Annotated in this window: 50 protein-coding genes and 2 pseudogenes (1 of these 52 running past the window's edge); 19 read left to right on the plus strand and 33 right to left on the minus strand. The window is 70.9% G+C overall.

The window, feature by feature from the left end:
* The 3 genes from RB628_RS13585 to RB628_RS13595 form a co-directional block, all read left to right on the plus strand.
* Window positions 1-293, plus strand: a 293-nt coding sequence (locus RB628_RS13585; RefSeq protein WP_318320643.1) for an MMPL family transporter, incomplete at its 5' end; no start/stop codon positions are given.
* 115 nt (window positions 294-408) lie between these two features.
* Complete coding sequence (locus RB628_RS13590) at window positions 409-1,626, plus strand: sensor histidine kinase (RefSeq protein ID WP_318320644.1); 1,218 nt, start codon at window positions 409-411, stop codon at window positions 1,624-1,626.
* The gene (locus RB628_RS13595; protein ID WP_318320645.1) at window positions 1,623-2,306 is read left to right on the plus strand and encodes a response regulator transcription factor; all 684 of its coding nucleotides are present in this window, start codon (window positions 1,623-1,625) and stop codon (window positions 2,304-2,306) included. The genes RB628_RS13590 and RB628_RS13595 overlap by 4 nt, the downstream gene beginning before the upstream one ends.
* Before the next feature lie 15 nt (window positions 2,307-2,321).
* Here RB628_RS13595 and RB628_RS13600 read toward each other — a convergent pair whose 3' ends face one another.
* From RB628_RS13600 to RB628_RS13635, 8 genes are all read right to left on the minus strand, one after another.
* Window positions 2,322-4,514: a hypothetical protein gene (locus RB628_RS13600; RefSeq protein ID WP_318320646.1), complete on the minus strand. Its 2,193-nt coding sequence runs from the start codon at window positions 4,512-4,514 to the stop codon at window positions 2,322-2,324.
* A gap of 78 nt (window positions 4,515-4,592) precedes the next feature.
* The gene (locus tag RB628_RS13605) at window positions 4,593-5,132 is read right to left on the minus strand and encodes a hypothetical protein (protein WP_318320647.1); all 540 of its coding nucleotides are present in this window, start codon (window positions 5,130-5,132) and stop codon (window positions 4,593-4,595) included.
* A gap of 90 nt (window positions 5,133-5,222) precedes the next feature.
* The gene (locus RB628_RS13610) at window positions 5,223-5,594 is read right to left on the minus strand and encodes a hypothetical protein (protein ID WP_412180649.1); all 372 of its coding nucleotides are present in this window, start codon (window positions 5,592-5,594) and stop codon (window positions 5,223-5,225) included.
* A 112-nt stretch (window positions 5,595-5,706) separates the two neighbouring features.
* Window positions 5,707-6,498, minus strand: a complete 792-nt coding sequence (locus tag RB628_RS13615) for a lysophospholipid acyltransferase family protein (protein ID WP_318320648.1) — start codon at window positions 6,496-6,498, stop codon at window positions 5,707-5,709.
* Window positions 6,498-7,271 carry a GNAT family N-acetyltransferase gene (locus RB628_RS13620; protein WP_318320649.1) on the minus strand — a complete coding sequence of 258 codons (774 nt, stop codon included), beginning with the start codon at window positions 7,269-7,271 and terminating at the stop codon, window positions 6,498-6,500. Before RB628_RS13620 ends, RB628_RS13615 begins: the two co-directional genes overlap by 1 nt.
* A gap of 270 nt (window positions 7,272-7,541) precedes the next feature.
* Window positions 7,542-8,291, minus strand: a complete 750-nt coding sequence (locus tag RB628_RS13625; protein ID WP_318320650.1) for a succinate dehydrogenase/fumarate reductase iron-sulfur subunit — start codon at window positions 8,289-8,291, stop codon at window positions 7,542-7,544.
* Window positions 8,288-10,240, minus strand: a complete 1,953-nt coding sequence (locus RB628_RS13630) for a fumarate reductase/succinate dehydrogenase flavoprotein subunit (protein ID WP_318320651.1) — start codon at window positions 10,238-10,240, stop codon at window positions 8,288-8,290. The genes RB628_RS13625 and RB628_RS13630 overlap by 4 nt, the downstream gene beginning before the upstream one ends.
* A gap of 1 nt (window position 10,241) precedes the next feature.
* Entirely contained in the window at window positions 10,242-10,913 is a 672-nt protein-coding gene (locus tag RB628_RS13635) for a succinate dehydrogenase (protein WP_318320706.1), read from the minus strand.
* A 131-nt stretch (window positions 10,914-11,044) separates the two neighbouring features.
* Between RB628_RS13635 and RB628_RS13640 the strand changes: the two genes are divergently transcribed.
* Window positions 11,045-11,929: a LysR family transcriptional regulator gene (locus RB628_RS13640; RefSeq protein ID WP_318320652.1), complete on the plus strand. Its 885-nt coding sequence runs from the start codon at window positions 11,045-11,047 to the stop codon at window positions 11,927-11,929.
* Window positions 11,930-12,051: 122 nt separating this feature from the next.
* Here the strand turns inward: RB628_RS13640 and RB628_RS13645 are convergent, their stop codons facing one another.
* The 4 genes from RB628_RS13645 to RB628_RS13660 form a co-directional block, all read right to left on the minus strand.
* Complete coding sequence (locus RB628_RS13645; protein WP_318320653.1) at window positions 12,052-14,196, minus strand: putative bifunctional diguanylate cyclase/phosphodiesterase; 2,145 nt, start codon at window positions 14,194-14,196, stop codon at window positions 12,052-12,054.
* The gene (locus RB628_RS13650; protein WP_318320654.1) at window positions 14,193-15,005 is read right to left on the minus strand and encodes an SAM-dependent methyltransferase; all 813 of its coding nucleotides are present in this window, start codon (window positions 15,003-15,005) and stop codon (window positions 14,193-14,195) included. Before RB628_RS13650 ends, RB628_RS13645 begins: the two co-directional genes overlap by 4 nt.
* Window positions 15,006-15,375: 370 nt before the next feature.
* Window positions 15,376-16,368 (minus strand): SCO0930 family lipoprotein, encoded by a 993-nt coding sequence (locus RB628_RS13655; RefSeq protein ID WP_318320655.1) that lies wholly within the window; start codon window positions 16,366-16,368, stop codon window positions 15,376-15,378.
* Window positions 16,369-16,590: 222 nt separating this feature from the next.
* Entirely contained in the window at window positions 16,591-16,983 is a 393-nt protein-coding gene (locus RB628_RS13660) for a hypothetical protein (RefSeq protein ID WP_318320656.1), read from the minus strand.
* 433 nt (window positions 16,984-17,416) lie between these two features.
* On the opposite strand from RB628_RS13660, the gene RB628_RS13665 reads away from it, so the two are divergent.
* Together RB628_RS13665 and RB628_RS13670 are read left to right on the plus strand one after the other, a co-directional pair.
* Entirely contained in the window at window positions 17,417-18,181 is a 765-nt protein-coding gene (locus RB628_RS13665; protein WP_318320657.1) for a hypothetical protein, read from the plus strand.
* A gap of 262 nt (window positions 18,182-18,443) precedes the next feature.
* Window positions 18,444-18,968, plus strand: coding sequence for a hypothetical protein (locus tag RB628_RS13670; protein WP_318320658.1), 525 nt, complete (start codon window positions 18,444-18,446; stop codon window positions 18,966-18,968).
* A gap of 91 nt (window positions 18,969-19,059) precedes the next feature.
* Here the strand turns inward: RB628_RS13670 and RB628_RS13675 are convergent, their stop codons facing one another.
* Entirely contained in the window at window positions 19,060-19,548 is a 489-nt protein-coding gene (locus RB628_RS13675; RefSeq protein ID WP_318320659.1) for a hypothetical protein, read from the minus strand.
* Between the two features lie 331 nt (window positions 19,549-19,879).
* Here RB628_RS13675 and RB628_RS13680 point away from each other — a divergent pair, with 331 nt between their 5' ends.
* Window positions 19,880-20,542, plus strand: coding sequence for a class F sortase (locus RB628_RS13680; RefSeq protein WP_318320660.1), 663 nt, complete (start codon window positions 19,880-19,882; stop codon window positions 20,540-20,542).
* A 45-nt stretch (window positions 20,543-20,587) separates the two neighbouring features.
* Here the strand turns inward: RB628_RS13680 and RB628_RS13685 are convergent, their stop codons facing one another.
* Entirely contained in the window at window positions 20,588-21,424 is an 837-nt protein-coding gene (locus RB628_RS13685; protein WP_318320661.1) for a polysaccharide deacetylase family protein, read from the minus strand.
* 142 nt (window positions 21,425-21,566) lie between these two features.
* Here RB628_RS13685 and RB628_RS13690 point away from each other — a divergent pair, with 142 nt between their 5' ends.
* Window positions 21,567-22,043 (plus strand): universal stress protein, encoded by a 477-nt coding sequence (locus RB628_RS13690; RefSeq protein WP_318320662.1) that lies wholly within the window; start codon window positions 21,567-21,569, stop codon window positions 22,041-22,043.
* Between the two features lie 15 nt (window positions 22,044-22,058).
* Here the strand turns inward: RB628_RS13690 and RB628_RS13695 are convergent, their stop codons facing one another.
* Window positions 22,059-23,216, minus strand: coding sequence for a CapA family protein (locus RB628_RS13695; RefSeq protein ID WP_318320663.1), 1,158 nt, complete (start codon window positions 23,214-23,216; stop codon window positions 22,059-22,061).
* 199 nt (window positions 23,217-23,415) lie between these two features.
* On the opposite strand from RB628_RS13695, the gene RB628_RS13700 reads away from it, so the two are divergent.
* The 3 genes from RB628_RS13700 (at window position 23,416) to RB628_RS13710 (ending at window position 25,424) form a co-directional block, all read left to right on the plus strand.
* A complete protein-coding gene (locus RB628_RS13700) occupies window positions 23,416-23,964 on the plus strand; it encodes a sigma-70 family RNA polymerase sigma factor (protein ID WP_318320664.1) in 549 nt (182 codons plus the stop codon).
* A 148-nt stretch (window positions 23,965-24,112) separates the two neighbouring features.
* A complete protein-coding gene (locus RB628_RS13705; protein WP_318320665.1) occupies window positions 24,113-24,628 on the plus strand; it encodes a hypothetical protein in 516 nt (171 codons plus the stop codon).
* A 139-nt stretch (window positions 24,629-24,767) separates the two neighbouring features.
* Window positions 24,768-25,424, plus strand: coding sequence for a zf-HC2 domain-containing protein (locus RB628_RS13710; protein ID WP_318320666.1), 657 nt, complete (start codon window positions 24,768-24,770; stop codon window positions 25,422-25,424).
* 32 nt (window positions 25,425-25,456) lie between these two features.
* Here RB628_RS13710 and RB628_RS13715 read toward each other — a convergent pair.
* From RB628_RS13715 to RB628_RS13725, 3 genes and pseudogenes are all read right to left on the minus strand, one after another.
* Window positions 25,457-26,357 (minus strand): annotated as a pseudogene (locus RB628_RS13715) (Fpg/Nei family DNA glycosylase).
* A 31-nt stretch (window positions 26,358-26,388) separates the two neighbouring features.
* A complete protein-coding gene (locus RB628_RS13720) occupies window positions 26,389-28,476 on the minus strand; it encodes a SpoIIE family protein phosphatase (RefSeq protein ID WP_318320667.1) in 2,088 nt (695 codons plus the stop codon).
* Between the two features lie 64 nt (window positions 28,477-28,540).
* A complete protein-coding gene (locus RB628_RS13725; protein WP_318320668.1) occupies window positions 28,541-28,804 on the minus strand; it encodes a hypothetical protein in 264 nt (87 codons plus the stop codon).
* 87 nt (window positions 28,805-28,891) lie between these two features.
* Between RB628_RS13725 and RB628_RS13730 the strand changes: the two genes are divergently transcribed.
* Window positions 28,892-30,319: a lipase maturation factor family protein gene (locus RB628_RS13730; RefSeq protein WP_318320669.1), complete on the plus strand. Its 1,428-nt coding sequence runs from the start codon at window positions 28,892-28,894 to the stop codon at window positions 30,317-30,319.
* On the opposite strand, the pseudogene RB628_RS13735 reads toward RB628_RS13730, so the two are convergent.
* Window positions 30,307-30,858 (minus strand): annotated as a pseudogene (locus RB628_RS13735) (amidohydrolase family protein); the annotation flags it as partial. The gene RB628_RS13730 and the pseudogene RB628_RS13735 sit on opposite strands and share 13 nt — an antisense overlap.
* Window positions 30,859-31,101: 243 nt before the next feature.
* Here RB628_RS13735 and RB628_RS13740 point away from each other — a divergent pair.
* Complete coding sequence (locus tag RB628_RS13740; protein WP_318320670.1) at window positions 31,102-32,445, plus strand: amidase; 1,344 nt, start codon at window positions 31,102-31,104, stop codon at window positions 32,443-32,445.
* A gap of 21 nt (window positions 32,446-32,466) precedes the next feature.
* Here RB628_RS13740 and RB628_RS13745 read toward each other — a convergent pair whose 3' ends face one another.
* Together RB628_RS13745 and RB628_RS13750 are read right to left on the minus strand one after the other, a co-directional pair.
* Window positions 32,467-32,955 carry an N-acetyltransferase gene (locus RB628_RS13745; protein ID WP_318320671.1) on the minus strand — a complete coding sequence of 163 codons (489 nt, stop codon included), beginning with the start codon at window positions 32,953-32,955 and terminating at the stop codon, window positions 32,467-32,469.
* A 57-nt stretch (window positions 32,956-33,012) separates the two neighbouring features.
* Window positions 33,013-33,186, minus strand: a complete 174-nt coding sequence (locus RB628_RS13750) for a hypothetical protein (protein ID WP_318320672.1) — start codon at window positions 33,184-33,186, stop codon at window positions 33,013-33,015.
* Window positions 33,187-33,626: 440 nt separating this feature from the next.
* Here RB628_RS13750 and RB628_RS13755 point away from each other — a divergent pair, with 440 nt between their 5' ends.
* Window positions 33,627-34,085, plus strand: coding sequence for a hypothetical protein (locus RB628_RS13755; RefSeq protein ID WP_318320673.1), 459 nt, complete (start codon window positions 33,627-33,629; stop codon window positions 34,083-34,085).
* A 54-nt stretch (window positions 34,086-34,139) separates the two neighbouring features.
* The gene (locus RB628_RS13760) at window positions 34,140-34,940 is read left to right on the plus strand and encodes an SDR family oxidoreductase (RefSeq protein WP_318320674.1); all 801 of its coding nucleotides are present in this window, start codon (window positions 34,140-34,142) and stop codon (window positions 34,938-34,940) included.
* A 95-nt stretch (window positions 34,941-35,035) separates the two neighbouring features.
* Here RB628_RS13760 and RB628_RS13765 read toward each other — a convergent pair whose 3' ends face one another.
* From RB628_RS13765 to RB628_RS13790, 6 genes are all read right to left on the minus strand, one after another.
* On the minus strand, window positions 35,036-36,547 hold the full coding sequence (locus tag RB628_RS13765) for an SDR family NAD(P)-dependent oxidoreductase (protein WP_318320675.1): 1,512 nt from the start codon (window positions 36,545-36,547) through the stop codon (window positions 35,036-35,038).
* Between the two features lie 115 nt (window positions 36,548-36,662).
* Complete coding sequence (locus tag RB628_RS13770; RefSeq protein WP_318320676.1) at window positions 36,663-38,009, minus strand: wax ester/triacylglycerol synthase family O-acyltransferase; 1,347 nt, start codon at window positions 38,007-38,009, stop codon at window positions 36,663-36,665.
* Window positions 38,010-38,146: 137 nt separating this feature from the next.
* Window positions 38,147-40,489, minus strand: coding sequence for a GH92 family glycosyl hydrolase (locus RB628_RS13775; RefSeq protein ID WP_318320677.1), 2,343 nt, complete (start codon window positions 40,487-40,489; stop codon window positions 38,147-38,149).
* Window positions 40,490-40,750: 261 nt separating this feature from the next.
* On the minus strand, window positions 40,751-41,971 hold the full coding sequence (gene glgC, locus RB628_RS13780; RefSeq protein WP_318320678.1) for a glucose-1-phosphate adenylyltransferase: 1,221 nt from the start codon (window positions 41,969-41,971) through the stop codon (window positions 40,751-40,753).
* A 53-nt stretch (window positions 41,972-42,024) separates the two neighbouring features.
* Window positions 42,025-43,194 carry a glycogen synthase gene (glgA, locus tag RB628_RS13785; RefSeq protein ID WP_318320679.1) on the minus strand — a complete coding sequence of 390 codons (1,170 nt, stop codon included), beginning with the start codon at window positions 43,192-43,194 and terminating at the stop codon, window positions 42,025-42,027.
* 36 nt (window positions 43,195-43,230) lie between these two features.
* Complete coding sequence (locus RB628_RS13790; protein ID WP_318320707.1) at window positions 43,231-43,965, minus strand: ferric iron reductase; 735 nt, start codon at window positions 43,963-43,965, stop codon at window positions 43,231-43,233.
* Between the two features lie 226 nt (window positions 43,966-44,191).
* Here RB628_RS13790 and RB628_RS13795 point away from each other — a divergent pair, with 226 nt between their 5' ends.
* A complete protein-coding gene (locus RB628_RS13795; protein WP_318320680.1) occupies window positions 44,192-45,382 on the plus strand; it encodes a DMT family transporter in 1,191 nt (396 codons plus the stop codon).
* On the opposite strand, the gene RB628_RS13800 is transcribed toward RB628_RS13795, so the two are convergent.
* Window positions 45,372-46,529: a transglycosylase family protein gene (locus tag RB628_RS13800; protein WP_318320681.1), complete on the minus strand. Its 1,158-nt coding sequence runs from the start codon at window positions 46,527-46,529 to the stop codon at window positions 45,372-45,374. The genes RB628_RS13795 and RB628_RS13800 overlap by 11 nt on opposite strands.
* Window positions 46,530-46,858: 329 nt before the next feature.
* On the opposite strand from RB628_RS13800, the gene gndA reads away from it, so the two are divergent.
* Window positions 46,859-48,298: an NADP-dependent phosphogluconate dehydrogenase gene (gndA, locus tag RB628_RS13805; protein ID WP_318320682.1), complete on the plus strand. Its 1,440-nt coding sequence runs from the start codon at window positions 46,859-46,861 to the stop codon at window positions 48,296-48,298.
* A 540-nt stretch (window positions 48,299-48,838) separates the two neighbouring features.
* On the opposite strand, the gene RB628_RS13810 is transcribed toward gndA, so the two are convergent.
* The 5 genes from RB628_RS13810 to RB628_RS13830 form a co-directional block, all read right to left on the minus strand.
* Window positions 48,839-49,492: an aspartate/glutamate racemase family protein gene (locus tag RB628_RS13810; protein WP_318320683.1), complete on the minus strand. Its 654-nt coding sequence runs from the start codon at window positions 49,490-49,492 to the stop codon at window positions 48,839-48,841.
* A 35-nt stretch (window positions 49,493-49,527) separates the two neighbouring features.
* Window positions 49,528-49,872, minus strand: a complete 345-nt coding sequence (locus RB628_RS13815; protein ID WP_318320684.1) for a GNAT family N-acetyltransferase — start codon at window positions 49,870-49,872, stop codon at window positions 49,528-49,530.
* 53 nt (window positions 49,873-49,925) lie between these two features.
* The gene (gene panD, locus RB628_RS13820) at window positions 49,926-50,345 is read right to left on the minus strand and encodes an aspartate 1-decarboxylase (RefSeq protein ID WP_318320685.1); all 420 of its coding nucleotides are present in this window, start codon (window positions 50,343-50,345) and stop codon (window positions 49,926-49,928) included.
* Between the two features lie 194 nt (window positions 50,346-50,539).
* The gene (locus tag RB628_RS13825) at window positions 50,540-53,635 is read right to left on the minus strand and encodes a glycosyl hydrolase (RefSeq protein WP_318320686.1); all 3,096 of its coding nucleotides are present in this window, start codon (window positions 53,633-53,635) and stop codon (window positions 50,540-50,542) included.
* 539 nt (window positions 53,636-54,174) lie between these two features.
* Window positions 54,175-54,537: a hypothetical protein gene (locus RB628_RS13830; protein ID WP_318320687.1), complete on the minus strand. Its 363-nt coding sequence runs from the start codon at window positions 54,535-54,537 to the stop codon at window positions 54,175-54,177.
* A gap of 233 nt (window positions 54,538-54,770) precedes the next feature.
* Between RB628_RS13830 and RB628_RS13835 the strand changes: the two genes are divergently transcribed.
* Together RB628_RS13835 and RB628_RS13840 are read left to right on the plus strand one after the other, a co-directional pair.
* A complete protein-coding gene (locus RB628_RS13835; RefSeq protein ID WP_318320688.1) occupies window positions 54,771-54,899 on the plus strand; it encodes a hypothetical protein in 129 nt (42 codons plus the stop codon).
* Window positions 54,900-55,047: 148 nt separating this feature from the next.
* On the plus strand, window positions 55,048-56,225 hold the 5' portion of the coding sequence (locus RB628_RS13840) for an endonuclease domain-containing protein (RefSeq protein ID WP_318320689.1). Its footprint extends 166 nt past the window's final position; only the first 1,178 of its 1,344 coding nucleotides appear in the window; its start codon is at window positions 55,048-55,050; its stop codon lies off the right edge, out of view.

Here is a 56,225-nt window from a genome sequence, read left to right on the forward strand (position 1 = left end):
CCGCGCTGATCATGATGGCCGTCTTCTCCGGGTTCATCGGAGCCGGCGAGTCCATCATCAAGATGATCGGCTTCGGACTGGCCGTGGCCGTCCTGTTCGACGCCTTCGTCGTCCGGATGGCCCTGGTCCCCGCCGTACTCGCTCTCCTCGGCAAGGCCGCCTGGTGGATGCCGGGCTGGCTGGACAGGGTGCTGCCGAAGGTCGACGTGGAGGGCGAGGCGCTCACGCACCGGGCGGCAACACCCGAGAACGGGGCGGACGGTACGGCAGACCGGGAGGCGGTCCAGGTCTGACATTCGACCGTACGCCCCGGGGGCCGCCCGTGCTGGACACACGGGCGGCCCTCGCCGGACGTCGTGACGGGCTGTCGTGGACCATGGGTCCACGCCCTTTGACCGGAGAGAACCGATGAGCACCAACATCGAGCGTTTCATCGCGCGCCATCCCCGTGTCGTCGACACGGTGACCGTCGTGACGCTGTTCGTCCTCTTCCTGGTCGGCGCCGAGATCACCCTGCCGGGTGCCGGCCGGCGCGAGGGCCTGTGGCCCGCCGCGGTCATCGCCGTCAACGCGTGCGCGGGCGTGCTGCTGAGCCGCAGTCATCCGCGTACGGCCGTCATGGTGACCACGCTCTGCGCCATGACGGCGAGCGCGCTCGGCTATCTGCTCACCGTGCTGATGCTGGCCCCCGCCATGGTGGCGGTCTACTGGCTGGCGGTCCTCACCGACCGCCGGACGACGCGCTTCTACTGCGTGGGCATGATCGTCACACTGGTGGCCACGGCCACGATCCTCGACCCGGTCGACCACCCGCTCGTCCTCAAGACGGTCGCCCCCATCGCCTATGTGCTGGTCCCGGTCGCCACCGGCAGCGCCCGCCGCATGCGCCACGCCTACCTGGACGCCGTGCACACCCGCGCCGAGCACGCCGAGCGGACCCGCGACGAGGAGGCCCGCCACCGGGTGACGGAGGAGCGGATACGCATCGCCCGGGAGCTGCACGACGTCGTCGCCCACCATCTGGCCCTGGCCAACGCCCAGGCGACCACCGCCGCGCATCTCGCGCGCAGCAACCCCGAGCAGACCCGGAGGATGCTGAACGACCTCACCGGCACCACCTCGTCGGCGCTGCGCGAGCTCAAGGCCACCGTCGGGCTGCTGCGCCACGCCGACGACGTCGATGCCCCCCTGGAACCGGCCCCCGGGCTCTCCCGGCTCCCCGAGCTGGTCGACACCGTCCGGTCCGCCGGGGTCGGGGTCGCCCTCACCACCGTGGGCAAGGAGCGCCCGCTGTCCCCGGGGGTGGAACTGACGGCGTTCCGGATCGTGCAGGAGGCGCTCACCAACATCACCAAGCATGCCGTCGGAGCGACGGCGTGCGTGCGACTCGCGTACTCGGCCGACCGGCTGACCATCACGGTCACCAACAACGCCACCGCCACCGTCCCCGCCGGTCCCGCCGTACCCGTGCCGGCGCGTGGTTTCGGTCTCATCGGGATGCGTGAGCGCGCCCGGTCCGTCGGCGGCAGGCTGGAGGCAGGACACCGCCCGGAGGGCGGTTACGAGGTCTCCACCGCGCTGCCCCTCTACCCCCAGCCCTCGGAAGAAGAAGAGCGCACCTCATGACCATTCGCGTCCTGCTCGCCGACGACCAGGCCCTGCTCCGGGCGACGTTCCGGATCCTGATCGACTCCGAGGCCGACATGACGGTGCTCGACGAGGCCACCGACGGCCGGGAGGCGGTCGAGCTGACCCGCACGCACCTCCCCGACGTGGTCCTCATGGACATCCGAATGCCCGGTACCGACGGTCTGGCCGCCACCGCCGCGATCTGCGCCGACCCGGAGCTGTCCGCGACGCGCGTACTGATCCTGACGACGTTCGAGACGGACGAGTACGTGGCCCAGGCGCTGCGGGCCGGCGCCAGCGGTTTCCTCGGCAAGGACGTCACCGCCGAGGCCCTGCTCGACGGCATCCGCACGGTGGCCGCCGGCGACTCCCTCCTCTCCCCCAACGCCACGCGCACCCTCATCACCCGCTTCCTCAACTCCCCCGCACCGGGCACCCAGTTGGCGACCCCGGAGGCGCTCGCGGCACTCACCACCCGCGAACGGGAGGTGATGTGCCTGGCGGCCGAGGGCGGGTCGAACGACGAGATCGCGGAGAAGCTGTACGTCAGCCCGCTGACCGTCCGTACGCATGTGCACCGCGCGATGACGAAGCTGGGTGCCCGCGATCGGGCCCAACTGGTCGTCATCGCCTACCAGTCGGGCCTGGTGCGGGCCCTTCCGCCGCAGCCGTCCTGAGGCGCGAGGCGGCGGTCAGTCCGTTTCGCCGGCCCGGCCGGGCCCGCCGGCTCCCTTCCCCCGGCCACGGCGGTACACGATCACGCCGGCCGCGGTGAGTGCTGCCGCGGCGATGGCCGTCCCCAGAGCGCCGACGCCGGTGGAGGCGAGGCTGCCGCCGGTGGCCGTGGTGCCGCCGGTGGTGGAGCCCGTGGCGGAGGTGGCCGAGCCCGAGACACCGGTGGTGCCGGTGCCCCCCGTGGTGCTGCCGCCCGTCGTACCGCCGCCCGTCGTACCGCCGCCCGTCGTGCTGCCGCCGGTCGTGCTGCCGCCGGTGGCGCCTGTCGTCCCGCCGTCGCCGCCCGTGTCTCCACCACTGTCCCCGCCCGAGTCGCCTCCGGTGCCCGCCCCGGCGGTCACGGTGAGGGTGACGGGCGCGGTGCGGGTGGTGCCGGCCGTGTTGGTGAACTCGGCGCGGTAGCGGTGGCCGTCGTGACCGGCCTCGGCGGTGAAGGCGTACGTGGTCCCGGTCGCACCCGGCACGTCCTGCCAGGTCTGGGCCCCGTCCGTGCTGACCTGCCAGCGCACGGTCGGTTCCGGGGTGCCCTCCGCCTGCGCGATGAGGGTGACCGTGTCGCCGGCCGTGACCGTCTGGTCCGTCGGTGCCTGGACGGCCTTCGGCGACACGAACCGGTCCAGTCTGACGACCTTGCCCTCGGCGGGGCTGGTCACGTAGAGCGTCGTACCGCCGGCGGCGACGGTGATCGCGGCCGAACCGAGCTGGGAGTGGTTGCCCAGCAGCGGGACCGCCTCGACGGCGGCCTCGTAGGTCGTCATGTCGTACACGGCGAGCGACCCGTTGTTGTCGCCGCCGCTGCCCGTGTCCCCGTTGTCCTGCCGGACCACGAACGCACGGCCCGTCGACGGGTCGAGGGCGGCGGCAGCGGCCTCGTCGGTGCCCTCGACGGCGGCGAGGAGTTTCGCGTCCGGACCGAAGACGAGGACCGAACCGCCCGCGCCCACCCAGACGTTGCCGGTGGCGGGGTCGGTCTCCACGAACCCGATGGACACGTCCGGGAGTTGGGCGGTGGCCGTGACGGCGAAGGTACCGGTGTCGACGCGGCGCAGTTGTCCGCCGGAGGCCCCCGTGGACCAGACGGCGGCCCGGGCGGAGTCGACGGCGAGCCGGCGTCCACCGTCCAGGGTGAGGGTGCGGCGGACGGTACCGGTGGCCGTCTCCAGCTCGGAGAGGGTGGCGCCCTGGGTGACCAGCACGGTGTCGGCCGCGGTGCCGGGAGCGAGGTCGGTGATCGTCGCGCCGGTCAGCCAGACGCCCTTCGCGCTCTGGTCGCCGTCCTTCGCCGTACCGATGCCGCGCAGGGGGTAGCGGTAGAGGACGCCGTCCCCGGGGAGTGCGGCGGCGAGCTGTGCGGCGGCCGCGGTGCGCGGGACGCCGCCCGTTCCGGGGGCCTGGCTGATGTGGCTGCGGACGGTGCCGTCGGCCGGGTCGAGGACGTACAGGCCGCGCTCGTCCACGTCGGCGGTGTCGGCGAGGTTGTCCGAACCGACGTACAGCTTCCCGGAGTCGGGGTGCAGGAGCACGTCCAGTGGTTTTCCGGTGGTGGTGAACCCGGCCGCCTGCCGGTAGCTGACGGTCCCTGCGGGTACGCCGACGCCCTCGCCGCCGCTGCCGGGGTCCTGGCCGGTGAAGGTGACGGGGACGCGCACGTCCTGGGAACGGTCGCCGCTGCCCCGGTGGTCGACGCGGGTGACGATCGCGCAGGACACCTCGGCGCAGTCGAGGCCGTCGCCCGCGGCCTTGATGCCGAGGGTCACGTCGAAGGTGCCGCCGTCGCCGTACGCGACGGCGAGGTCGCCCTCGTAGGTGTCGCCCTCGGGGACGATCCAGCGCGAGGACGCGCCGTCGCCGGAGGTGTCGGCGCCGCCCAGGCAGGGGCTGGGGACGCGGTTGTCGCCGTTGTCCTTGCAGAGGGCGACATAGATGCCCTTGGTCCCGTCGTATCCCGCGCCGGTGACCTGGATGGTCTCGCCGCCGGGCGCGAGGCCGGCGGAGGCGGAGACGGTGAGCCGCTGGCCCTCTTTGCCGAGGGCGGTTTTCGGCGTGTCGGCGGCCTGGGCGCCGGAGCCGGGGCCGAGAGCGGCGAGCGAGAGGGCGGAGGCGGCGGACAGCGAGGCCGCCGCCCGGAGTCTGCGGCGTGAGCGTGTCATGGGGTCCTCGGGGACGAGTCACGTACGGGGCCCGGCCGGGTAGCGACCGGCCGGGCCCGTACGAGGACTGCGGGACGGCTACTGGAAGGCGACCGGGGCGTGGACGTCGTACTTGCGGTCGTTGGTGTCGAAATGGTCCGCGCGGGTGACGACGGCGCAGGTGACGTCCTCGCCGCAGACCTGGCCGTCGTCGAGGGTGGCCTTGACGTAGATCTGCACGCTGAAGGTGCCGCCGGTACCGAACGTGGAGCTGTTGGCGAACAGGCCGCCGAAGGTGTTGTTGATCCAGTGCGAGGCGCCGGTCGAACCGCTCTCGTCCTGGCCGCCGAGGCAGGGGGTCGGCTTGTTCACGCCCGGGTCGCCGTCCACCGCGCACAGACCTACGTAGATGCCCTGGCTCGTGTTGTAGCCACTGCCCGTGACGGTGATGACCTGGCCGGCCGCGGCGGCCGTGTCCGGCGCGGTCAGCGACAGGCTGTAGGTGGTGCTGCCGTCGACGACGGTGCGGGTCGCGGTGGCGGCGGACGCCGAGGTGGCGAGCCCCAGGGTGAGCGCGGCGGACGCGACGACGGCGAGGCCGGTACGGGCGGCGGGGCGTGCGGACAGCAGAGCTCTCATGATCGAATGAACACCTTTCCTGACCGGTAATTAGGTAAGGCATACCTAACTTCACGGTGCGGGGAATGTCAACGGGAAGCAAAGGGCACATCAACCTCCCAAGGGGACAAGGCAGTTGCGGAATCGGCGAAGCCACCCACCGCAGGGGGGGGTGGCTTCCCAGGTGGTCAGTCGCCGACGCCCGTGGGCACCGCCGTCCGGCGATGCCGTGGCCTGCGGGCTCGGGCGGGCCCGCCACGCGCCCACGCGGGCGGCCAGGGGCTCGGTCCAGCGCGCTGTGAGCGGGCCGGCGACGACCAGGATCAGGACGTACGCCGTGGCCAGCGGGCCGAGGTCGGACTCGATGCCGGCGGTGACCGCGAGGCCCGCGATGACGATGGAGAACTCACTGAACAGATCACCGCAGCCGATGCCGGCCCGGGAGCAACAGGCCGGCCAGGCACAACCAGTGCGACATCGCACCCTGCGACAACACCAGCACCACAACAGCCCCGGCCCGCTACCAGCCCCACCAACCCACCCACCCGGCGCAACCACACATCACAACAGCATCACCGCGCCGCCCGCTGAACAGTCACCGCGGCTGATGCGGCCCCAGTTGCGGCGGCTGGGCCGCTCTGGCCAGGGCACGCCGGTCCGGTTGGCTCCCCGGCGCTATGGCGTCCCGCACGTCGACCTCCGCCACCAGCCCGCGCGCCGACACCACCCGCCACACCGACGTGAGCAGCGAGTCCTCGCCCACGAAGGCGGCCGCCGTGCCGGCCCCTCCGCCGGCGAGCCGGTAGTGCAGACGCACCGGCTGGACGGGTACCCCGGCATCCAGCGCGGCCTGGAACACGGCCCGGCGGAAGCGGCCCTGGGCCTTGCCGCACCAGGTGCTGCCCTCGGGGAAGGCGACGACCGCCGTGCCGTCGCGCAGCGCGTCGGCGATCTTCGCGACCGTCTGCGGCAGGGCCCGCAGACGGTCGCGCTCGATGAACAGCGCACCGCTGCTCGCGGTCAGGGCGCCCGCCACCGGCCACCGCCGGATCTCGGCCTTGGCCAGCATCCTGGCCGGTCGTACGGCGGCCAGCAGCGGGATGTCCAGCCACGAGATGTGGTTGGCGACCAGCAGCACACCCCCGGTGGGCGCGGTGGCGCCGCTCACCCGGAGCCGGACCCCCGCTGCCCGCACGACGGTCCGGGCCCAGCGCCGCACCCACTCGGAAGGGATCTTCCTGCCGAGCGGACACAGCATGATCCCCGCGAGCAGGACGACCAGGACAGTCACCAGTCGCAGCACGGCCAGGGGTGGGGCCGTCGTGGAACCCGTCGTCTCCACGCACGCCCTCGGGGTGCAGGGCGCGCTGGGCAGCCAGACGCTCATCAGGCCGGGACGAGGGAGAGGAAGTGCCGCAGATAGCGCTGGTTGATCCGGCGCATCGACAGCAGCACGTACAGGTCGGCGACGCCGAAGTCCGGATCGTGGGCAGGCTCACCGCAGACCCAGGCGCCGAGGCGGACGTAGCCGCGCAGCAGCGGGGGCAGTTCGGTGCGGCCGGTGGGCCGGGTGACACCCTCGGCGGACCAGGGCAGCAGCGGGCGTACCCGGAACTCCTCCGGGGCCAGGTTCTTGGCCTGGACGCGGTCCCAGGTGCCGGCGGCGAGCGTGCCGCCGTCGGAGAGCGGGAGGGAGCAGCAGCCGGCCAGCCATTCGTGGCCGCGGTCGACCATGTAGCGGGCGATCCCGGCCCAGATGAGGCCGATGACCGTGCCGTCGCGGTGGTCGGGGTGGACGCAGGAGCGGCCGACCTCGACGAGGCCGGGGCGGATCGCGTCGAGCGGGGAGAGGTCGAACTCGCCCTCGGAGTACAGGCGTCCGGCGATCACGGCCCGCTCCGGGGGCAGCAGCCGGTAGGTGCCGACGACCTGGCCGGTGAGCGTGTCGCGGACCAGCAGGTGATCGCAGTACGCGTCGAAGGGATCGATGTCGAGGCCGTGCTGGGGGGAGGACAGCAGGGCGCCGAGCTCACCGGCGAAGACGTCGTGGCGCAGCCGCTGGGCGGCTCGTACGTCGTCCTCGTCGCGGGCGAGGGTGACGGTGTAGCGGGTGGGTGCGGCGGGGAGCGGGGGACGTTCGATGGTGGAAACGCCGGTCATGGCTCTCTCCTGGTCACGGGCCGGGGACGGCGAGGCGGCGAGCTGGCCGGTCCCGTTACGTCCGGCCGCATCAGTTCTTCCGACCGCGGCTGTCCGGCGCGTGACTCTCGCAGAGAGAGCGGGTGTGAGCTTGCTGAATGCCAGGGGTGCCTGACGGGACCGGCAATGAGCACCACTCCCGGTCCCGCCCGTCCGCACCTTGTCGGCGAACGTCCTGGTAAGGAGGCCGCAACCTCCCGGTGGGGAGGCGGTCACCTCCCGGGGTGGCGGCTATCTGCTGCCCGCCTTGCGGGTCGCGCGCAGCCACTCCCTGTTCATCGCGGTGATGGAGACGAGGGGGATGCCCTTCGGGCAGGCGGTGGCGCACTCCCCGGCGAGGGTGCAGCCGCCGAAGCCCTCCTCGTCCATCTGCGCGACCATGTCCAGCACCCGTGTCTCCCGCTCGGGCGCGCCCTGCGGCAGCACGTTCAGGTGGTTGACCTTGGCGGAGGTGAAGAGCATCGCCGCCCCGTTCGGGCAGGCGGCCACACAGGCCCCGCAGCCGATGCACTCGGCGTGCTCGAAAGCGAAGTCGGCGTCCGGCTTCGGTACGGGGGTGGCGTGGGCCTCGGGGGCGGCGCCGGTCGGGGCGGTGACGTAGCCGCCGGCCTGGATGATCCGGTCGAAGGCGGACCGGTCCACGACCAGGTCCTTCACCACGGGGAAGGCGGCGGCGCGCCACGGCTCGACGTCGATCGTGTCGCCGTCCTCGAAGGACCGCATGTGGAGCTGGCAGGTGGTGGTGCGCTCGGGTCCGTGCGCGTCGCCGTTGATGACGAGCGAGCACGCGCCGCAGATGCCCTCACGGCAGTCGTGGTCGAAGGCGACCGGGTCCTCGCCCCTGAGGATGAGTTCCTCGTTGAGGGTGTCGAGCATCTCCAGGAAGGACATGTCGGCCGAGACGCCGTCCACCTCGTACGTGGACATGGCGCCGTCGGCGTCGGCGTTGCGCTGCCGCCAGACGCGCAGGGTGAGCTTCATGCGTAGCTCCGCTGGGTGGGGTGGACGTACTCGAAGACGAGGTCTTCCTTGTGGAGGACGGGGGCAGAGCCCGTACCTGTGAACTCCCAGGCTGCCGCGTAGGCGAACCTGTCGTCGTCGCGGGCGGCTTCGCCGTCGGAGGTCTGGGACTCCTCGCGGAAGTGGCCGCCGCAGGACTCGGCGCGGTGCAGGGCGTCGAGGCACATCAGCTCGGCGAGCTCCAGGTGGTCGACGATGCGGTTCGCCTTCTCCAGCGACTGGTTGAACTCCTCGCCCGTGCCCGGGACCTTGATCCGCCGCCAGAACTCCTCGCGGATCAGCGGGATACGTTCGAGGGCCTTGCGCAGCCCGCTGTCGCTCCGGGCCATACCGCAGAACTCCCACATCAGTTCGCCGAGTTCGCGGTGGAAGGAGTCGGGGGTGCGGTCGCCGTCGACGGAGAGGAGGAGGTTCAGCCGGTCCTCGGTGTCCGCCAGCACCTCCTGTACGACAGGGTGTTGACTGTCGACGGGATCATATCCGGGGTTGCGGGCGAGGTAGTCGTTGATGGTGGCCGGGAGGACGAAGTAGCCGTCGGCCAGGCCCTGCATCAGCGCGGAGGCGCCGAGCCGGTTCGCGCCGTGGTCGGAGAAGTTGGCCTCGCCGATCGCGAACAGGCCGGGGACGGTGGTCTGAAGGTCGTAGTCGACCCAGAGGCCGCCCATCGTGTAGTGCACGGCGGGATAGATCCGCATCGGGACCGTGTACGGGTCCTCGGCGGTGATCCGCGCGTACATGTCGAAGAGGTTGCCGTACTTCTCCTCGACGGCCTTGCGTCCCATCCGCCGGACGGCGTCGGCGAAGTCGAGGTAGACGCCCTGCCCGCCGGGTCCGACACCCCGCCCCTGGTCGCACACGTTCTTGGCGGCGCGGGAGGCGATGTCGCGCGGCACCAGGTTGCCGAAGGAGGGGTAGATACGCTCCAGGTAGTAGTCGCGCTCGTCCTCGGGGATCTCGTTCGCGGGCCGCTGGTCCCCCTTGGCCTTCGGCACCCAGATCCGGCCGTCGTTGCGCAGCGACTCGCTCATCAGGGTGAGCTTGGACTGGTGGTCTCCGGTGCGCGGGATGCAGGTCGGATGGATCTGGGTGAAACAGGGGTTGGCGAAGTGGGCGCCACGCCGGTGCGCCCGCCAGACGGCGGTGGCGTTGGAGTTCATGGCGTTCGTCGAGAGGTGGAAGACGTTTCCGTAGCCGCCGGAGGCGAGAACGACGGCGTCCGCGAAGTGGCTGGAGAGCTCACCGGTGATCAGGTCACGGGCGACGATTCCCCGGGCCCGCCCGTCCACGACGATCAGGTCGAGCATCTCGGTACGCGCGTGCATCTCGATGTTCCCGGCGGCTATCTGCCTGCTCAGGGCCTGGTAGGCACCGAGGAGCAGTTGCTGGCCGGTCTGGCCGCGGGCGTAGAAGGTCCGCGAGACCTGGACGCCGCCGAAGGAGCGGGTGTCGAGCAGTCCGCCGTACTCGCGGGCGAAGGGCACTCCCTGGGCGACGCACTGGTCGATGATCTCGACGGAGATCTGCGCCAGTCGGTGCACGTTCGACTCGCGGGCGCGGAAGTCACCGCCCTTGACGGTGTCGTAGAACAGCCGGTGCACCGAGTCGCCGTCGTTACGGTAGTTCTTCGCCGCGTTGATGCCGCCCTGGGCGGCGATCGAGTGGGCGCGGCGCGGGGAGTCCTGGTAGCAGAACTGGACGACGTGGTAGCCCTGTTCGGCGAGCGTGGCCCCGGCGGAGCCGCCCGCCAGCCCGGTGCCGACGACGATGACGGTGTGCTTGCGCCGGTTGGCGGGGTTGACCAGCCTGGCCTCGAAACGGCGCGTGTCCCAGCGCTCGTTGACGGGGCCGGCGGGCGCCTTGTGGTCGGCAAGCGGCTCACCGGTCGTGAACTCGGTGTATTCAGAGGTCATTTCAGCTCACCACTCCGGTCATGACGCCCACGGGTACGGCGAGGAAACCGGCCGTGAGCAGCAGCGCGAGGACGCCTGCGACGGACTTGAGGGCGCGGTCGCGGGTGCGGTTGCCGACGCCGAGGGTCTGGGCGGCGCTCCAGAAGCCGTGCCGGATGTGCAGGCCGAGGGCGAGCATCGCGACGATGTAGATGACGTTGCCGTACCAGGTGGAGAAGGTGTCGACGACGTTCTGGTAGGGATGGCCCGCCTGGAAGCCGCCCGGGTGGACGGTGCCGGTGGTCAGGTCCAGGATGTGCCAGACGATGAAGAGGGCGAGGATGGTCCCGCCCCAGCGCATGGTGCGTGTGGCATAGCTCGCCCGTGCCTTCTTGTGCACGTACTTGCCCGGCCTGGCCCGGATGTCACGGCGGCTGAGCTGGTAGGCGGAGGTGGCGTGGGCGACGACGGCTGCCACCAGCACGCCGCGGACGAGCCAGAGCGTCCACTCGTGGTGCATGAAGGGCTCGCCGACCGTGCGCAGCCAGTGGGCGTAGAGGTTGAACTCGCCGGGCCCGAAGAAGATCTTCAGGTTGCCGATCATGTGGACGACGAGATACAGCAGCATGATCAGGCCGCTCACGGCCATCACGGCCTTCTTGCCGACGGAGCTGTCCCACACCGTGCGTGCCATGGAGGACCGTCGGTCCGTCCGCGTTGCCAGAGCCATGGGCCAAGACGCTAGGCCGGGGAACCCCGATCGGTCCAAGACATGGTCCGGCTTGTTTCCATAGACAGTGCCTATGCAAGTCCTATCCTGGACGCATGCAGTTCCAGCAGCTCCAGTACTTCGTGGCGGTCGCGGAGACCCGGCACTTCACCCGCGCCGCGGATCGCGTGCATGTCGCGCAGCCGTCACTGTCCCAGCAGATCAAGTCGCTGGAACGGGAGTTGGGGGCCGAACTGTTCCTGCGGGCGCGCGGCAACATCACGCTCACGGACGCCGGCGAGGCGCTCCTTCCGCTGGCCCGGCGCATCCTGGCCGACGCGGACACGGCCCGGCACGAGGTGCAGGAACTGGTCCACCTCCGGGCCGGCCGGATCCGTCTGGGCGCGACCCCGAGCGTGTGCACGGGACTGCTGCCGGAGGTGCTGCGCGCCTTCCACGACCGCTATCCGGGCATCCGGCTGCTGATCGAGGAGGGCGGCTCGCACGACCTCGTACGGGAACTGGCGCGCGGCGCCCTGGACCTGGCCCTGGTCGTCCTCCCGCTGCCGACCCCGTCCCCGGCGCTGACCACACTGGAGGTCCTGCGCGAGGACCTGGTGGTGGTGTCGTCCCCGGAGGCGCCCGCACCCGGCCGGGGCCGGCGGACCGTCCGCGTCGCCGACCTGGAGGGCGAGCGTCTGGTGATGTTCCGCCACGGCTACGACCTGCGGGAACTGACCGTGGCCGCGTGCCGCTCCGCCGGGTTCGAGCCCGAGTTCGCAGTGGAGGGCGGGGAGATGGACGCGGTGCTGGGGTTTGTGCGGGCGGGGCTGGGCGTGGCCGTCGTACCGCGCATGGTGGCCAGCCGGTCGGGGCGCGGGCTACGGGTGACGCCCCTGGCCCGTCCCGGGCTGTTCCGCGCGATCGCGCTGGCCCACCGCAGCGATGTGGCTCCGCCGCGGGCTGCACGGGAGTTGCAGCGGATGTTGCTTGAGCGGTGAGTGTGCGCTGCGCTGACCGGGGGGCGCGGGGGTTGTGCTTGCAGCTCGGGTGGTACGTGGCTGGTCGCGCCCCGCGGCGGAGCCGCAGATGTCACAGCCTCGCGCCCCTGTCGGGGCGCGTCTCACCCCGTCGCGTCCGCCAGAACCAGGTCGTGCAGGCGTTCCGGTGGGCCCGGGCGGGCGTAGTACCAGCCCTGGGCTGTGTCGCAGCCGAGTATGCGGAGTTGTTCCGCCTGGGCGCCCGTTTCCACGCCCTCGACCGTGACCGTGAGGTTCAGGCTGTGGGCGAGGGAGACGATTCCCTCGACGATCTTGAGGTCGACGGGGTCCGCCGGGAACTGCTGCATGCCCTGGGTGAAGGAGCGGTCGAGCTTGAGGATGCTCACCGGGAGGCGGCGCAGGTTGGCGAGGTTCGAGTAGCCGGTGCCGAAGTCGTCCAGGGCGATGTCCACGCCCATTTCGGCCAGGCGGCGCAGGGGCTTGAGAAGGTCGTCGTCGGCGCCGATCAACGCCGACTCCGTCACCTCCAGGCACAGCACCTCGGGTTCGAGGCCCGCGCGTTCGAGGATGTCGACCGTGTCCTGCACCAGACCGGGATGGGTGAGCTGGCACGGGGACAGGTTGACGTTGATGCGCAGTGGGCCCCCGGCCGGGTGTCCCCCGTACCGTTCCTGCCAGTCGCGGGCCTGGCGCACCGACTCCTCCAGGACCCAGCGGCCGAGCGGGACGATCAGGCCGGTGTGTTCGGCGAGCGGGATGAAGCGGTCGGGGCCGAGGACGCCGTGCTGCGGGTGCAGCCAGCGCACCAGGGCCTCGGCCCCCCGGACGCTGCCGTCGCCGAGGTGGACCAGCGGCTGGTACTCGATGAAGAACTCACTCCGGTCAAGGGCCGCCGGCAGTGCCGTGGTGAGCCCGTGGCGGGTGATCGCCTTCAGGTCGGCCTCGGGGTCGGCCAGTTCGAAGCGGTTGCCGCCCGCCGACTTCGCCCGGTACATGGTGATGTCGGCGCTGCGCAGTACTTCCGCCGGGCCCCGCTCCCCCGCCGGCCCCTCGACGATGCCGATGCTGCCGCGCACGGTCAGCTCACGTCCGTCGACACTGACCGGGGCGATCAGCGCGTGCATGATGCGCGCGGCGAGCTCGTCGACCTCGGTCTCGGTGTCGGGGCCGGTGGTCAGCGCCACGAACTCGTCGCCGCCCAGCCGGGCCACCATCTCGCCCGGCGCGGTCGCACAGGACTGCAGCCGGTCGGCGACCTCGACGAGCAGCCGGTCGCCGGCCGCGTGACCGAGGCTGTCGTTGATGGTCTTGAAGCCGTCGAGGTCGAGATAGCACAGGCCGAAGCGCTGACCCTCGCCCGCCGTCACCGCCTTCTCCAGACGTTCGAAGAACAGGGTGCGGTTGGGCAGCCCGGTGAGTGCGTCGTGCGTGGCCTCGTACCGCAGCCGCAGGTTGAGGAGCCTGCGCTCGGTGGTGTCCTCCATCAGGGCCAGCTGGTACTGCGGCCGGCCGTCGGCGTCCCGCAGCAGGGAGACCGTGAGGTTGGTCCACAGGACCGTTCCGTCGGGGCGGTGGAACGCCTTCTCGACATGGTAGTGCTCACGCTCGCCGCGGACGAGCTCCTCGTACAGCCGCCAGACCTGGGGGGCGTCGTCCTGGTGCGTCCACTCCGTGACCTTGCGGCCTCGTACGGCCTGTTCCGAGCCGCCGAACATGCGTTGCAGCGCGCCGTTGATCTGCAGGATGTTCCCGTCGAGGTCGGCGATGCCGATACCTATGGCCGCGCCCTCGAAGACCGCGCGGAAACGGGCCTCGCTGGCGTGCAGCGCCTCGGCGACCGCGCTGCGCGCACTCTGCGCGGCCCACGCGATCGCCTCCTGCTCGGCCAGTGTCCGGTCGCGCAGCGCGCCGGCGTATCCGGCGGCCATGGCGTGCTGGAGCCTTGACGAACGGGCGCGCAGATCCTCCTGCGGGCCGTCCTCGCCGCAGTACAGCACCAGATAGGCGTCCACGCAGTCGAGCGAGCGGCTGAGCGCCTCGGGGTCGGTGCAGTGCGCGGAGACCAGCGCGGCGCCGACGGCCCGGCCCTCCTCGGCGTCGAACGTCCTGGCCAGCAGTGCCTGGCTCAACCTTCCGGCGAGCGGCAGGAGTTGCTCCTCGAACTCCGGCCGGGTGAGCGACATGGAGGTCACCTGGTAGACCGCCCGGCTCCAGATGGTCGCGAACCTGCGCAGTCTGTCCTCGGGGCTGTCCGGCGCGGCGGTCACGCCTTGCGCCCCACGCCGGCGAATCCGGAGAAGGAGTACGGATCCTCGTCCTCCGGAGCCGTCTCCGGCCGCCAGCGCGGCATCGGCACCAGTCCCGGTTCCACCATGTCGTACCCCTCGAAGAACCGCGCGATCGCATCACGCGAGCGCATGACCAGCGGGTTGCGAATGTCCTTGTACACGTCGACCGCGCCCCCGGCCCGCTCCGGTGGCAGCGGGATTCCCTCGTACGAGGCGTGCGTCAGGACGAGCAGGCTGCCGGGCGCCAGCGCGTCGCGCAGCTCGGCGACCGCCGCGTACGGGTCGTCCATGTCTTCCACGAAGTGCAGTATGGCAACGAGAAGCAGGGCCACTGGCCGGTTCTGGTCGATCAGGCCCCGCACCCGGGGGCTGTCCAGGATCTCCCGGGGCTTGCGCAGATCGGCGGCGAGGACATCCGCGTGCTCGTTGCCCGCGAGGACCGCCTGGCTGTGTGCGACGGCAACCGGGTCGTGGTCGACGTACATCACCCGTGCCTCGGGGGCGGCCTCCCGGGCCACTTCGTGGACGCTGCCGAAGGTGGGAATGCCGGAGCCGATGTCGAGGAACTGGGTGATGCCCTCGGCGACGGCGAAGCGGACGGCCCGGCGCATGAACGCGCGGTTGGCCTGCATGATCTTCGGAAGTCCCGGCATGAACTCCATGGCCCTGCGGGCCGCTTCCCGGTCGACCTCGAAGTTGTGCGAACCGCCCAGGTAGAAGTCGTAGATCCGGGAAACGCTCGGCACCGAGATGTCGATGCCCCGGGGGGCCCAGGCGGGACGCTCCATCTATCTCTCTCCCAGGAGTTGGCAGGCGTTGGCGCTCCAGTGTTCGAGCTGAGGTTACTGATCGCCTGCCAAAGGGGCGAGCGGAAACGGAAATTGACCATCCGTTCCCGGTCACTGCCTGCGGCACGTGCCGAATTGACGTACCGCGAACTCTCCACGAAAAGTATCCGGAGCATTCCAAAGAGTTCGCAAGGGTTACGAAGTGTCGATGCCGACTCCCGGTGAAATACGGCGAGTCGGGGACGATTCAGTGGCAAATCACCCCGCTCACCGGCACGTTGCGGACATGCCGAAGCGGCCTGCTCCCTCCGTGCGGCACAGAATGTGCGACACGGAGGGAGCAGGCCCCTGAAGAAGCTGGTTTTTCCTACTACTGGTTCGGAGCCCCGATCGCCTTTCCGTCGGGTGCCACGGCGTACCAGGTGCCGCCGACGCCCTGGCCGTTGGTGTCGCCGGGCTCCTTGTCGTTGGCGAAGGTGTAGATCGGTACGCAGTCGATGGACTGCTGCTTGATTCCGTCGGGACGGTCGAAGACCACGTAGCCCCGGTTGGGGGTGGACCCCTGCAGATCGATGCCCTTGGTGTCCTCAGCGTCGACCGGCGCGACGACGGGCCACTTCTCCAGGCACGCGTCGGTGCACTTGGTGGACATCGGCCACTGCGTGTCCTTCAGGAACCGGTAGACGGTCATGCCGTTCTTGTCGATGACGATCTCACCGAGCTTGGGGTCGTTGCGGGTGGACAGGCCGGGCAGCGAGGCCAGCGTCGCCTTCTTGCCGTCGGGAGCGAGGCCGTACCACTTGCCTCCCACGCCCTGGCCCTTGATGTCACCGGGCGCGGTGTCCTTGGCGTAGTAGTAGGCCGGCCAGCCGCCGACGGTCAGCTGCTTGGCGCCGTCGGCACGGGTCACCTCGCCGAGCAGCGCGGCATCGATACCGGCACCAGCCGTGACATCGCCCGCCGGGACCGGCGGCCAGGCGGTGGCGCAGTCACCGTCACAGTTGGATTTCGGCGGTTCGGCCGTGTCCGCGTCGAAGCGGTAGATCGTACGACCGGAGCCGCTTGCCAGCACCTTGCCGATCTCCGCGCTGGCGACCACGTTCAGCTGGCCGGCCGCGGCCGAGTTGCCCGCGGCGGCCTGCTCTCCAGTGGCATCCGTGCCGGTACCCGTACCCGTGCCGGTACCCGTACCCGTGCCTGCCGTGCTCGTGCCGGCCACGGTTCCGCCAACGGCGGCCGGTGCCGCAGCGCCGACGTTCTGGCTGCTCGCGTCGGCGCCGTTGTCCTGACCGCACGCCGTCGTCAGCGCCAGCACGGCCGCAGCTGACGCTACGAGTGAGGCGCTCCGCCAGGAGGTCTTCATTACGTACTCCCCGTAATCATTAGGGTGTTGCGACGCCCTGTTGGGCCGCCGCACGGTTCTGAATACGGGCGGGGGTGGTCACTGTGTTCAACCACTGCACAAAATTCTTTCCGAACCCTGTGGCCTCACGTGCCACACGTCGCACACACGGTCGGACCATCGGACACACCTAGAACAGGCGATCTAAACCACAGCACGACAAATGTCACTCGTTCGGGGCAATCACCTCGCGCTCCCGCGCACGCGGGTGCACTCAGCCCACATGATCTTCGTCGTGTATGGACCCACACGGACCCGATTCGCCCTCGCCATACGGGTGTTGGCGCTGCTGACACTGACCTGGCTGCTCGTCGGCGTGCCGAGCGGCACGGCCGCAGCGACGACCTGCGTCTCCGTCTCCACCGGCCTGGGCGGCGACACGTCGGTGACGGTCACCGGGAACGCCGCCACGGTCACGGCCGACACCGGCGCCCCGGCCACCGGAGACGGCTGGTCGGTCAGCGCGGGCAACGGCGGAGCGGTCGTCACCGGCAACGGCACGGCGGTCGTCGTCGGCACCGGTTCCTGGTGCCCGACCCCGACACCACCGCCGCCCTGCCCCACCCCGACACCCACACCTTCACCGACTCCCACTCCCCCACCGACCCCCACTCCCCCACCGACACCTACGCCCACGCCCACGCCCACGCCCACGCCGGAACCTCCTCCGCCACCACCGACGCCGACGCCTGCTCCCAAGCCCACTCCCCCGCGGACGCCGGCTCCGGCGCCGGAGCCACCGGCTCCCCCACCCGCCCCGGCACCCCGGCCGACCCCGAGTCCGCCGCTACCCCCCGCGCCCGCTCCCGCGCGCACAACGACGCGCACGCCGGAGCCGAGCCCGACCGCGTCACCGACTCCGGTGAGCTACCCGCCGTACCACGCGTCCGCCCACAAACGGACCCCCCGCAGTGGCCCTTCACTGGTCTCGTTCACCCTGCTCGTCACTTTGCCCGCGCTGATCGCCGTCGTCGCACTGCGTCCACGCTGACCCCTTGGAGACATCCCCTTGTCGGAATGGCTTGTTCTCGCCGTCGCGATCGCGGCCGCGTGCGCGGTCGTCATCCTCATCACCGTCGTACGGGACCGCAGGGCCCGGGAGGACGAGGATCCGTCCGACACTCCGGACGTGATCGAGTACATGACGATGTGGATCGGCGTGGTCTACGCCATCGTGCTGGGCCTGGCCATCGCCGGCGTCTGGGAGGCGCGCGGCGTCGCCCAGGACCACGTCGCGACCGAGGCCCACGCACTGCACGAGATCTCCGAGCGTGTGCGGGTCTATCCGCCGGACGTCCGTGACCGCATTCGGGCCGACGTCAACGCCTATGTCGGACACGTCGTCAAAACCGAGTGGAAGGAGATGTCCGACAACGGGCGGGTCACCGAGCGCGGCGACCAACTGCTGGACCGTGTCCGTGCCGACGTGACCGACTACGAGCCGAAGACGGACTTCCAGGCGCAGGCCTACCAGCCGCTCCTCGACCAGGTGACCACGGCGGACCAGGCTCGCACTGCACGCGCCGACTCGACCGGACCGACCATGCCCGGCGTCGTGTGGTTCGGTCTGATCGCGGGAGCCATGATCACGGTCGGGATGATCTTCGCACTCCAGATCCGCCGCACGCCCCGCGAGCTGATCCTCGCCGGGCTGTTCTCCACCCTGATCGCCTTCCTGCTCTTCCTGATCTGGGACTTCGACGCGCCCTACAGCCGCGGCATCACCGCCACGGCGGATCCGTTCCTGACGCTCTTTCCGGGCGCGGACCGCTGACCGTCCGCGGATCGGCGGGAACCGGCTGACGGTTCCTCACCGGACGCACCCACGGGGGACACCCGCCACGCGCGCGTGTCCCCCGACTCGCTCAACGAGGTCCCCCGAGCGGCCCATATCTGTGCCCCATTCGCACGACACCGATCGCGCGTACGCACACGTGTTCTTAGCGTTTCGGTCATCGAGGTGCATTTCTGGCGCGAACGGTACGGCGCGAGCGGAAAAGGTCCGCAGCTGCTCCTCGGGGACCCGGAGGACTCACATGCGCGCGATACGCGTCGCTTCGGCCGCACTGCTGGGCGTCACCGCCCTCACCCTCACCGCACCCGCCGCTCACGCGGCCGTCACGGACAACAGCGTCACGTCGTTCGGCTTCAGCGTCGTGCCCTCCACCATCGCGGCGGGCGGACAGGTCACCCTCCGCGTGGACAACTGCAACGACGACACCCGGGTGTCCTCCGGTGTCTTCGATCCGGTCACCATCCCCAAGGGGCGCTCGTCGACAACGGCGAAGGTCGACTGGGACGCCAAACCGGGGGCCGCGTACCGGGTGACGTTCACCTGCGGGGGCGAGAGCGGCCACACCGATCTCACCATCGCCATCGGGCAGCCCAGCAACCCCACGCACTACCCCCTGCCTGTCCAGCATGGCGTGCACGCGGGCGAGGGCGGCAGCGCCGCCGGCTTCGACCTCAGGGAGATCGGCCTGGGCGCCGCGCTCATCGCGGGGTCGCTGACGGTGGCGTACCACTTCTCACGCCGTCGCACCGGCGACGACAACGCCTGACGACACCACAACAGCCCTTCGCCCCGGACCCTGACGGGTTCCGGGGCGAAGGGCTGTGACGTGCGGTCCGCACTCCCGAGGCGGGTGAGCGTCAGATCCGGTTCTCGGCGCGGCGGCGCATCCAGAACACGCCACCGCCGACGAGCGCGGCGGCCACCAGTCCGCCCCCGATCGCCATGTCGGCCGGGGTGGCCCCGGTGGAGCTGCTGCCACCGAGTCCGCCCCGGACACCGCCGATGACCGTGAACACACTGGTGAAGGTCTTCGTCCGGTTCTCACAGTTGGTGGTGACGCTGTACGAACCCGCGGTGGCGTTCGAGTTGACCGTCACCGTCGCCGTCGCCGTGCTGCCGTTGATGGACTTGAGCCTGGTCGCCGGGAAGGCGTTGGAACTGACCGTGCTGCCGTTCATGCCGCACGCAGAGCCGTTGACCGTGAGCACCAGCTGGCCGCCCGGTGCGATGACGCCCGGTGCGGCGGTGACGCCGGTCGGCTGGTCCCAGGCCGAGGCAGCCGGGGCGGCGAGCCCCACCGCGACAGCCGTGGCGGCAGACACCACCAGGGCACGAGTAGTACGCATGTGAACCTCCGCGGAAGGCGCCCCGGGACCCGTCCCCGGTCGATCGGCGAGAAAACGCCTCCCAGACGAACCCTCAGATGCCGTGCGCGCAGCCGCATTTCGGGAATGGTCCGTCCTGGTGAGGGGACACGCCGACGGAAGACCACACAATCAGATATTGCCGCAGGTCACGGACCGTCAGAAAAATACTTTCCCCGGCAACTCGGATGGCTCACGAACGACACGTCCGCCACCCGTTCGCTGCTGCCCCGTCGCCGGTTTCGCGCCGGGCACTTAGCGTTCTCGTATGCGCGATTGACACGGCGACGGCCGGGTCGAGAGGGGATGACGAATGTCTGCGTCCGAGCTGGCGGAAGAAGAGGAGCAGCGGAGGAAGCGCGCTCCATGGGGCGTGATAGCGCTTGTTCTGCTGACCGGCCTCGCTCTCATTCGGAACGGCTCGGGAGAGTTCGACGTGGGTCCGCCACAGCCCGCGTCGGCGGCGGCAGCGGACAGCCGCCTCCCGGGCGGCACCTTCTCCGGCGCCCCGGCCCCGCTGCCGTACTCGGTGGTCGACCGGGTGCGGATCCCGGCCATCCAGGTCGACGCGCCGGTGCTGCCAGTGGGTCTGGACGCGGCCGGGTGGGTGGACGCCCCGCCGCCGGAGGACCCTAATCTGGCCGGCTGGTTCACCGGTGCCGTGTCGCCCGGCGAGAAGGGCACCGCGGTGGTCGTCGGCCATGTCGACAACAAACTGGGCCCCGCCGTGTTCTACGGACTCGGGGCCCTCAAGAAGGGGAATCGCGTCGAGGTCCAGCGCCAGGACGGAAAAGTGGCCGTCTTCGAGATCTACGGCATCGAGGTCTTCGAGAAGAACGACTTCCCCGGCGACCGCGTCTACGGCAGCAGAAACACCCCCGAATTGCGGGTCATCACCTGCGGAGGCGGTTTCTCCGAGCAGAACGGCTACAACGGGAACGTCGTGGTGTTCGCCCGCCTGGTCGAGGTTCGCTGAGCGTTCCCCGGCCGGGCGGGCGAAAGCCCGTACCCACTATTTCCATTATGTGTAATGCCGGGTCGGTACGGTGACGTGGTACCCGGAATCCAGCAGTTCCGGCAGATAGTCGCGCAGTGCCCGGACGCTCTGCGAACGGTCGCCGCCCGCGTCGTGCGAGAGCACCACGACACCCGGGGCGGCGCCGCGCTCGACCCGGTCGACGATGGTGCGGGCGCCCGGTGCCATCCAGTCGAGGGTGTCGACGGTCCAGCCGAGCGGCTCCATTCCGAGCTCGGCGCCGATCTGGAAGGCGGCCCGGTTCCAGGCGCCGTAGGGGGCGCGGAACCAGACGGGTGCTTCACCACAGGCGTCCTCGACGACCTCGCAGGTGCGCACCATCTGGGAGCGGATCTCGGCGCGCGTCAGGCGCGTCAGCAGCGGGTGGGACCAGGTGTGGTTGCCGACGACGTGCCCGTCCTCGGTCATCTCGGCGAGCAGGTCCTTGTTGTCGACCGCCATCTCCCCGCACACGAAGAACATCGCTCGGACGTCGTGCTCGCGCAGGGTCTCCAGGATGTCCGGGGTGTAGCGGGGGTCGGGGCCGTCGTCGAAGGTCAGCACCATGGTGCGGCCGCGTCCGGACACGCGCAGCAGCGGTTCGCGGCGGACCAGGGTGCGGCCGTGGGTGGCGGCGCGCGGCGGACCGTATCCGGTGAGGGGCTCCAGGCGGTACGCGGAGGGCTTGAGCGCGCGATGCGCCGGGGGGCCTGCGGCGGGCCGGGCGGCCGGGGGCTTGTCCGCGCCCGCGGTGAGCAGCGCGGCCGTACCGGCCGCTCCCACGGCGGCGGTTCCGCCGATCATCAACACCCGGCGCCGTGTGAGCAACTGATCCTTCGTCATGATTCATCAGTCGCCCGCGCCGGTCCCGACGCCCCGCATCGACACCGGTGCGGCGGCGGGAAAGCACCCGTTGGGACCAGTGCGCCCCGGTCACGGCTCCCCGCTCGCCCGGTGGACACCCGGCTCCCGATAGCCTCGCGGCGTGACGGAACAGCAGCGCCCACCCCGGGGCGAGCAGCAGTTCGAGCGGGGCACGGACGGCCCGAAGGTCATCGTGACCGGCGTCGACGGCTCCGACTCCTCGCTCCGTGCCGCGTCCTACGCCGCGGGGCTGGCTCGGCGCCAGCACGCGCTGCTCGCCCTGGTGTACGTACAGCCGGTGATAGCGGCGGGTGCCGCGTTCGGGGCGCCCGTGGCGGAGACGACGGACAGCATCGCCGAGGACCTCATCGCGCAGATCCGGGAGGCGAGCGAGCAGGTCAAGGGGATATTCGATGTCCGGTGGGAGTTCCACACGTTCCGCGGGGACCCGTACACCGGGATGGTGAGGGCCGCCGACGATCTCAAGGCGGACGCGGTGGTGGTCGGCGCGTCCGAGCAGGCGGGTCACCGGATCATCGGGTCGGTCGCGATCCGGCTGGTGAAGGCCGGCCGCTGGCCGGTCACGGTCGTGCCGTAGCCACACCCCGGGCCGCTACTTGCCCATCGTCAGCCCGTCCTGGGCCGCGCCCCGGCTCAGGACCACGTCACGGATGCGGTCGCGCACGGCGCCCACGCCGGTGCCCCGCGCGAGCGCCTCGTTCAGGTTCACCACCCGGCCCGCGTCCAGGTCGTACATCTGGGGCACGAACTCGGCCCGGGTCACCTCCCAGCGGCCGCCCGCGCGGGCCGGCGGGGAGAAGGTGAAGCGGCCGAGGGTTCCCTGGTTTCCGCGCGGGTCGGGCAGCCGCTCGTGGTTGGTCATCCCGCCCGCGATCTGGTCACCCATGCCGTAGATCACCCAGGTGCCGTTGACCTTCTCGTAGGCCTGCGGGACATGGGCGTGGGTGCCGAGGATCAGATCGAGGTCGGGGCGGCCGTCGGCGGCGTGGGACGCGGTGAGCCGGCCGGCCAGAGCCAGTTGCGTCCCGTCGGGCTCGTCCTGCCATTCGGTGCCCCAGTGCAGGGAGACGGCCACGACGTCGGCGCCGGCGCGGCGGGCGGCCCGGGCGTCGGCGACGATCCGGTTCTCGTCGATGAGGTTGACGGCCCAGGGCTGCCCGGCCGGGAGCGGGTAACCGTTGGTGTCATAGGTGTAGGAGAGGTGCGCGACCTCGGCGCCTCCGGCGCGCAACAGCGTGACCGCGCCCGCCTCCTTCGCCGTGCGCGCCGATCCCGCGTGCCGTACGCCGGCACGGTCGAGAGCGTCCAGGGTGCGGTGGATGCCGGCGGCGCCGTCGTCCAGGGTGTGGTTGGAGGCGGTGGAGCAGCCGTCGTAGCCGGTGTCCGCGAGGGCCTGGGCGATCTGGGGCGGGGACTTGAAGGCGGGATAGCCGCTGTAGTCGCCGTCGGCTCCGTACACGGTCTCCATGTGGCAGAGCGCCAGGTCGGCGCGGGAGACGACGGGGGCGATTCCGGCCAGCATCGGGCGGAAGTCGTAGCCGGCGCCGCCCGCGTCGGTGCGCGCCCGCTCGATGACCGAGTCGTGCGGGAGGACGTCGCCGGAGGCGACGAGCGTGAAGCCGCGGGCGGGCGGGGGCGCCGCGGGGCGTCCCGTCGGCCCGGTCGGCGTTTCGGCCTGGCAGGCGGCGGTGGCCGCGACGAGAAGAACCACCGCCAGTCCTCTGGTCGTCGGTCGGCTGCGCATGATCATCGACTCATCCCGTTGCGGTCGTATGTACATGTCCATCAGTACGAATCCGCATACGGCCCGAAACGGGGATGGGGCCGTTCAGATGAGGAATCCGCCATTCAGACCGTTCGTCGTACCGTTCGTCGACGGGACCGACCGTCCGCCGCACACTCCGGTCCGCGCTCTGTCCCGAATCAGGACCTTGCGATGCCATACGGCCATGACGGCCGGAACCACGATCACCCACGGGACGACGACCGCCGAGCACGAGCTGGCCGCGCTGCAGCGCGAGCACGGCCGACCGCTCTTCGCCCTCCTGCTGCGCCTGTGCGACGGCGACCGGCAGCGCGCCGAGGACTTGGTGCAGGAGACTCTCGTACGCGCCTGGCAGCATCCCGAGGCGCTGCGCGCCGACGACTTCGACTCCGTACGGCCGTGGCTGCTGACCGTGGGGCGGCGGCTCGCCATCGACGCGCGGCGGGCCCGGCAGGCCCGGCCCGCCGAGGTCGGGGACGCGATCCTCGACAACGCCCGGGTGTGCGCCGATCACGCGGAACGGTCCGCGGCGACGCTCGATGTGCGGGAGGCTGTGAAGACACTCACTCCCGAGCACCGTGAAGTCCTGGTGCTCGTGTACTTCCAGGGGGCGAGTGTGGCGGAGGCCGCCGCGGCACTGGGAATCCCGCCCGGTACGGTGAAGTCTCGCGCGTACTACGCGCTGCGCGCCCTGCGCCGGGTCCTTCCGGGTTATGCGGCCGACCTGCGCTGAAACCAATGGTCGAGTCAAACCTCGGTAAAGCGCCTTGCCGAGGACCATGGTTGAGCAATCAGCTGTCTTCATCCGTGTCCGGACCGGGCGACAGTCCCGGGGGCCCGGGGTCGGGCGACGCGCACGCACCGGAGGAAGGCGGGAAGGGATGCTGCACAGAGGGCAAGAGAGCACGGACGGCACCGGCGGGGGCGAACTCACCGTCCCCATGGCCTGGTTGTACGCCGAGTACATCGCCGACGAGCTGCTGCGGACGGGCGACCTGATGCCGCCCACGTCCTTCGAGTTCCGCGCGGGTCGGGACGCGCTGGCGCTCACCATCTTCCTGTCCGACACCACCGGCGAGCTCTCGGGCATCCGGGTCATCACGCAACTGGAAAAGTGGCTTTCGCTCACGGCGTACGACCAGCCCTGGCAGGACTGGGTCCGCGAACGTATTTCCAGGTTGGCGGCCGACGCACTCGAATCAGGGGCGCCGGCGCCCGACTTGGACCTGGCCGCCGGCGCGTGGCGCTGGCTGGAGGAGACCGAGCTGCTCGCCCCGGACCTGGACGCCGTACCGGGTGGCGGGCCCGTGCTCGGTGAGGACGACGGACCGAAGGTGTGGACCCCGGCCTGGCGGCTCGGACTGCCCCTCGGTCATCTGGCGATCCATCTTTTCTAGAATCCGACCAATCCGCGGGCGCCACCGCTCCGAACACCTTAGGTCTCGATTCGGTATGAGGCTTGAGTGATTCCGCTGTCCGGTGCGTACCGGTGGGAGCAACACCACCCCACCCGCACCATCGGCACGAGGATTCGGCATGAGGTCCCTGGAACGGCATCGCGACGTCGGCGCATACGCGCTCGGCGTGCTCGACGAGGCGGACGCCTTCCGCTTCGAGGACCACCTCATGGAGTGCCCCCAGTGCGCGGCCCATGTGACCGAATTCGGTCCCGCCACACGGCAGTTGCTGCTGTACAGGCGGGCCACGCCGCGCGCTGTGCACCCCATGGCCCAACCCGGTCCCAGGCTTCTGGACCGGCTGCTCGGCGAAGTCGCGAACCGGCAGCGGGCCGGCCGCCGGCGCTGGCTGTACGCCGTGGCCGCCTCGGTGGTCTTCGCCGTGGCCGGACCCGGCATCGCGATCATGGCGGGCGGCGGTGACGCGGCCCCGGCGCAGCAGCTCACCGCGACCGACGAGCGGTCGGGTGTCTGGGCCCAGGTCACCAGCGAGAACACGGCCTGGGGCAGCCAGATCGAACTGAGGGTCAAGGACGGCGCCGGCCCTCGCGCCTGCCACCTCGTCGCCATCGCGGACGACGGCACGGAAGAGACGCTGACCAACTGGAACGTGCCCGAGCACGACGCCCGCGAAAGCACGATGATGGGCGCCTCGACGCTCCACCCGGACCAGATCGACCGGTACGAGCTGCGCTCCAACGACGGCCTGCACCTGGTGACGCTCGACGCCCCGTGACGTCAACTGCCCGCCTCGGGGCGCCTGTTGTCCTATTTCAGCAGGCGTGACATCCGGCGGTCCGCGAGCGGTTTGCCGCCCGTCTGGCAGGTCGGGCAGTACTGGAGCGAGGAGTCGCTGAAGGAGACCTCGCGGACGGTGTCGCCGCACACCGGGCAGGGCTCGCCGCTCCGGCCGTGCACCCTCAGGCCGCTCTTCTTCTCCGCCTTCAGGCGTCCGGCCGCGAGGCCCCGGGAGCGCTCGACCGCCTCGGTGAGCGTTGTGCGCAGTGCCTCGTACAGCCGCCTGTTCTCCTCGCGCGTGAGCGAGGCGGCGAGCTTGAACGGGGACATCCGCGCTGCATGCAGGATCTCGTCGCTGTAGGCGTTCCCCACCCCCGCGATCAGGCTCTGGTCGCGCAGCGCGCCCTTGAGCTGGCGCCGCTCCCCCGCCAGCAGACCGGTGAGCCGCGCCTCGTCGAAGTCGGCGGCTGGGGGTCCCCCCCCCAGGCCCTTGAGGCACTGGGGGAGGGTCCGGGCCGAGGCGGGCAACGCCGGGCACCTCCTGCGGATCGTGTACGACATACACCGCGAGCCGCTTCTGGGTGCCGCCGGCCTCGGTGAGGTCGAAGCCCTCACCCGTCTCCAGGGCGACACGCAGCGCGAGCGGGCCCTTTCCGGGCTTGGGCGGGCCGTCCGGAAGGCGGTCGCGCCAGTGCAGCCAGCCGGCACGGGCCAGGTGGGTAACGAAGTGCGGGCCGCCGTCCGCGACCAGGTCGAGGAACTTGCCGTACCGGTGCACGGCGGTGACCTCGCGGCCCTCGAAGGCGGTGACGGGTGGGTCGTACGTCTTCAGGACACTGATCGCGACGGGCAGCACCCGGACCACCTCGTGGCCCACGAGCCGCTCGGCCAGGAAGTCCCTGAGCGCTTCGACCTCGGGAAGTTCCGGCATACGTCCAGGGTGCCACCGCCCTCGCCGGTGGTCAGCTTCTGGACGGCATCACGAACTCGCACCACACGACCTTGCCGCCGCCCCGCGCCTCCACGCCCCACTCGTCGGTGAGGAGGTCGACCAGGAGCAGACCGCGCCCGGAGACACCCGACTCCCCGGCCTCCCGGCGGCGCGGAAGGGCGCTGGAGGCGTCCTCGACCTCGACGCGCAGCCGGCGTTCGGCGCCGCTCAGCACGCGCAGTGTGACGACCGCCGCGCCCTCGGTGTGCATCAGGGCGTTGGTGATCAGTTCGTCGGCCACCAGTTCGACCTCGTCGGCGCGCTCGCGGGCGCCCCAGGCCCGGACCGCAGCGCCGATCATGTGCCGTGCCTCGCTCAGCGCGTCGGGGTCGGCCGGCGCGACGTGCTGCTGGAGCCGCCCGCCCGACTGTACGGCGGCCACGCCCCGCCGGCGCAGGAGCAGCAGGGCCACATCGTCGTCCCCGCCCCGTTCGTCGGCCACCTCGATCAGGCGGTCGGCCAGTTCCCAGGCGCTCTCCGGACCGGCGGCGATGAGCGCCCGGAGGGTCCGCATCCCGTCGTCGAGGTCGGCCCCGGGCTCCTCGATGAGCCCGTCGGTGCACAGCACCAGGGTTTCGCCGGGGTCCAGTTCGAGGGTGCCCACCGGGTAGGCGAGGCGCCCGAACTCGGCGGACAGGCCGAGCGGCAGCCCGCCGTCGACCGGGACCCGGCGGCAGGTCCCGTCGGCGCGCCGCACCAGTGGGTCGAGATGGCCGGCCCGGACCGCCTGGACCACTCCGGTGGACAGGTCGGCCTCCGCGTACAGACAGGTCGCGAAGCGGTCGGTGTCGAGTTCGTGCAGGAAGACGGAGGCGCGGGCCATCACGGTGGCCGGCGGGTGGCCCTCGGCCGCATACGCCTTCAGGACGATCCGCAGCTGGCCCATGACGGCCGCGGCGTGCGTGTCGTGCCCCTGTACGTCTCCGATGACCGCGCCGACCCGGCCGCCCGGAAGTGGGATCACGTCGTACCAGTCGCCGCCGATGTCGCGGCCGAGCTGGCCGCCGGAGGAGGCCGCGCGGTAGCGGACGGCGATGTCGGCGCCCGGCACGTCGGGGATGCTGCGCGGCAGCATGGCCTGCTGGAGGCCCTGGGCCAGATCCTTCTCCTGCTCGTAGAGCATGGCGCGCTGGAGGCTCTGCGCGATGCTGGTGCCGAGCGCGACGAGTACGGCCCGGTCCTCGGCCGAGAAGCCGTGCCGGTCGTTGTACAGCAGGCCCATCGCGCCGATCGGCCGGGCCTGCGCGATGAGCGGCAGATAGGCGGCCGAGGTGATCTTCAGGTCGGTGAGGTGCGGCCACAGGATCGGGTATCCGGCCGCGAACTCCTCCGGCGACTCGATGAAACGCGGGCTGAGGGTCCGTACGACGTCGCCCATCGGGTAGGGCTCGTCGATGCGGGTGATGCGGGTTCCGGGCACGGAGGCGCCCGCCGGACCCTCGGCGACCAGTCGGATGCGGCCGGCCTCCACCAGGCCCATGACGAGGCTGGCCGCCCCGAGGTGGGGGACGCCGTGGGAGTCGGTGAGGACGTCGATGACGTCCTCCACGGTGCGGGCGTGCGCGAGGGCCGCTGTGATGACCTGGACGACGTTGGTCTGGCGGCGCCGGACCTCGTCCTGGGCGGCCTGCTGGGTGCGGGCCTGGCTGTCCCGCAGCTCCTGTGCGGCGTCGCGGACGATGCCGATGACCCGGCGCGGGCGGCCCGTCTCGTCTCGGCGGATGTAGCCCTGGGTGTGGGTCCACTGGAGGGAGCCGTCGCGCCGCCGGACGCGGAAGTAGACGCCGTAGTTCTCGCTGCCGTCCTTCATGGCCTCGGCGACGACGGAGTCGATCCGGAGTCCCTCCATCCGGGGTACCCGGACGGCCAAACTCTCGGGGTGGCCGTCGTATTCGTCGGGGCGCAGATCGAAGATCTCGTACGCCAGTGCGTCCATGTGGAACAGGCCCGCGTCCAGGTCCCAGTCGAACGTTCCCATGCGGTTGAGCGCCAGAATCGGATCCGGGTGGGCGGGCCAGTCGTCCGGGAGTGACAGGGCGCTCGCTCCCCGATCAGCCATGGGGCCACCTTGCCAGTGTTTGGCTGATTCTTCGACTTGTCCGACGCCTTTCCCCGGGCATCGTTCACTCGCCGAAACCCTCGCAGGGGTCGTACGGGGCATAGGAACCGTATGGGGTGGTTCTCTCGTCGGGAATCAGGCCGCCGCCGTCAAGGAGGTCGGGGATCTCCGGGACGGTGTCGGGGCCGATCTCGGCGCAGGCGTCCTGGGCCGTACCGAGGCCGAGGTCGTCCGGGGACACGGCCTCCTCACCGGGCGGGTCGCCGTCCCAGCCGCCGACGAGAAGGGCCGCCGAGAGTGCGCAGGCAGTGACAAGGGTTCGGTGCATTCCCCATTGTCTGCGTCACCCACTCGGCGCACGCAAGCCGAGAACGGTCACCCAACGTCACAATGGGGGGAGAGAGGAGCGAGCGACGTGGAGTGGTTCACCGCACCCGACTACTGGCTGAGCCGTCTGCTCTTCCAGCGTGGCCTGGCCTGCGTCTACCTCGTCGCGTTCCTGGGCGCGGCCCTTCAGTTCCGGGCGCTCATCGGCGAGCGGGGCATGCTTCCGGTGCCCCGTCTGGTCGCCCGGGTCGGCTTCCGGCAGGCACCGAGCGTGTTCCAACTCCACTACTCCGACCGCTTCTTCGCCGTCTGGTCCTGGGCGGGCTGCGCGGTGTCGGTGGCTCTGCTCGCCGGGCTCGACTCTCAACTCCCGCTCTGGGCGGGCATGTTGTTGTGGCTGCTGCCGTGGGCGATGTATCTGTCGATCGTCAACGTCGGTCAGACCTGGTACGGCTTCGGCTGGGAGTCGCTGCTCCTGGAGGTCGGCTTCCTCGCCGTGTTCCTGGGGAACGACGAGGTCGCGCCGCCGGTCGTGGTGCTGTTCCTGCTGCGCTGGATCCTGTTCCGCGTGGAGTTCGGCGCCGGTCTGATCAAGCTGCGTGGTGACGCGTGCTGGCGAAAACTGACCTGCCTCGACTTCCACCACGAGACACAGCCGATGCCGGGCCCGCTGAGCTGGTTCTTCCACCATCTGCCGAGGCCGGTGCACCGGATGGAGACGGCCGCCAACCACTTCACGCAACTCGCCGTCCCTGTCCTGCTGTTCACCCCGCAGCCGGTGGCGACGGCCGCCGCGTGCCTGATGATCGTCACCCAGTTGTGGCTGGTTCTGTCGGGCAACTTCTCCTGGCTGAACTGGATCACGATCGTGCTGGCCCTGTCGGCGGTGCGTCTCCCGGACACGGCACCTTCGGCCCTCCCGGACATCCCGCTCTGGTACGAGATCGTGGTCCTGGCCGTCGCCACGGGACTGGTGGTCCTCAGTTACCGCCCGGTCCGCAACATGCTCTCGCGCCGCCAGGTCATGAACCGCTCCTTCGATCCGCTGCACCTGGTCAACAGCTACGGCGCGTTCGGCAGCGTCAGCCGCATCCGGTACGAGGTGATCATCGAGGGCACGGCGGACGACGTTCCGCGTGAGGGGTCGGACTGGCGGGAGTACGAGTTCAAGGGCAAGCCGGGTGAACCAGGGCGCTGGCCACGCCAGTTCGCGCCCTACCATCTGCGGCTCGACTGGATGATGTGGTTCGCCGCGCTGTCGCCCGCGTACGCCGGCTCGTGGTTCGGCGCGATGATCGAACGACTCCTGGAGAACGACCGGGACACGCTCCGGCTGCTGCGCCGTTCCCCGTTCCCGCCGGACGCGCCCCCGCGCCATGTCCGCGCCCGCCTCTTCCGCTACCGCTACACGACCTGGCGGGAGCTGCGGGCGACGGGCGCTTGCTGGGAGCGGGTGTACGTAAGGGAGTTCATGCCGCCGACGCGACTGGCCGCCGGGCCGGCTCAGAGGCCGTAGCCGCGGGTCGCGGTGCCAGTGAAGACCTCCTCGCGTTCGCCCGCGCCGAGGGAGACGGTCAACTCCTCGGCCAGGGACATCACTTGGCCGTACGACGCGGCGAGCGTGCACACCGGCCGGCCCGAGCCGAACATCAGCCGGCCAGGGCCGAAGGCGTCCAGGACCGTCCGCGTACGGACGCACGTCGTCGGTCGTCCAGGAGGCGTGGTCCGCCTCGGTGACCAGGCCGGAGAGCTTGCCCACCGCGTTGGGCAGGGTGGCCGGGGAGTGGAGGCCCGACGCCCAGGGTTCCCTCGCACCGAGAACGATCGGTGGCTTGCCCAGGTGGTCCAGGACGAAGGTGGGTTGCGGCAGTGACCGGGCGGCCCCGACACAGGCGGGCAACTGGTGCGGAAGGACGACCAGGTCGTACACCAGGGCGCTGCCACGACTGCGGTCAGGCCACGGCGTGCGTCCGGGCGCAGCAGCCACTCCGGAGAAGGGTTACGGATGTGCCCAGGAGCCGACGTCTTGGATACGTACCCATCTGGAAGCTCCCGTTCATCGGAGGTGTGACGATCGAGCGCGCCCCAGGGACTGTCAATGCGCCCCCAGAGAAGTTCGGCCAGTGATCGGCTGATCAGCGACTCTGCGACGGGAGCCGGATGCCCTGGTGCACGAAAAGTCCAGGAGCTCCGGGTCGAATGTCCAGGCTCGACGACACTCGACGGCCCTTGTACTCACGAGTAGCCTCGTCGCCGCACGCGTAGCACCATGTGTCGCATCCACCCCGAGGAGCCTCCGTGACCAGCTGGGCCGGCCGTACCGCCACCGAGATCGCCGCCGCCGTACGCGAGAAGCGCGTCACGCCCCGCGAAGTCGTGGCCGAGCATCTCGCGCGCGTCGAACTGCTGGACGCCCGCGTCGGAGCGTTCCGCCGACTGCGGTCCCAGGAGGCGCTGGCCGAGGCGGACGAGGTGGCCGGGCGCGCCGATCTGGCCGACCTCCCGCTCGCGGGCGTACCCGTGGCGGTCAAGGACAACCTGGGTGTGCGCGGCGAGCCGACCCGGCACGGTTCCACCGCGACGCCCGACACCCCCGCCGGCCACGACCATGTCACCGTGGCCCGGCTCCGGGCTGCGGGCGCGGTTGTCGTCGGGCTCACCAATGTGCCCGAGCTGTGCATCTGGGGCACCACGGAGGGCCCTCTCGGCACGGCCCGCAACCCATGGGACACCACCCGCACGGCGGGCGGTTCCTCGGGCGGGAGCGCGGCAGCCGTCGGTGCCGGAATGGTGCCGATCGCGCTGGGCAACGACGGCATGGGCTCGCTGCGCATCCCCGCCGCCAACTGCGGGGTCGTCACCATCAAGCCGGGCTTCGGGGTCGTCCCGGCGGGCATCGGCAACGGCGACTGGTTCGGCATGTCGGAGAACGGTCCACTGGCCACGACGGTCGAGGACGCCCGCCTGGTGCTGTCGGTCCTCGCGGACTCCGAGTTCGTACGGTCGACCGCCCGCGCCGGTCGCAGGATCGCCCTCTCCGTCCGCAGCCCCATCACCGGCGTCACCATCAGCAAGCCGTACACGTCCGCCGCCCGCGAGGCCGCCGCACTGCTGGACGGCGCCGGTCACGAGGTGCGGCCCGCCGACCCGCCGTACCCGCTGTCGATCGGCGTGACCTCGTTCACGCACTGGACGGCGGGCACGGCACGCGACACGGAGGACTTCGACCGGAGCGGACTGACCCGGCGCACCCGGGTCCACGCGGCCGTCGGGCGCCGGTTCGTCGGATACGTCGAACGGGGGCAGCACAAGGAACAGCTGCGCCGGCGCCTTGAGCCGTTCTTCGCCGAGCACGACGTGCTGCTCACCCCGGCACTCGCCCGCCGCTCCCCCACCGCCGCGGCCTGGCACGAGCGGGGCTGGCTGCGCAACGTCCTCGCCAACACCAACTACTCGCCGATGACACCCCCGTGGAACCTGACGGGCTGGCCGGCGATGGCGGTGCCGTTCGGCACGTTGCCCTCGGGCGCGCCCTGCGCCGTACAGCTGGTGGGGCTGCCGGGGTCGGAGGCCGTACTCCTCGACGTGGCACAGCAGTTGGAGGAGCTGCACCCCTGGCAACGGACGGCTCCGCTCGCCTAGAAAGGCCGGTCCTGGTGCCGGTCAGCCGCCGAGGGCCCTGTACATGATGTGCAGGCCCACCCGGCCGTGCCGGGGATGCTCGTAGGCGGCCGGCACCGTGCCGAGGACGGTGAAGCCGAGCGAGGTCCACAGCTTGACCGCCGGGTTGGTCTCGACGACGGCGTTGAAGACCATGCCCCGGTAGCCGTGCGCCTCGGCATCGCGCAGGACGTGTTCGGCGAGGGCGCGGCCGATGCCACGGCCGCCGCAGTCGGGGTCGACCATGAAACCGGCGTTGGCGACACGAGCGGCGGGGCCGGCGTAGTTGGGGGTGAGGAAGGCGGAGCCGACGACGGCGCCGGCGCTGTCCTCGGCGACGTACACGCGCTTGGCCGGGCTCATCCACAGGGCGCGGGCCGCTTCCTCGGAGGTGTCCGGGTCCCAGGTGTAGGTCTCGGCGGCGGCGACGATGCGGTGCCAGAACGGCCAGATCCGCAGCCAGTCACCGGCTGCGGCTTCTCGGATCAGCATGGGCGTGAGTCTGGCACGCCCATGCCGACGGTGATCTCTACGGGTCCAGCCGGGGCGTCAGTCGACGCTGGGCAGGATGTGCGGCTCGGCGAGGTCGTCCTCGTAGCCCGCCAGGCGGATCGGGGCGGACCTGGCCCACACGTCGAGGCTGCCGAGGCGGTCGCTCCGGTCGCATGGGCCGGTCGTGCGTTCCTCAGGGTCCTGCTCGAGGTTCGTCTTCTCCGGTGTCACCGCGCACTCCTTATGTGTCGGGTCACCCTCAGGACAATCGGGACCAGTCTGATGCCGGTCGCCTTGCGTCCACTCGGGTCTGGGTCAAGAGCAGTCAGGACGCGGTGGCGCCGGTAACGGACCGTGGGTGTGGGTGGAACCCAGTCGTGCTGCCCGTCCGCCCCAGTATTAACCAAATGAGCGGACGCCCGCTCGATGGGGTGAAAACAAGCGGTAAAGATCTCACGTCGCTCAGTGTTCATTCAGCCATAATCTGGGGTTGTTTGTTACCTCGGGCCTGGTTTGAGCGTCACCCGTACGGCTCAGTCGGCGCACCCACGTACGCCATTTCCGGAACACGTCCGTCAGTTCAGCTCCCGTTGGCCCGCGCGCAAGTCGGCCATGATCTGCTGGCCGACGGCAACGGCTGGTCCCGCGGTAGGACTCGGGAGGACTGACGCATGGAGCTGCGCGGCGTCGAGGAGCTGATGGATCTGCTGCACGCCTGCCGGGGCACCCCCGAGCACGGCGGCGGCCCGGCCGGTCCCGTGGACCTGCACCACCACGCGCTCCAGACGGCGGCCCTGCTGCGCCGAAGCCGCCCCGCCGACAAGGAACTCCAGGTCGCGGGCCTGGTGCATGTCATCGGCCGGCTCCTCGTACCCGGCGATCCCACCCGCCACGCCCGGATCGCGGCGGACGCCGTACGGCACCTGCTCGGCGAACGGGTCGCCCGCCTCGTACACGACAGCCCGCACACCACGGACCTGGATCCGCACGTGGACGCCGACGCGCTGACCCTGCGCCAGGCGGACGAGGCCGGCCTGGTGCCGGGGTTCGACGCGGGCGTCCTGGAGGACTGGCGCACGCTGTTGGGGCTGGTCGCGAAGCAGCACTCCCGGCTGAGCGCCGTCGACTGAACTCCCTCAGGTCCAGGGCTGTTGACTGACGGTCCGTCATGAGACGGTACGCGGATGACGTCGCCGTACGGACTCGACGGGCGGGTGGCCCTGGTCACCGGGGGCACTCGTGGGATCGGGCTGGCCGTCGCCGGGGCACTGGTGCGGGCGGGCGCTCGGGTGTGTGTGACGGCCCGTGATCCGGACGGGGTGCGGCGGGCCGCCGAAGGGCTCGGCGGGGTCGGGCTGGCAGGCAGCGTCGCCGATCCGGCACACCTGCTGGCGTTGACCGAGTTCACACTCGACGCCTTTGGCCGGGTCGACATCGTTGTGAACAACGCGGCCACGAACCTCCCCTACGGCCCGCTCATGAACGCCGACCCGGACGTCTGGCGTGAGACGTTCACCGTGAACGTCGAGGCGCCGCTGCGGCTGGCGCAGTGCGTGTGGCGGGCGTGGATGCGCGACCACGGCGGCTCCGTGGTCAACATCTGCACGGAGGGCGCCACGCATGTCGGCCCCAACATCGGCGCATACGGCACCAGCAAGGCGGCCCTGCTGCACCTCACGCGGCAACTCGCAGGCGAGCTGGCGCCGCAGGTGCGCGTCAACTCGGTCTCGCCCGGCCTCGTACGCACGGAGATGGCCCGCTTCGTGTGGGAGCACGACGAGGACGCCGTAGCCGCCGGGCTCCCCCTCGGCCGGATCGGCGAACCCGAGGACGTCGCCCGCGCGGTGGTGTGGCTGGCGTCGGACGCGGCGGAGTGGATCACCGGAGCGGACCTGGTGGTGGACGGAGGGACACGGGTACGTCCCGCGCGTGCGGCAACGGCCTACACGGTGCATGAACACCTACGGCGACACGAACCGACCTGAACCGACCTGGCGGCGCGGGGCCGTGTCGATATGCGGCTCCACCGCGTGGGCACGACCAGCCCCCAACGGCCGGCAGGCGCACCTGCGCCACCCGCCTACCACTTGCCGGGCGCGTAGTCCTTCATGAAGACCCCGTACAGGTCGTCCCCCGCCTCGCCACGCACGATCGGGTCGTAGACCCGTGCCGCGCCGTCCACAAGGTCGAGAGGCGCATGGAACCCCTCGTCGGCCAGCCTCAGCTTGTCGTAGTGCGGCCGTTCGTCCGTGATCCAACCCGTGTCGACCGACGTCATCAGAATACCGTCGCTCTGGAACATCTCCTGCGCACTGGTCCGCGTCACCATGTTCATCGCGGCCTTCGCGGCGTTCGTGTTCGGGTGGCCCGCCCCCTTGTAGCCGCGGCCGAACACGCCCTCCATCGCCGACACGTTGACGACGTACGCGCGCTTGCTCGCCGCGTCGCGCGCGGCCCCGGCCATCGCCGGCCGCAGCTTGCTGATCAGGATGAACGGCGCCGTGTAGTTGCACAGCTGGGTTTCGAGAAGCTCCACCGGGGAGATCTGCTCGATGGTCTGCACCCAGGTGTTGGTGTCGACGACGTCGGGGACCAGGCCGCCCGCGTCGATGGCGGTGCCGTCGAGGTGCCGGGCGACGCTGGCGTTGCCCGCGACCAGGGCGAGGTCGGCGACCTGCTGGGCGTCGAGGCCGCTGATACCGACGGGCAGCGCGGTCAGTCCGTCGACCGCGCCGGAGTTGAAGGCGCCGAGGACGTGGTGGGCGGGCAGTTCACCGGCCGGCAGCGGTGCGCTCTCGGCCTCGACCAGAGCGGCGTACGCGGAGGGCAGCCGGCGTACCGTCTGGGTCGCGTTGTTGATCAGGATGTCGAGCGGGCCCTGCTCGGCGATCCGGTCGGCCAGGGCCACGACCTGCGCCGGGTCGCGCAGGTCGGTGCCGACGACCGCCAGCCGGTGGATCCAGTCCGCGGAGTCGTCCATGGCCTTGAAGCGGCGGATGGCGTCCTTGGGGAAGCGCGTGGTGATCGTGGTGTGCGCGCCGTCGCGCAGCAGCCGCAGCGCGATGTACATGCCGATCTTGGCCCGGCCGCCGGTGAGCAGCGCGCGCTTGCCGGTGAGGTCGGTGCGGGCGTCGCGGCGGGAGCGGTTCAGGGCGGCGCAGTCCTGACAGAGCTGGTGGTAGAAGTAGTCGACCTCGACGTACCTGGTCTTGCAGGTGTAGCAGGAGCGCGGGCGCTGGAGTATCCCCGCGATCTGCCCCTCCTCGGTCACCGACGACGGCAGGATGCCCTCGGTCTCGTCGTCGATGCGCTGGGCGGAGCCGGTCGCGGTGGACTCGGTGACCGCCTTGTCGTGGGCGGTCTTGGAGGCCCTGCGCTCCTGCCGGCGGCGCTGCTTGACCGTGCGGTAGACGCCGGCGGTGGCGCGGCGCACGGCGATGGCGTCGGGGTGGTCGACGTCCAGCTTGTCGAGTTCTTCGAGCACGCTGAGGCAGACGGCCATGCGCTCGGGGTCGATGCCGGGACCATGGGAGACGTCGTCCACGTCGTCCAGACCGTCCACGGCCGTCGGGCCGTCCTCTGTCACCGTCATCGCGCTGCCGTTCCCTGGGTCGCATTCGCGGCGCTCAGACCGCGCCCGCTCTCGAACAGGCGATTTTACGGAAGCCCGGTCCAAGTCACCAAACCCGCGACGATCATGACGCAGGTCACAGGGTGCAGGCGGCGACCAGAGTCTCCACCTCCGCGGACAGTGCGGCGGCGAACCGGTCGAGGTCCGGGACGGCTTCCGCGTCCGCGACGAGCCCGAAGTGGACCTGCCCCCGGTAGGTCGAGATGGCGACCGCCAGCGACTGGCCCTGGGCGAGCGGGGCGAAGGGGTAGACCTCGGTGAGCGGGTTGCCACCGAGCCTGAGGCCGAGGCTGGGCAGCGGCACGCTGGTGACGAGGATGTCGAACCAGAGCCGGGCGGCCTGCTTGACCAGCGGTCCGCCGAGCCGGTGCCCGAGCGGCGGCACATGGTCGGCCAGCAGGGCGACCGCTCCGGCGCCCCGCCCGGGCCCGGCGTCCTTGTTGCGGTCCATGGCCCTGCGTACGGAGGCGAGGCGCCGGAGCGGGTCCGGGTCGTCGACGGGCAGCCGCATCAAGTACCCGGAGAGCCGGTTGCCCTGGGGATGCGCGGTGCGCGGACGCCGTTTGGAGACGGGGATGAGTGCGCGCGGGGCGATCCCCTCGCTCCCGTCGCCGCGCTCGTCGAGCCAGCGGCGCAGGGCTCCCGCGACGACGGCGATGAGTACGTCGTTGACGGTGCCGCCGGCGGTTTTGCGCACGATGTGGACGTCGTCGAGGTCGAGGACGACTCCTGCGGTGCGGCGGGTGCCGGTCGGCTCGGCGACGAGCGCGGCCGAGGAGCGGGTGTTCAGGCTGTCCAGGCCGGAGCGGGCGACGGAAACGCCGATGTCCAGGGCGCGGCCCACGTCGGAGAGCGCGCCGCGCACCAGCCCGGGGAGCCTGCGCACATCGGGGAAGAGGCCCGCGGCCGGCTGTTCGGGGCGTGGGCGCGGTTGGGGCAGGTCGAGGGGGTCCATGACGCCGGCGGCGAGGGTCAGTGCGCGCAGGCCGTCGGCCAGGGCATGGTGGAACTTGAAGAGCACGGCGAAGGAGGACCCGTCCTCCCCGGGCAGTACGTGTGCCTCCCAGGGCGGCCGGCCGCGCTCCAGTGAGCGTTCCATGAGCCGTCCGGCCTCGGCGTGGAAGTCGGGGGTCGGGGTGTGCAGCCGGACGTGGTCGAGCGGGTCGAAGTCCGGGGCGGTTTCCCGGGTGGCGCCCCCGAAGGCCAGCGGGAGCAGGGGCTGCCAGACGTCCCGGATGCGCATGCGCAGGCCGGGTACGGCGGCGGCGCGGGCGGCGAGCAGATCGGCCGCGTGGGCTCCCGCGGTGGGCGAGTGGGCGGTGAAGACTCCGAGGGCGCCCAGGTGCATGGGGTGCAGGTCGGAGTCGATGTGCCAGAACGCCAGGTCGAGGGGGGCGAGCAGGTCCGAGGTCTCAGAGGTCAAGGGATCGCTCTCGCGTCGACGACGGGTGAGTCAGCAGTCAATCGCCTACGGGCGATTACGGTCAAGTACGATCAAGCTACGCTCAGTTAACAACGGATTAAGTCCCGCCGCCTCGAGAGCGGCGGGACTCGGGTGACTCAGGGGGTTGCGCCAGGGCCCATGGGCGCCTGTTTCAGAGCGGGCGGCGCCGCATCCGCGCCCGTCCCCCACCCGGACGGCTCCGGGCCGATCGTGAACGTGAGCGAGCGCGCGGCCCGCAGCATCCCGCTCGTCACATACGTACGGGTGTACGACGACCCGTCGACGGCCACCGACTGGACGTACCGTCGGCTGTCCGACGTACCCGGTGCCGTCACCGTGAGGGCGCCGAGCGGGTAGTAGCGGGGGTCGAGGGCGAGGTCGACCCGGTCGAAGACGGGGGTGGACAGGCCCCAGGTGTCGTAGCCGGGCTGCACCGGGTAGATCCCGATCGCGGACAGGACGTGCCATGCGGACATGGTGCCCATGTCGTCGTTGCCGGTCATCCCGGTCGGGCCGTCCGTGTAGAGGGTCAGCGCGGCGTGCACGACCTCGGTCGTCTTCCAGGGCTGTCCGGTGGAGAGGTAGGTGTAGGGGGCGGTGAGGTCGACCTCGTTCTGCGGGTTGTACTTGTCCGCGTTGTAGTAGGCGTACGGGCCGTTCACCCACACCTCGCGGGCCGTCCCGGCCGGGTCCGCCTTCATCCGGTCGTACGCGAAGAAGGCGTCGAGCCGCTCGTTGGCCGCCTGTCTGCCGCCGAGCAGGTCCACCAGGCCCGGCAGGTCCTGCGGGACCAGCCACTGATACTGCCAGGCCGTGCCCTCGTGGAACCCCTCGCCCCTGGCCGGATCGGGGTCGCCCGTGAAGGCTCCCGAGCCGTCCCGGGGCCGGAAGAAACCGGTCGAGGGATCGAAGACGTCGCGGTAGCTCTGCGACCGGTCCGCGTACCTGTCGGCGTCGGCCTCGTGCCCCAGCTCGCGGGCCATCTGCGCCAGCATCGCGTCGGACAGGGCGTACTCAAGGGTGACGGACGCACCCCAGTGGTAGTCCGAGTCGCCGGGCTTGGTGCGCGGGCGGCCCTTCAGATGGGGCGCGAAGCCGTTCTCGGCGTACTCCCGGTTCGCCTCGCGCCCCAGCATGGGCACGTCGGCGGGCGGCACGCCGTCGGCGTTCTTCTTCAGGGCGCGGTAGGCCCGCTCCTCGTGGCCGTGCAGCAGCCCCTGCTGGTAGGCGTGGGTGAGGAACGGGGTGACCGGGTCGCCGGTCATGATGTTCGTCTCGACCGTGCCATAGCCCCACTTGGGCAGCCAGCCGCCCTCCTCGTCGATCTTCAGCACCGAGAGCGCCATGTCACGGGCCTCGCGGGGCGCGAGCAGCGAGAGGAGCTGTGCCTGTGTGCGGTAGGTGTCCCACAGGGACCAGTTCTGGTAGTACGTGAAGTCCCGCGCACGGTGGATCTTCAGGTCCCAGCCGGTGTAGCGGCCGTCGGCGTCGCTGCCGATGCTGGGGGCGAGGAAGCTGCGGTACAGGGACGAGTAGAAGGTCCGGCGGAGCGTGTCCGACCCGCCGGTCACGCCCACGTCGTCGAGACGCGCCTCCCAGGCGTCCCGGGCCGCCTCCCGCACCTCGTCGAACGTACGTCCGCCCTCGGCGCGCAGGTTGCCGGCCGCGCCGTCCGCGTCGACGTACGACAGGGCGGTGGTCGCCTCGACGGTGCGGTCGCCGTTCGTCGTGTCGAAGCGCACGTAGGCGCCGTCGCTCCCGCTCCGGGAGCCGCCGGTGACCGTGGCGCCGTCCCAGGTGCCGTACGCGGTGAACGGCTGGTCGAAGCGGGTGACCGTGTGGACGGTGTACGGCTTCGTGCCCCGGCAGAAACCGGAGCCGGTGATCGTCGTGCGCACGGTCCGGTCGTCGAGGATCTCGACCCGGTTCGCCACCTTCGTGTGCAGCGACTGGCCCGCGTTGAGCAGCACGTTGGCCTTGCCCGTCGCCGGGAAGGTGTAGCGCTGGACGCCGGTGCGGGCGGTCGCCGTCAGCTCGGCGTCGATGCCCGTCCTCAGGCCCACCTTGTAGTACCCGGGGTTCGCGCTCTCGCTGTCGTGACCGAACTCGGCGGCGTAGGACGCGTAGTCGGTGCTCGTGATGTCGCCGGTCGTGGGCAGCACCGGCAGGTCGCCGCCGATCCGGCAGCCGACGCCGGAGAGGTGGACGAGGGAGAAGCCCCGGATGCGGGTCTGGGAGTAGCGGTAGCCGGTCTTGTGCCCGGTGTCGGGCGAGAGCTGCACCATGCCGAAGGGCACGGCCGCACCGGGGAAGGTGTTGCCCTCGTTCTCCGTGCCGATGAACGGGTTGACGAGGTCGGTGAGCCGCTCGTCCCGGGCATGGGCGGCGGGGGCGGCGAGCGCGCCCGCGAGCAGGGCGGCGGCCGTCACCGCCCCCGCGGTGCGCAGCGTCCATCTCACAGGGAAGACCTCCGTGGGCTCGGGCCGGATGGCGGGGCGGCGCGGGCTGGAGGTCCGGGGGTTGCCTCCCGGGAAAACGCAGTACCCGCGTCCGTGTCCCGGATCCGTTCCTCGCCGGGCGTCCCGATCCGCGCCGCGCCCTGCACGGTCACCTCGCGGCCGTACGGCAACAGCCCGTTCGGCTCACTCGCCGGGCCCCGGACACGCCGGCGGCCCCGGTGGGCACGGGCTCACCGGAGCCGTCGGCACGTGCGGACCCGCCTACGACACGTGCTGGCCCTTCCCGAGGCCGATCACGCCCCCCTTGGAAACGGTGTACAGGTCGGCGTCCCGCTCCGGGTTGACGCCGATCGTCGCGCCCGGCGGTACCTCGACGTTCTTGTCCAGGACGGCCCCGCGCACGATCGCGCCCCGCCCGACGCGCACGTTGTCGTGCAGGATCGACCCCTGCACCACGGCACCCGGATCGACCCGGACCCCTGGCGAGAGCACCGAACGCGTGACCTGGCCCCGGATCAGGCACCCCGCGCTGATGATCGACTCGCTGGCGATGCCTCCGGCGTTGAAGCGGGCGGGCGACAGCTGGCCGGAGTGCGTGTAGACGGGCCAGCTGCGGTTGTACAGGTTGAAGGCGGGGCGCTCGGCGATCAGGTCCATGTGGGCGTCGTAGTACGCGTCGAGCGTGCCGACGTCCCGCCAGTAGCCCTGGTCGCGGGTGGTCTCGCCGGGCACGTGGTTCTCGCTGAAGTCGTACAGCTGGGCCTCGCCCCGGTCGGTGAGCGCGGGGAGTATCGAACCGCCCATGTCGTGCACGGAGTCGCCGTCCTCGGCGTCCCGCTGGAGTGCCTCGACGAGGGCCTTGGTGGTGAAGATGTAGTTGCCCATCGAGGCGAACACACACCCGGGGTCGTCGGGCAGGCCGGGCGGGTCGGAGGGCTTCTCCAGGAAGCCCTCCACGGTCTGGCCGTCCGAGCCGGGACTGATCACGCCGAAGGACGACGACTCGGCGCGCGGCACCCGTATGCCCGCGACCGTGACCCCTGCGCCGCTCTCGATGTGCTGGTTGAGCATCTGGCGGGGGTCCATGCGGTAGACGTGGTCGGCGCCGAACACCGCGACGTAGTCGGGCTGTTCGTCGTGCACGAGGTTGAGGGACTGGAGGATGGCGTCGGCGCTGCCCAGGTACCAGCGCGGGCCGAGGCGCTGCTGGGCGGGCACCGGGGTGACGTAGTTGCCGAGCAGGCTGGACATCCGCCAGGTGGTGGTGATGTGCCGGTCCAGCGAGTGCGACTTGTACTGCGTGAGCACGCAGATGCGCATGATGTCAGCGTTGACGAGGTTGGACAGGACGAAGTCGACCAGGCGATACGTTCCGCCAAAGGTCACCGCCGGTTTCGCGCGGTCCGCGGTCAGGGGCATCAGGCGTTTGCCCTCTCCGCCCGCCAGCACGATCCCGAGCACAGACGGCCCACCACGACGCATCGCCGCTCCCCTCACCGTGGTTGTGCACGATGCCTTCCCGTACGCCGGTCGGGCTAAGCCTGTTGACCTTGTTTGAGGATCTCTTCGTAGAGCCGTACCGTCCGCCGGGCGACCGCGTCCCAGCCGAACTCCCCCACCGCGCGCTCCCGTCCGGCCACCCCCATGCGCCGCGCGGCTCCCGGATCACCGAGCACGGAGTCCAGGGCCCGAGCGAGGTCGGCCTCGAAGACCCCCGTGTCGTCGTCCAGGGACACCAGTACCCCGGTCTTCCCGTCCTCCACCACCTCGGGAATGCCCCCGACCCGGGAGGCCACGACGGGAGTTCCGCAGGCCATCGCCTCCAGATTGACGATGCCCAGGGGCTCGTACACCGAGGGGCAGACGAACACGGCGGCGTGTGTGAGGAGTTGGATGACGTCCGGGCGCGGCAGCATCTGCGGGATCCAGAAGACGCCCTCGCGTACGGCGCTCAGTTCCTGGAAGAGTTCGCGGAACTCCCGGTCGATCTCCGGGGTGTCGGGGGCGCCCGCGCACAGCACGACCTGCGCCGCCGGGTCGATGTCCCGTACGGCGCGCAGCAGATGGGGCACGCCCTTCTGCCGGGTGATGCGGCCGACGAACAGGACGTAGGGGCGGACCGGGTCGACGCCGATCCGCGTGAGGGCGTCCGTGCCCTGGTCGGGGCGGTAGAGGCTGGTGTCGATGCCGTTGTGCACGACGTGGACGGTGGCCGGGTCGAGGGCCGGATAGCAGGCGAGGATGTCCTCGCGCATGGCCCCGGACACGGCGATCACCGCGTCGGCGGCCTCGACCGCGGTGCGCTCGGCCCAGCTCGACAGGGCGTATCCGCCGCCGAGTTGCTCGGCCTTCCAGGGGCGCAGGGGCTCCAGGGAGTGAGCGGTCATCACGTGCGGGATGCCGTACAGCAGCTTGGCGAAGTGGCCGGCGAGATTGGCGTACCAGGTGTGGGAGTGGACGAGTTCGCGGCCTTCGAGGGCGGCCGCGATGGAGAGGTCCGTGGAGAAGGTGCGCAGGGCGTCGTTGCTGCCGTCGAGCGCCGGCCAGGACCGGTGGCGGACGACGCCGACTCCGCGGCCCTCGCCCCAGCAGTGCACCTCCAGGTCGGTGAGGGCGCCCAGCTCCCGGGCGAGGAACTCCACATGGACGCCCGCGCCGCCGTACACGTCCGGCGGGTACTCCCGGGTCAACAGGCCCACTCGCACCCAAAACCCCCTTCTCAGCGGCTCGTTCCCACATGGTCACCCAGATGCGGCGCCCGGGGAAGACCACGGGGCCCTCGTGAAGCAGCAGTCGCCGCAGACCCCGCCGCCGGGCACCCGGTAGTAGAGGCAGCAGCTGCGCCGCCGGAAGGCGCTGCCGGTGAGGGTGCCCGTCGCGGCGAGACGGGGGTGGGTGAACAGTTCGGCGGCGAGGGCCTGGGCGCGCGCACCGGCGTCCGTGCCCGCCCCGCGGGCCCAGCGCTCGAGCTCACGGGCCGCGCCGGCCAGCGCTGAGCCCGCGTTGCCCCACAGCAGGCCCTCGGCAACGCCGTACCGGGCGTGCAGGACGGCCGTGAAGTGCTCCAGATGCCCTCGTACGACGAGATCCGCGACCGACTCCGCGTCCGCCGGCCGGGGGCGGACCTCCGCCAGCCACAGGTCGTCGGGGGCGCTCACGGCGGCGTCCCAGTGGAGCAGGCGGGGATCGAGGTCGGGGACGCTGCCGTACAGAACGGCGCAGCCGAGCGCGATGGACCACAGCCGGGCCGCGAACGCCTGTTGGGCGACCGAAGCGGAAACCCGCAGTTCAGAGGCGTGGATACGGTCCGCGACCGCATGGACACGAAAAGTTATGGAATCCGCGTAAACCTCCTCGCCGTGATGTGCGTACGCCTGTGCCAGTGCTGGCGGTCGTACGGCGGGCGCTCCGGCCGTACGTAGTACGAAGAAGCCGCCGAGTGCTCGGAGCGCCGCGAGATCGGGGTCGAGGTCCACGAAAGGCAGTAGTACCAGGGCGGACAGGGTTGTGCGCAGTGGCTGTACTCCCGCGCCACCCACCCTGGGGAGGACGTGGAGCCCGGCGTACTCCATCGGCAGTAGGACTCAATGAGTGCTCTGGTACGACGACGTGGCGCGCGTGAAGGGGGATCGTAGTCACCATGGAAGCCGATTGTTCGCCGCGCCGGGTCCCGGGCCCCCGCCGCACGCAGAGGAGTTGCTCATGAGCGCCCTCGCGTTGTCCATTCTGCTGTCGCTCGTCTCCGCTGTCGCCTACGCGGGCGGAGCCATCGTGCAGGAACGTGTCGCGGATTCCGAACACGGCCAGTCCTACGCGCCGATGCGCAGGCCGGCCTGGTGGGCCGCCGTGGCACTGATCGGTGCCGGCGGTCTGCTGCACGTGGTGGCGCTGGCGTACGGGCCGCTCAGCGTCGTCCAGCCCATGGGCGCCCTGACCATCGTGTTCGCGCTGCCGATGGCGGCCCTGTTCGTGCGCCGCAGGGCCGGGGCGGCCGCCTGGCGTGGCGCCATCATGGCGACGCTCGGACTCGCGGGTCTGCTGTCCCTGGTCGGCACGGCCGACGCGCAGTCCCTGGGCACCGCCCAGCGGGTGCTGCTGGCCGTGGTCACCGGCTGCGCGGTGGTGACGCTGATGGTGGCGGGCCGCGCGGCGCACCGGCACCCGGCGGTGCGCAGCACGCTGCTCGCGATCGCGTCCGGTATCGCCTTCGGTATGTCGTCGGTGTTCACCAAGGTGGTCGCCGTGGACTGGACCGGCAGTATCACGACCGCGGATCTTCCCGCGCTGGCCCTGATCGCCGTGCTCGGTGTCTCCGGTCTGCTGCTCTCCCAGGCGGCCTACCGGGGCGGCGGACTCGCGGCGCCGCTCGCGACGCTGACGGTCGTGAACCCAGTGGTGGCGGCGGCGGTCGGCATCACGATGTTCGGCGAAACCTTCCGCTACGGCACCACGGGCACCATCCTCGCGCTGAGCTGCGGTGTGGTCGCGGCGGGCGGCCTGATCCTGCTCACCACCGAGCGGCTGCAGCACGGCACGCACACCGAGGTGTCGCCGTCCGCCTTTCCTTCCCCTGCTGCCCCTGCTTCGGCACCCTCGGTACCGCAGGCGGCCGGGTCCGGGCACGGGGAAACGGCAGCGGTGAGCGAGGAGTTCCCCGGACCGGTCCCGGCCGAGGCGCTGCCGGCCGGTCTCCCGGTCCTCATGGGACTCCCCCCGCAGTCCGTTTCCGCCGCCCACGAGGACAACCTGCCGGCCGCCAGGGCAGCGGCACCGGCACTTCCGCGGAACACGGCCGACGAGGAGCCCGTTCCCTACGGAGCCTTCTACGGCATCCCCTGGGTGCCGATCCCGACGCTCGTCCTCGACCACCGCCGTACGCGGGTCAGATCCTGACGCCTCCGGCCCGTAGATAGGCCACCGGGTCGATGTCGCTGCCGAAACCAGGCCCCGTCCGCACCTCGAAGTGCAGATGCGGGCCGGTGCTGTTGCCCGTGGAGCCTGAGCGCCCGATGCGCTGCCCGACCGACACCGACTGCCCGGCCCGCACGGAGATCGCCGACAGATGCGCGTACTGCGAGTAGCGCCCGTCGGCGTGCCGGATCACCACCTGATACCCGAACGACCCGCCCCAGCCGGCGTCGACGACCTCGCCCACCCCGATCGCCTTGACGGAGGTGCCGGTGGGCACCGGGAAGTCGACGCCCGTGTGGTAGCCCTTCGACCAGGAGGAGCCCGCCTTGTGGTAGGGCGTGCCGGTCCCCGCGCTCACGGGTGAGGTGAGCGTGCTGGTGGTCGTCGCGCGGGGCGCCTGGGTCGCCACGGCCTTCTCGACAGGGCGCGAAGGGGCCTTCTCCGTCCTGGACTTGCGCGCGGGCTCGGTGGTGGCGGGTGCGGCCTTCGTACGGAGGTTCAGCCGCTGGCCGGGGACGATCAGGTCGGGATCGGTGCCGATGGTCGTGCGGTTGGCGGCGTACAGACGCTGCCAGCCGCCCCGCACGTCGCGGTCGTCGGCGATGCCGGAGAGGGTGTCGCCCTGCACGACGGTGTACATCTCGGCTGTGCCCGCCCGGGACTGGGGCGTGGTCTGCGGCTTCACGTCACGGACGGTCCGCTGGGACTTCCGTTCGGAGGCGCCCGAGGGGTTGATGTCGGGGGTGTCGCCACCGCGGGTGAGACCGGCGCGGACCGAGCAGGTGGGCCAGGCACCGGGGCCCTGTCCCTTGAGCACCTTCTCCGCCACGGCTATCTGCTGGTCCTTGGTGGCCAGATCCGCGCGCCCCGCGTAGACCGTGCCGCCGAACGCCTCCCAGGTCGACTGGCTGAACTGGAGCCCGCCGTAGTACCCGTTGCCGGTGTTGATGTTCCAGTCGTTCGTGGACTCGCAGGCGGCCACCTTGTCCCAGGTCGCCACGTCCGCCGCGTCGGCCGCTCCGGCACCGACGAACGGGAGCGCGATCCCCGCGCTGCCCGCGGTGACGGTGAGAGAGGCCCGGTTGATCCGGTTCGGCTGGTACCGGCGGTGCTTGCCGCGTACGGCCATGGAAGAGCCCCCTCACCTATGCCAGGAGCCGCAAAAGTAAGCGCTGCGAACAGGCCATGACAAGACGGAAAATCAGCCTCCGTGCGTTTGAAGAACACCTGTCGGGACACCGAAGTGGCCGGGAATACGGGTCGGTTGCGCAAATGCTGAGGCAGATGGGGGTTCTGGCGCGTATCTGCGTACGCAGGAACGGCAGACCCGGATGTGCGGGCGGCGCAGCGGCGAGTCAGGATGGCCCGAAAAGGCAATACTGGCGAGCACGCACGGCACCACCGATTCCAGGACCTACCGGCACCACCGTTTTCCAGGACCCACTAGGAGTCATCCGCATGAGCAACTCAGCCCAGATCGGCGTCACGGGACTCGCGGTGATGGGCCGCAACCTCGCCCGCAACTTCGCGCGCAACGGCTACACGGTCGCGCTGCACAACCGGACGGCGGCACGTACGCACGCTCTGGTCGAGGAGTTCGGGACCGAGGGCGACTTCGTCGCGGCCGACACCGCCAAGGAGTTCGTGGCCGCGCTGGAGCGGCCCCGCCGCCTGGTCGTCATGGTGAAGGCCGGTGAGCCGACCGACGCGGTGATCCAGGAGTTCGCCCCGCTCCTGGAGCCCGGCGACATGATCATCGACGGCGGCAACGCGCACTTCGCGGACACCCGGCGCCGGGAGCGCGAGCTGCGCGAGCAGGGCATCCACTTCGTCGGCATGGGCGTCTCGGGCGGCGAGGAGGGCGCGCTCCTCGGCCCGAGCATCATGCCGGGCGGCCCGGTCGAGTCGTACGACTCCCTCGGTCCGATGCTGGAGAAGATCTCCGCGAAGGCGGCGGACGGCACCCCCTGTGTGTCGCACGTGGGTCCGGACGGTGCCGGGCACTTCGTGAAGATGGTCCACAACGGCATCGAGTACGCCGACATGCAGCTGATCGGCGAGGCGTACCAGCTGCTGCGCGATGTCGCCGGGTACTCCCCCGCGCAGATCGCCGGCATCTTCCGCACCTGGAACACGGGCCGCCTCGACTCCTACCTGATCGAGATCACCGCCGAGGTGCTGTCGCACGTGGACGCGGCGACGGGCAAGCCGTTCGTGGACGTGGTGGTGGACCAGGCCGAGCAGAAGGGCACCGGCCGCTGGACCGTCCAGATCGCCCTGGACCTGGGCGTGCCGGTGTCGGGCATCGCCGAGGCGGTCTTCGCCCGCTCACTGTCGGGCCACGCGGCGCTGCGCGAGGCGTCGCGCGGGCTGGCGGGCCCGACGGCGACCCCGCTGAGCGAGTCGGAGGCGGCGGCCTTCGCCGACCGCGTCGAGCAGGCGCTGTACGCGTCGAAGATCGTGTCGTACACGCAGGGCTTCCACGAGATCGCGGCGGGCGGCGCCGAGTACGACTGGAACATCGACCTCGGTGCCGTGTCCGCCCTCTGGCGCGGTGGCTGCATCATCCGGGCGGCCTTCCTGGACCGTATCCGCGCCGCGTACGACGCGCGGGCGGACCTGCCGAGCCTGCTGTCCGACGACACGTTCGCGCAGGAGATCGCGGCGGCGCAGGACGACTGGCGCGAGGTACTGGTCGCCGCGACCCGCCAGGGCGTGCCCACGCCGGGCTTCGCCGCGGCCCTCGCGTACTACGACGCCCTGCGCGCGGAGCGCCTGCCGGCCGCCCTGACCCAGGGCCAGCGCGACTTCTTCGGCGCGCACACCTACCGGCGCACGGACCGCGAGGGCTCGTTCCACACGCTGTGGGGCGGGGACCGGTCCGAGGTGGCGGGCTGAGAATCGCCGCCGGCGGTACGGCGTGACAGTGGGCGGCCGGGTCTCCCCCGCCGCCCACTCGACGTCCCCGTTCCGCATCAGGACAGCGGCGGCCCCGGTGCCGGGTCGGGCATCGACTTCGGGGCCCGAGGCGGCTGGACAGAAGCCCGGGACAGGGGCCCTGGTCGCCCACTCGACGTCCCCGCCTCCGTCCCCGTTCCGCATCAGGACAGCGGCGGCCCCGGTGCCGGGTCGGGCATCGGCTCGGGGCCCGGGGGCTGTGGAACGGGGGACGGGGCGGGGTCAGGGGGCGCCGGAATCGGCCCGGGGGCCGGATGCGGGTCGGGGGCCGGATGCGGGTCCGGGAGGGGGCCGGGGGTGGGATCGGGGATGGGGCCCGGCGGTACGGGGTGGGGATACGGGTCCGGTTGCGTCACTGTGTCCTCCAGCCAGTGGGTACGTACGTCGGCTCTGGACTTCTCCCCCGCGTACCCGGCGCACCCGCCCCCACTCACTCCGTCGCACTACGCGAGCGTGACCAAGTGGGTCACGGAGTCACCGTCACCCGGTCCCGGCGGCCCGCGTCGCCGCCGCGCCCGCCGCCAGGCCCGGCCGGGGACTGGACAGCACCGGCACCGCGGTCGTCGTCAGCAACTGCGCCGGGGTCATGGAGGCCTGCGCGAGGATGATCACGTCGGCGCTGTCGCCGGGGATCGAGTCCACCGCGTCGGCCACCGCCCGGACGTAGCGCCCCGTGTCGCCGGCCTGGAAGAGGGCCCAGGCGCCGTCCACGAACAGTCTCCGTACGTCGGCCGGAAGCCCGGCGCGCCGCGCCTCCTCCTCGACCAGGGCCACCGTGGGCCCGAACGTGCTCTCCGAGGTCGCGACGACGACCACCCTCGGGCCGGCGGCCACCGCGGCGGCGGCCATCGGACGGTCGACCCGCAGCACGGGCACGCCGACCTCCTCGGCAGCGGCCTCCGAGACACCGCCGATGGAGGAGCAGGTGCAGAGCACGGCGACGGCACCACCGGCGACGGCCTGCTCCAGGACCTTCCGCACGTCCCCGGCCACGGCATCGGGTCCTTCCGCGCGGGCCCTGGTCAGCAGGTCCTCGTGGACGAAGTGGGCAAGTTCCAGGCCCGGGTGGTCCTCGTCGCGCAGGGCGTCGAACACCGGGACGTGAAGGGGCGAGGTGTGCAGCAGGGCGAGCATGGCGAGGAGAGTCTTTTGTCGGACGTCAGAAGACGTCAGAAGCGGTCGGGGTGCGCCGCGAGCCACTCCCTGGCGGCACGGAGAAGCTCGGGGTCCGCCTCCGGGGCCTCGGCAGGATGACGCTCGGCCCACTTCGCGACGTACGGGCACAGGGGTGCCACGACGATGCCCTCACGGACGGCCATGACGTACATCTCGCGGGCGAGCGAGCCCGCGATGCCCTTTCCCTCGTGCGCCGGCTCGACGATGGTGTGGACCGGGACCAGCGCACGTCCACGCGCGGCCAGCACGAAGTACTCGACGTGGCCCACGACTTCACCCGCCGCCAGCGCCTCCAGGCGGCCCGTCGGCCGGTCGTCGCGGATCTCGATGTCGCTCATGAGCACTCCTCGTCGGGTCATCGCATCGCCGGATGCGCCGTCTCGCCGGACGGTCACACCGTGACCGCCTGCGGGCTGCGCTCCTGGTCCGAGCCCGGCACCGGCTCGGCCGGGTCGGCGCCCAGCGCCACGACGCGGTTGCTCTGGTCCACATGGACCACCCTCGGCCGCAGCGCCCGCGCCTCGGCGTCGGTCACCTGAGCGTAACTGATGATGATCACCAGATCTCCGGGATGGACGAGGTGGGCGGCCGCCCCGTTGATCCCGACGACACCGGACCCCCGTTCGCCCTCGATGACGTACGTCTCCAGCCGGGCGCCGTTGGTGATGTCGACGATGTGCACGAGTTCGCCGGGCAGCAGGTCGGCTGCGTCGAGGAGATCGGCGTCGATGGTCACGGAGCCGACGTAGTGCAGGTCGGCCTGGGTGACGGTGGCGCGGTGGATCTTGGACTTGAACATGGTGCGCAGCATGAAGAAGCTCCCAGTTTGTCTGCTCCCTGCCTGCTTCTTGCAGGTCAAGGGCGTCCACCGGAGAGTACACGCGGGCCGGTCCTGGTACCGGAGAGGGTGTGCCCGGTACCAGGACCGGCCGATGCGCCGGGTGTCGGTTGTGCGGGTGCGCGGCCCGGCCGGTGGGAGTGTCCGGGGCGGAGCCGGGCTCCTGATCAGGCGAACGGGATGGTGAGGACGGAGCCCGTGCCCACCTGAAGGGCGGACGGGCCGTTGCCCAGTGCGCTCCAGACCTCCACGCGGACGGTGCCGCCGTCCAGGTCGCCCAAGGTGCCCGAGGCGGAGCGCAGCCCCTGCCGGGCCGAGGAGTACTCCTCCCAGCCGGGGATCGGATCGGTGGCGAAGTAGCGGAACGTCTCGACACGGTCGAACGTGCCGTCGCCGGTCAGGTCGTACGACACCCGGGCCTGCTGGGCGTACCCGACGGAGGTTCCGGCGTCCACCTTGAACGTGAAGGCCGTGCCGGAGCCCGCTTTCAAGGCGCCCTTGACGTTCTTCACCTCGTAGACGAGCGGGTTCTTCGGCGTGCCGTCGTTGTTCGTGCCGCCGGCGGACGGGATGGAGTCGGAGGAGCCCGTTTCGGCCGCCCGGGTGGCGAGCTCCCCGCCCGACCGCAGGTGGAAGGTGTCGCCCGTGACGTACGGCGGCGGAGCGTCACCGGTGGTGGTGACGGTCACGGTGCCGCTCGCCGGACCGACCTGGTCGGCGGTGTCACGGGCCTTGACGCTGTACGTGTACTCGGTGCCGGGGGTCAGCCCGGTGTCGGTGTACGTGGTCCCGGTGACCGTGGCGGCCTTCGTGCCGCCGCGGAAGACGTCGTAGTTCCTGATGCCCTTGTCGTCGGTCGCGGCGTCCCAGGTCAGCTTGACGGAGGTGTCGGTGACGTCGGTCGCGGCCGGGGTGCCGGGCGCGGTGGGCTTCTCGTCGGCCGGGGGCGGCTCCTCACCTCCGTCCGAGGCGCCGCAGAGCGTCCCGAGCCGGGTGTCGTCGCCCGCTCCGGACGCCGTCGACCTCGCCGGGACGGTCAGCACGCCGCCGTCGGAGAAGAGCACCGAGCACTCCTCAGATCCGTAGTTGTGCGCGGCGTACGTCCTGGTGCCGTTCTTGTCGAAGGCGACGGCCGTGGGCATGTTGGCCGTGACGGTCATGTCCGGCGCACCGATGGAGTTCATCGTGCCGACCCAGTGATAGGTGTGGGCCTTGGTCTCGCCCTCCTCGGGCACGTAGCCCCCGTTCCACTGGTTCCAGGCCGCCATGGCCTCGGCCGGGTCGTACAGCGCCTGGACCTGCCAGAAGATGTCGCGCCACTCGACGGCCGGGCCGTCGTTCTCCTCCTCCATCTCGGCCACGCTGCGGCGGAGCATGTCCTTCTCCCTGGCCAGGTGCAGCGAACCACCGGTCACGGGAAGGAAGTTGATGCCGTGGATCTCCTCGGGGTTGGCGGTCCACCAGGTGGCGTAGGCGCCACCACTGCTCCAGACCATGCCGACGACGTCGTGGGTGAAGTCCTCGGGGTAGACCTGCTGGTCGGTGTCGAACCAGTACTGCGCGATCGACTCCGACTCGGCCGTCATCATGTAGACGCCCTGGTCGCGCAGCTCCTTGTCGCCCATGGCCGAGCCCCACATGATCAGGCCGGCGCTGAGGTTGATCGACTCCGAGGACGACTCCTGGTTGTTTCCGGCGGCGAACGCCTCGTGGCCGGCGGCCCAACTGTGGCCGGCGTAGACGTCGAAACCGCGCAGGAACGGGTACTTGGCGTCGTCCCTGGCCGGGTTGGCGGCGTCCTTGATGAGTTCCTCGACCATGCCGCCCCACTCGGAGTCGGCGGCCCACTGCGGGTCGTACTGGGCCACGATCGCTGCGGCCATCACGTAGTACGAGTAGTGGAAGTGGTGGTCGTTCAGCTCCTGGTCACTGCCGTAGGAGGCCGGGTAGCCGATGAGGGTGCGCCAGTCCTGGTCGTAGGAGAACTCGGACGGACCACCGACGGTGAACCACTCCTCCATACGCCCCTTGATCAGCTGCAGGAGCTTGTCGCGGTTCGCCGTCTCGCCGATCTGGTCGGCGATCGGCACGAGTTGGGCGAGCTTGCCCAGGGCCTTGCCGGTCCAGTAGGTGTCGGCTGCACCGCTGAACGGATCGCCCTGCGTCAGTACGTCGCCGATGTAGGTCCTGAGCTTCGCCTCGTCGACGCCCGGGGCGCTCGGCAGCCCCGGCAGGACGCCGTTCACCTTCTGCGTGGTGGTGAACGACGTGCCCTCGCGGACCTTCATCTCGCCGCGCGAGGAGACGTAGCGGTGGTCGGTCAGCGGGTCGGAGGTGTGCAGCCACTGGTGGCGGTAGAGCGCCTGGAGGGTGCCGGTCTCCTCGCCCTCCTTCGCCTCGGTGGTCAGCGTGTAGGTCGCCTTGACCTCGCCGTCGCTCTCGCGGTAGTCCCAGTCCACCTGGGAGCCGGTCACGAAGCTGAAGGCGTACTTCCCGTAGTCGGCGAGCGCCTCCTTGCCGGGGAGGACCGCCAGGGAGAAGTAGTCCCTGGGGCCGAGGTCGGCCCGGATCTCGTTGCCGGAGACGGTCCAGTCGCTGCCGCTCGGGGCGAACAGAGCGTAGTGGTGGCCGGAGATGGTGACGCCGAGGACGTTGCCCTGGTCGGCGAAGACGGCCGGCGGGGTCGCCGCGCTGATCCGTGCCGCGCCGCCGGTGCCTTCCGCGTAGACGTAGGGCAGACCGTGGCCGATGGTCGCTCGCAGGGTGCGCGCACCGTCGTTCCAGTACGGAGTGACGGTCCAGTCGCTCCACCCGTCCGCCTTGGCGTCGGGCGAGTTGAGGCCCGCGAGGCCGAGGGTCAGGTCGGCCTTGTGCGGGAACTCGTACTGGCGGCCATCGCCCACGATCTGATGGGTGGTCGGGTAGCCGACCTCCAGACCGCCGGACACCGCCTTGTAGGTGAGGGGGTGTCCGTACATGTTCTCCGACCACGGGTTGCCGGCGAACCGCTGGAAGACCAGCGAGGACCACCAGTCGTTGGTCGGCACGGGCTTGTCCGCCATGGCGGGCGTGACCTTTGGCTTGACCGGCTGGCCACCGTTGTCGGAGGGACCCTGCCTCCCGGCCGGACGAACGTCGCTGTAACTTCCCTTGCCCACCTCGATGGTGGCGGCGAAGGCGACGCCGCCACCGACAGTGGCCGCCAGACCTGCGGCGGCCACGGCGGCCGCCGACAGGAGCGCCGGACATCTACGGAATCTCATGCGCAACCCTTCTGAGAGCGCTCTCAAGACGCGGGTCAACGTAGGATCGCGACAACGGGCGGTCAATACTTCGGGCAGGGATCAGTTCGGTGCGGGCGAGGGCCGGTGACACCCTGAAGACCAAACCGCCGGTGCCCGGGCGGCCCGGCGGCCGGGTCCTCGTCGACCGCTCCGCGGCGCGACAGACCCTGTCACCCACCACAGGTCGGCAGCGCGGGATACCGTCGGGCCCGCTGCTGACCATTGGCTGACCCGGAGGCGGCGATCCCACTTCTGAGCTGCACAGATGGTCAGGCGCTGCATCGTGGACTTGAACTCACGCTGCCCCATGGCTGACTTGCCCGATATCCCGGCAGATCAGGCGTTGCCTCACTCCAACCGCCGTTTCCCGACCGGCTGCTGTTCTGCTACATGTCAGACGCTTTACCTCCCTTTCGATTCCTGCGTTACAGCAGCACCCGGGCGGAAGCTCCAGCTCCGACGTGTCGGCCCCTACCCCCTAAATTCCGAAAGCGTCCCTCAGCGGCTTCGCGCCCTCGTCATCCGCGCAGCAGGTCACCGGGCCCCACCTGCGCGCACAGAGGTGGCTCCGTTTCTCCCTCGTATGCCAGATGGAGTTCACGTCGTGCCCGGGTTGCCAGAACGTAGTACGTCATGCGCAGGGCGGCCGAGGTGGGATCGACCGCCGCGTCCGTCTGCGTGTCGGGGATGACGACGGTGTCGAAGCCCAGCCCTTTGGCACTCGCCCGGTGGACGAGCACGATCCCCGGGCGGTCGAGGTCCAGCGTGCGGTAACGGCCTTGTTCCGCTCGGGCCCGGGAGGTGTACAGCTGTGGTTTGAGCCGGGGTGCTCTGCGCTCCAGACTGCCGAGCAGTGAGAACTGGGTGGAGGTGGAGCTCACGATCACGCCGATGCTCTGCCGCGGGTGCCTCTGCGCCAGAAGGATCAGCAGGTCGGCTGCGCCGTCGTGCGGCAGACGGTGCAGTCGCGGGGGCGGCCCTTCGCGTTCGCATGATGGCCCGTTGGACCGCCAGGAGGCTCTTGCCGCTGCCGGGCGGACCGCTGATCAGGTGATTGCCGTCGAAGGGAAGGCCGTCGAGGCAGGAGCGCTGTTCCGGTACGAGGTCGAGGCAGGTGAGGGTCACATCTCCTCCAGGGCATCCACCGTTTCCCGACACAGGCCCGGACGTCCCGGACGACGTCGACGAGGAGATCAGTCTGCTCGACGAGATAGCCGACGCGGGCGGACCCGACCTCCGCTGAACCTGTGTCCGGTGACGACAGAGGATCAGGGACCCCAGGGCGAGTACTGACGACCCAGATGCTCAGGAACAGGGATGTGCGGGCGGCGGCCCGGCTGGCCGAGGCGCTTGGAGACCCGTGGCCGCGTCGGCGCCGTTAGCCTGTCGGTATGTCAGAGCGTGTCATGCCCGGTCGCGCGGACGGCCTGATCACCCTGGATGCCGCTGACGCTCTGTGGGTCGATCTGACGGCCGACAGTGCTGTGCCGACGGCGTCTGGGGCATGCACCTGCTCTCCTGCCCGTGCCCGGGTGGGGTACATCCTGCTCGGCGGCCATGTGGTGGCGACGGTGGGGGCGAGCAACGGTCAGTGGAGCGTTCCGGAGGTTGAGGTGCGCCGGGCGGCCGCGGAACTGAACGCGGTGGGGATGGATCGGCAGGACCTGGTCCGCATCGGTCCGTTTCGTGGGGCGCCGAGGCAGGAGTGCGACGAGGAGACGCCGCTGCGTTGGCGCCGGCGCATCACGGGGGAACTGCGGGAGCCGGACGGCCCCGAGCGGGCAGCGCGACGTGAAGTCGGCCGGCCGTACCATCTGGCGGGGATCGACTGGCGACAGATACTCGTGGAGCAGACCCGCGAGGGGACACAGCGCACGTGGTGGCTGCCGCGCGCTGTGGTCAGGCTGCTGGACGCGGCCGAGCACGCCGAAACGCAGTGGGTGCAAGCCACACGGACCCGCCGGGCAAGCGCAGCCGCCGCCGAGCCGCCCTCCCACCCCCGGCAGGCCCGAGACGCCGACGGTCGGCAGACGACGAGCCCCGAGGGCCCCACCGCCTCACCGCGCCCGTACGACAAAGAGCTGGAAGGCCAGCTGTACTCGGTGCTCAGCAGGAAGCCTGGGACCTCCCGCAGGGTGGCCGGGTGGGTGTGCGCCGTCTGCCGCACCGCGCCCGCCAGCGTGCTCGACCACTGCCACGAACACGGCTACGTCCGCGCCCCCGTCTGCCAGTCCTGCAACACACAGGAACGCCCCGACCACCTGTACAGCAACGACATCCGCGTGGCGAACCGCTACACACGCCTCTTCCACACCGACACCGACGACTGGCTCCGCCACTGGCACCGCTGCCCCGGCTGCCGCGCACGCACCACCCTGCCCCTGCCGCACCTCGCCGCATGGACCGCCCACATAGCCTGCCGATCACTGCGCCCGACCCACCGCGCCCCCCGCGGGCGCAAGCCCTGCGGTGTCCTGCGCGTGTCCTGGACGGGCAGTCAGAACGCGCCCCGTTCCTGCCTGCTCACTGTCGCCGTCGACTTCTGCCCCTCCGGCGAGCACCGTGTCCT

It is taken from the genome of Streptomyces sp. ADMS (assembly GCF_033441795.1).
In the GTDB taxonomy this organism is placed as follows: domain Bacteria; phylum Actinomycetota; class Actinomycetes; order Streptomycetales; family Streptomycetaceae; genus Streptomyces.

Excerpts from the sequence above, each read along its gene's own strand:
- RB628_RS13625 (WP_318320650.1), bottom strand. The coding sequence starts at position 8,291 with ATGAAGCTCACCCTGCGCGTCTGGCGGCAGCGCAACGCCGACGCCGAC.
- RB628_RS13605 (WP_318320647.1), bottom strand. The coding sequence starts at position 5,132 with ATGAGAGCTCTGCTGTCCGCACGCCCCGCCGCCCGTACCGGCCTCGCC.
- RB628_RS13810 (WP_318320683.1), bottom strand. The coding sequence starts at position 49,492 with ATGCTCGCCCTGCTGCACACCTCGCCCCTTCACGTCCCGGTGTTCGAC.
- RB628_RS13595 (WP_318320645.1), top strand. The coding sequence starts at position 1,623 with ATGACCATTCGCGTCCTGCTCGCCGACGACCAGGCCCTGCTCCGGGCG.
- RB628_RS13700 (WP_318320664.1), top strand. The coding sequence starts at position 23,416 with ATGACGGCCGGAACCACGATCACCCACGGGACGACGACCGCCGAGCAC.
- RB628_RS13670 (WP_318320658.1), top strand. The coding sequence starts at position 18,444 with ATGCGCGCGATACGCGTCGCTTCGGCCGCACTGCTGGGCGTCACCGCC.
- RB628_RS13710 (WP_318320666.1), top strand. The coding sequence starts at position 24,768 with ATGAGGTCCCTGGAACGGCATCGCGACGTCGGCGCATACGCGCTCGGC.
- RB628_RS13615 (WP_318320648.1), bottom strand. The coding sequence starts at position 6,498 with ATGAGCGTCTGGCTGCCCAGCGCGCCCTGCACCCCGAGGGCGTGCGTG.
- RB628_RS13685 (WP_318320661.1), bottom strand. The coding sequence starts at position 21,424 with ATGACGAAGGATCAGTTGCTCACACGGCGCCGGGTGTTGATGATCGGC.
- glgC (WP_318320678.1), bottom strand. The coding sequence starts at position 41,971 with ATGCGTCGTGGTGGGCCGTCTGTGCTCGGGATCGTGCTGGCGGGCGGA.
- RB628_RS13650 (WP_318320654.1), bottom strand. The coding sequence starts at position 15,005 with ATGGAGCGTCCCGCCTGGGCCCCCCGGGGCATCGACATCTCGGTGCCG.
- RB628_RS13635 (WP_318320706.1), bottom strand. The coding sequence starts at position 10,913 with ATGGCACGCACGGTGTGGGACAGCTCCGTCGGCAAGAAGGCCGTGATG.
- RB628_RS13590 (WP_318320644.1), top strand. The coding sequence starts at position 409 with ATGAGCACCAACATCGAGCGTTTCATCGCGCGCCATCCCCGTGTCGTC.
- RB628_RS13725 (WP_318320668.1), bottom strand. The coding sequence starts at position 28,804 with ATGCACCGAACCCTTGTCACTGCCTGCGCACTCTCGGCGGCCCTTCTC.
- RB628_RS13815 (WP_318320684.1), bottom strand. The coding sequence starts at position 49,872 with ATGAGCGACATCGAGATCCGCGACGACCGGCCGACGGGCCGCCTGGAG.
- gndA (WP_318320682.1), top strand. The coding sequence starts at position 46,859 with ATGAGCAACTCAGCCCAGATCGGCGTCACGGGACTCGCGGTGATGGGC.
- RB628_RS13695 (WP_318320663.1), bottom strand. The coding sequence starts at position 23,216 with ATGATCATGCGCAGCCGACCGACGACCAGAGGACTGGCGGTGGTTCTT.
- RB628_RS13760 (WP_318320674.1), top strand. The coding sequence starts at position 34,140 with ATGACGTCGCCGTACGGACTCGACGGGCGGGTGGCCCTGGTCACCGGG.
- RB628_RS13675 (WP_318320659.1), bottom strand. The coding sequence starts at position 19,548 with ATGCGTACTACTCGTGCCCTGGTGGTGTCTGCCGCCACGGCTGTCGCG.
- RB628_RS13630 (WP_318320651.1), bottom strand. The coding sequence starts at position 10,240 with ATGACCTCTGAATACACCGAGTTCACGACCGGTGAGCCGCTTGCCGAC.
- panD (WP_318320685.1), bottom strand. The coding sequence starts at position 50,345 with ATGCTGCGCACCATGTTCAAGTCCAAGATCCACCGCGCCACCGTCACC.
- RB628_RS13720 (WP_318320667.1), bottom strand. The coding sequence starts at position 28,476 with ATGGCTGATCGGGGAGCGAGCGCCCTGTCACTCCCGGACGACTGGCCC.
- RB628_RS13705 (WP_318320665.1), top strand. The coding sequence starts at position 24,113 with ATGCTGCACAGAGGGCAAGAGAGCACGGACGGCACCGGCGGGGGCGAA.
- RB628_RS13600 (WP_318320646.1), bottom strand. The coding sequence starts at position 4,514 with ATGACACGCTCACGCCGCAGACTCCGGGCGGCGGCCTCGCTGTCCGCC.
- RB628_RS13795 (WP_318320680.1), top strand. The coding sequence starts at position 44,192 with ATGAGCGCCCTCGCGTTGTCCATTCTGCTGTCGCTCGTCTCCGCTGTC.
- RB628_RS13620 (WP_318320649.1), bottom strand. The coding sequence starts at position 7,271 with ATGACCGGCGTTTCCACCATCGAACGTCCCCCGCTCCCCGCCGCACCC.
- RB628_RS13755 (WP_318320673.1), top strand. The coding sequence starts at position 33,627 with ATGGAGCTGCGCGGCGTCGAGGAGCTGATGGATCTGCTGCACGCCTGC.
- RB628_RS13680 (WP_318320660.1), top strand. The coding sequence starts at position 19,880 with ATGTCTGCGTCCGAGCTGGCGGAAGAAGAGGAGCAGCGGAGGAAGCGC.
- RB628_RS13640 (WP_318320652.1), top strand. The coding sequence starts at position 11,045 with ATGCAGTTCCAGCAGCTCCAGTACTTCGTGGCGGTCGCGGAGACCCGG.
- RB628_RS13800 (WP_318320681.1), bottom strand. The coding sequence starts at position 46,529 with ATGGCCGTACGCGGCAAGCACCGCCGGTACCAGCCGAACCGGATCAAC.
- RB628_RS13825 (WP_318320686.1), bottom strand. The coding sequence starts at position 53,635 with ATGAGATTCCGTAGATGTCCGGCGCTCCTGTCGGCGGCCGCCGTGGCC.
- RB628_RS13745 (WP_318320671.1), bottom strand. The coding sequence starts at position 32,955 with ATGCTGATCCGAGAAGCCGCAGCCGGTGACTGGCTGCGGATCTGGCCG.
- RB628_RS13765 (WP_318320675.1), bottom strand. The coding sequence starts at position 36,547 with ATGACGGTGACAGAGGACGGCCCGACGGCCGTGGACGGTCTGGACGAC.
- RB628_RS13655 (WP_318320655.1), bottom strand. The coding sequence starts at position 16,368 with ATGAAGACCTCCTGGCGGAGCGCCTCACTCGTAGCGTCAGCTGCGGCC.